The organism is Geodermatophilus sp. URMC 64 (genome assembly GCF_053502555.1).
In genome coordinates, this window is sequence record NZ_CP199955.1 from 4104912 (window position 1) to 4161278 (window position 56367).

Annotated in this window: 53 protein-coding genes, 1 tRNA gene and 3 pseudogenes (2 of these 57 running past the window's edge); 13 read left to right on the forward strand and 44 right to left on the reverse strand. The window is 75.2% G+C overall.

Going from position 1 to position 56367, the window contains the following annotated elements:
• A protein-coding gene (locus ACWIYF_RS19985; RefSeq protein WP_448624571.1) for a hypothetical protein crosses the window boundary here: on the forward strand, positions 1-90 show its 3' end. Its footprint begins 417 nt before the window's first position; 90 of the gene's 507 nt are visible here — the last part of the coding sequence; the start codon falls outside the window, past its left edge; the stop codon is at positions 88-90.
• Positions 91-173: 83 nt separating this feature from the next.
• On the opposite strand, the gene ACWIYF_RS19990 is transcribed toward ACWIYF_RS19985, so the two are convergent.
• From ACWIYF_RS19990 to hrcA, 4 genes are read right to left on the reverse strand one after another with little or no spacing between them, the layout of a single operon-like run.
• Positions 174-533, reverse strand: a complete 360-nt coding sequence (locus ACWIYF_RS19990; protein ID WP_448624572.1) for a histidine triad nucleotide-binding protein — start codon at positions 531-533, stop codon at positions 174-176.
• Between the two features lie 25 nt (positions 534-558).
• Entirely contained in the window at positions 559-1329 is a 771-nt protein-coding gene (locus ACWIYF_RS19995; protein WP_448624573.1) for a 16S rRNA (uracil(1498)-N(3))-methyltransferase, read from the reverse strand.
• On the reverse strand, positions 1314-2450 hold the full coding sequence (gene dnaJ / locus ACWIYF_RS20000; protein ID WP_448624574.1) for a molecular chaperone DnaJ: 1137 nt from the start codon (positions 2448-2450) through the stop codon (positions 1314-1316). The genes ACWIYF_RS19995 and dnaJ overlap by 16 nt, the downstream gene beginning before the upstream one ends.
• Positions 2451-2461: 11 nt before the next feature.
• The gene (gene hrcA, locus ACWIYF_RS20005; protein ID WP_448624575.1) at positions 2462-3484 is read right to left on the reverse strand and encodes a heat-inducible transcriptional repressor HrcA; all 1023 of its coding nucleotides are present in this window, start codon (positions 3482-3484) and stop codon (positions 2462-2464) included.
• A gap of 158 nt (positions 3485-3642) precedes the next feature.
• Here hrcA and ACWIYF_RS20010 point away from each other — a divergent pair, with 158 nt between their 5' ends.
• The gene (locus tag ACWIYF_RS20010; RefSeq protein ID WP_448624576.1) at positions 3643-4104 is read left to right on the forward strand and encodes a type II toxin-antitoxin system VapB family antitoxin; all 462 of its coding nucleotides are present in this window, start codon (positions 3643-3645) and stop codon (positions 4102-4104) included.
• A gap of 29 nt (positions 4105-4133) precedes the next feature.
• Here ACWIYF_RS20010 and ACWIYF_RS20015 read toward each other — a convergent pair whose 3' ends face one another.
• From ACWIYF_RS20015 to hemW, 7 genes are all read right to left on the reverse strand, one after another.
• Positions 4134-6005, reverse strand: a complete 1872-nt coding sequence (locus tag ACWIYF_RS20015; RefSeq protein WP_448624577.1) for a ferritin-like domain-containing protein — start codon at positions 6003-6005, stop codon at positions 4134-4136.
• 107 nt (positions 6006-6112) lie between these two features.
• A complete protein-coding gene (locus ACWIYF_RS20020; RefSeq protein ID WP_448624578.1) occupies positions 6113-6718 on the reverse strand; it encodes a response regulator in 606 nt (201 codons plus the stop codon).
• Positions 6715-7815 carry a sensor histidine kinase gene (locus ACWIYF_RS20025; RefSeq protein ID WP_448624579.1) on the reverse strand — a complete coding sequence of 367 codons (1101 nt, stop codon included), beginning with the start codon at positions 7813-7815 and terminating at the stop codon, positions 6715-6717. Before ACWIYF_RS20025 ends, ACWIYF_RS20020 begins: the two co-directional genes overlap by 4 nt.
• 20 nt (positions 7816-7835) lie before the next feature.
• Positions 7836-8582 (reverse strand): ABC transporter permease, encoded by a 747-nt coding sequence (locus ACWIYF_RS20030; RefSeq protein ID WP_448624580.1) that lies wholly within the window; start codon positions 8580-8582, stop codon positions 7836-7838.
• Positions 8579-9466 (reverse strand): ATP-binding cassette domain-containing protein, encoded by an 888-nt coding sequence (locus ACWIYF_RS20035; RefSeq protein WP_448624581.1) that lies wholly within the window; start codon positions 9464-9466, stop codon positions 8579-8581. The genes ACWIYF_RS20030 and ACWIYF_RS20035 overlap by 4 nt, the downstream gene beginning before the upstream one ends.
• Before the next feature lie 70 nt (positions 9467-9536).
• The gene (locus tag ACWIYF_RS20040; protein ID WP_448624582.1) at positions 9537-10397 is read right to left on the reverse strand and encodes an oxygenase MpaB family protein; all 861 of its coding nucleotides are present in this window, start codon (positions 10395-10397) and stop codon (positions 9537-9539) included.
• Positions 10398-10409: 12 nt separating this feature from the next.
• Complete coding sequence (gene hemW, locus ACWIYF_RS20045) at positions 10410-11597, reverse strand: radical SAM family heme chaperone HemW (RefSeq protein WP_448624583.1); 1188 nt, start codon at positions 11595-11597, stop codon at positions 10410-10412.
• A 37-nt stretch (positions 11598-11634) separates the two neighbouring features.
• Here hemW and ACWIYF_RS20050 point away from each other — a divergent pair, with 37 nt between their 5' ends.
• Both ACWIYF_RS20050 and ACWIYF_RS20055 read left to right on the forward strand, forming a co-directional pair.
• Positions 11635-12405 (forward strand): enoyl-CoA hydratase-related protein, encoded by a 771-nt coding sequence (locus ACWIYF_RS20050; protein WP_448624584.1) that lies wholly within the window; start codon positions 11635-11637, stop codon positions 12403-12405.
• A gap of 102 nt (positions 12406-12507) precedes the next feature.
• Positions 12508-12663: a hypothetical protein gene (locus tag ACWIYF_RS20055; RefSeq protein ID WP_448624585.1), complete on the forward strand. Its 156-nt coding sequence runs from the start codon at positions 12508-12510 to the stop codon at positions 12661-12663.
• Positions 12664-12670: 7 nt separating this feature from the next.
• On the opposite strand, the gene ACWIYF_RS20060 is transcribed toward ACWIYF_RS20055, so the two are convergent.
• Positions 12671-12970: a DUF1905 domain-containing protein gene (locus ACWIYF_RS20060; protein WP_448624586.1), complete on the reverse strand. Its 300-nt coding sequence runs from the start codon at positions 12968-12970 to the stop codon at positions 12671-12673.
• Between ACWIYF_RS20060 and ACWIYF_RS20065 the strand changes: the two are divergent.
• Both ACWIYF_RS20065 and ACWIYF_RS20070 read left to right on the forward strand, forming a co-directional pair.
• A pseudogene (locus ACWIYF_RS20065) lies at positions 12969-13196 on the forward strand (helix-turn-helix domain-containing protein); the annotation flags it as partial. The gene ACWIYF_RS20060 and the pseudogene ACWIYF_RS20065 overlap by 2 nt on opposite strands.
• 251 nt (positions 13197-13447) lie before the next feature.
• A pseudogene (locus ACWIYF_RS20070) lies at positions 13448-13624 on the forward strand (WYL domain-containing protein); the annotation flags it as partial.
• A 165-nt stretch (positions 13625-13789) separates the two neighbouring features.
• On the opposite strand, the gene ACWIYF_RS20075 reads toward ACWIYF_RS20070, so the two are convergent.
• From ACWIYF_RS20075 to ACWIYF_RS20100, 6 genes are all read right to left on the reverse strand, one after another.
• On the reverse strand, positions 13790-14350 hold the full coding sequence (locus ACWIYF_RS20075) for a mycothiol transferase (RefSeq protein ID WP_448624587.1): 561 nt from the start codon (positions 14348-14350) through the stop codon (positions 13790-13792).
• A 45-nt stretch (positions 14351-14395) separates the two neighbouring features.
• Positions 14396-16141, reverse strand: a complete 1746-nt coding sequence (gene selB, locus ACWIYF_RS20080) for a selenocysteine-specific translation elongation factor (protein WP_448624588.1) — start codon at positions 16139-16141, stop codon at positions 14396-14398.
• Positions 16132-17448: an L-seryl-tRNA(Sec) selenium transferase gene (gene selA, locus ACWIYF_RS20085; RefSeq protein ID WP_448624589.1), complete on the reverse strand. Its 1317-nt coding sequence runs from the start codon at positions 17446-17448 to the stop codon at positions 16132-16134. Before selA ends, selB begins: the two co-directional genes overlap by 10 nt.
• A 28-nt stretch (positions 17449-17476) precedes the next feature.
• Positions 17477-18664 carry an ABC transporter substrate-binding protein gene (locus ACWIYF_RS20090; RefSeq protein WP_448624590.1) on the reverse strand — a complete coding sequence of 396 codons (1188 nt, stop codon included), beginning with the start codon at positions 18662-18664 and terminating at the stop codon, positions 17477-17479.
• The gene (locus ACWIYF_RS20095; RefSeq protein WP_448624591.1) at positions 18665-19150 is read right to left on the reverse strand and encodes an ABC transporter substrate-binding protein; all 486 of its coding nucleotides are present in this window, start codon (positions 19148-19150) and stop codon (positions 18665-18667) included.
• 82 nt (positions 19151-19232) lie between these two features.
• Positions 19233-19328 (reverse strand) — tRNA-OTHER (locus ACWIYF_RS20100).
• A gap of 61 nt (positions 19329-19389) precedes the next feature.
• Here ACWIYF_RS20100 and ACWIYF_RS20105 point away from each other — a divergent pair.
• Genes ACWIYF_RS20105 through ACWIYF_RS20115 form a run of 3 tightly spaced genes read left to right on the forward strand, consistent with a single transcriptional unit; the run spans position 19390 to position 21975 of the window.
• On the forward strand, positions 19390-19971 hold the full coding sequence (locus ACWIYF_RS20105) for a helix-turn-helix transcriptional regulator (protein ID WP_448624592.1): 582 nt from the start codon (positions 19390-19392) through the stop codon (positions 19969-19971).
• A 21-nt stretch (positions 19972-19992) separates the two neighbouring features.
• On the forward strand, positions 19993-21000 hold the full coding sequence (selD, locus tag ACWIYF_RS20110; protein ID WP_448624593.1) for a selenide, water dikinase SelD: 1008 nt from the start codon (positions 19993-19995) through the stop codon (positions 20998-21000).
• A gap of 9 nt (positions 21001-21009) precedes the next feature.
• The gene (locus ACWIYF_RS20115; RefSeq protein ID WP_448624594.1) at positions 21010-21975 is read left to right on the forward strand and encodes a zinc-binding dehydrogenase; all 966 of its coding nucleotides are present in this window, start codon (positions 21010-21012) and stop codon (positions 21973-21975) included.
• Here ACWIYF_RS20115 and ACWIYF_RS20120 read toward each other — a convergent pair.
• On the reverse strand, positions 21965-23269 hold the full coding sequence (locus ACWIYF_RS20120; RefSeq protein ID WP_448624595.1) for an acyl-CoA dehydrogenase family protein: 1305 nt from the start codon (positions 23267-23269) through the stop codon (positions 21965-21967). The two genes, ACWIYF_RS20115 and ACWIYF_RS20120, sit on opposite strands and share 11 nt — an antisense overlap.
• Positions 23270-23431: 162 nt before the next feature.
• Between ACWIYF_RS20120 and ACWIYF_RS20125 the strand changes: the two genes are divergently transcribed.
• The gene (locus ACWIYF_RS20125; RefSeq protein ID WP_448624596.1) at positions 23432-23893 is read left to right on the forward strand and encodes a YbaK/EbsC family protein; all 462 of its coding nucleotides are present in this window, start codon (positions 23432-23434) and stop codon (positions 23891-23893) included.
• A 76-nt stretch (positions 23894-23969) separates the two neighbouring features.
• Here ACWIYF_RS20125 and ACWIYF_RS20130 read toward each other — a convergent pair whose 3' ends face one another.
• From ACWIYF_RS20130 to ACWIYF_RS20150, 5 genes are all read right to left on the reverse strand, one after another.
• Positions 23970-24278, reverse strand: a complete 309-nt coding sequence (locus ACWIYF_RS20130) for a hypothetical protein (RefSeq protein WP_448624597.1) — start codon at positions 24276-24278, stop codon at positions 23970-23972.
• Positions 24279-24382: 104 nt separating this feature from the next.
• A complete protein-coding gene (locus ACWIYF_RS20135; protein WP_448624598.1) occupies positions 24383-25786 on the reverse strand; it encodes an FAD-binding oxidoreductase in 1404 nt (467 codons plus the stop codon).
• Between the two features lie 111 nt (positions 25787-25897).
• Positions 25898-27277 (reverse strand): FAD-binding oxidoreductase, encoded by a 1380-nt coding sequence (locus ACWIYF_RS20140; RefSeq protein WP_448624599.1) that lies wholly within the window; start codon positions 27275-27277, stop codon positions 25898-25900.
• Positions 27278-27290: 13 nt separating this feature from the next.
• Positions 27291-30860, reverse strand: coding sequence for a BTAD domain-containing putative transcriptional regulator (locus ACWIYF_RS20145; RefSeq protein ID WP_448624600.1), 3570 nt, complete (start codon positions 30858-30860; stop codon positions 27291-27293).
• Positions 30861-30914: 54 nt separating this feature from the next.
• Positions 30915-31511 carry a dihydrofolate reductase family protein gene (locus tag ACWIYF_RS20150; protein ID WP_448624601.1) on the reverse strand — a complete coding sequence of 199 codons (597 nt, stop codon included), beginning with the start codon at positions 31509-31511 and terminating at the stop codon, positions 30915-30917.
• A 142-nt stretch (positions 31512-31653) separates the two neighbouring features.
• Here ACWIYF_RS20150 and ACWIYF_RS20155 point away from each other — a divergent pair, with 142 nt between their 5' ends.
• Positions 31654-32238 (forward strand): TetR/AcrR family transcriptional regulator, encoded by a 585-nt coding sequence (locus tag ACWIYF_RS20155; protein WP_448624602.1) that lies wholly within the window; start codon positions 31654-31656, stop codon positions 32236-32238.
• A 96-nt stretch (positions 32239-32334) separates the two neighbouring features.
• The gene (locus ACWIYF_RS20160; RefSeq protein ID WP_448624603.1) at positions 32335-33768 is read left to right on the forward strand and encodes an MFS transporter; all 1434 of its coding nucleotides are present in this window, start codon (positions 32335-32337) and stop codon (positions 33766-33768) included.
• A gap of 7 nt (positions 33769-33775) precedes the next feature.
• Here the strand turns inward: ACWIYF_RS20160 and ACWIYF_RS20165 are convergent, their stop codons facing one another.
• From ACWIYF_RS20165 to lepA, 4 genes are all read right to left on the reverse strand, one after another.
• Positions 33776-35530 carry an MFS transporter gene (locus ACWIYF_RS20165; protein ID WP_448624604.1) on the reverse strand — a complete coding sequence of 585 codons (1755 nt, stop codon included), beginning with the start codon at positions 35528-35530 and terminating at the stop codon, positions 33776-33778.
• Positions 35499-36185: an LppX_LprAFG lipoprotein gene (locus tag ACWIYF_RS20170; RefSeq protein ID WP_448624605.1), complete on the reverse strand. Its 687-nt coding sequence runs from the start codon at positions 36183-36185 to the stop codon at positions 35499-35501. The genes ACWIYF_RS20165 and ACWIYF_RS20170 overlap by 32 nt, the downstream gene beginning before the upstream one ends.
• 70 nt (positions 36186-36255) lie before the next feature.
• The gene (locus ACWIYF_RS20175; protein WP_448624606.1) at positions 36256-36912 is read right to left on the reverse strand and encodes an MOSC domain-containing protein; all 657 of its coding nucleotides are present in this window, start codon (positions 36910-36912) and stop codon (positions 36256-36258) included.
• A complete protein-coding gene (lepA, locus tag ACWIYF_RS20180) occupies positions 36909-38735 on the reverse strand; it encodes a translation elongation factor 4 (RefSeq protein WP_448628777.1) in 1827 nt (608 codons plus the stop codon). The genes ACWIYF_RS20175 and lepA overlap by 4 nt, the downstream gene beginning before the upstream one ends.
• 184 nt (positions 38736-38919) lie before the next feature.
• Here lepA and rpsT point away from each other — a divergent pair, with 184 nt between their 5' ends.
• The gene (gene rpsT / locus ACWIYF_RS20185; protein WP_448628778.1) at positions 38920-39186 is read left to right on the forward strand and encodes a 30S ribosomal protein S20; all 267 of its coding nucleotides are present in this window, start codon (positions 38920-38922) and stop codon (positions 39184-39186) included.
• Between the two features lie 94 nt (positions 39187-39280).
• Here rpsT and holA read toward each other — a convergent pair whose 3' ends face one another.
• The 16 genes and pseudogenes from holA to ACWIYF_RS20265 form a co-directional block, all read right to left on the reverse strand.
• A complete protein-coding gene (gene holA, locus ACWIYF_RS20190) occupies positions 39281-40282 on the reverse strand; it encodes a DNA polymerase III subunit delta (RefSeq protein ID WP_448628779.1) in 1002 nt (333 codons plus the stop codon).
• A 364-nt stretch (positions 40283-40646) separates the two neighbouring features.
• A pseudogene (locus ACWIYF_RS20195) lies at positions 40647-42692 on the reverse strand (ComEC/Rec2 family competence protein); the annotation flags it as partial.
• On the reverse strand, positions 42689-43522 hold the full coding sequence (locus ACWIYF_RS20200; RefSeq protein ID WP_448624607.1) for a helix-hairpin-helix domain-containing protein: 834 nt from the start codon (positions 43520-43522) through the stop codon (positions 42689-42691). The pseudogene ACWIYF_RS20195 and the gene ACWIYF_RS20200, both read right to left, overlap by 4 nt.
• 138 nt (positions 43523-43660) lie before the next feature.
• Complete coding sequence (locus ACWIYF_RS20205; protein WP_448624608.1) at positions 43661-44575, reverse strand: DegV family protein; 915 nt, start codon at positions 44573-44575, stop codon at positions 43661-43663.
• Between the two features lie 67 nt (positions 44576-44642).
• Positions 44643-45383, reverse strand: a complete 741-nt coding sequence (locus tag ACWIYF_RS20210) for a histidine phosphatase family protein (RefSeq protein WP_448624609.1) — start codon at positions 45381-45383, stop codon at positions 44643-44645.
• The gene (rsfS, locus tag ACWIYF_RS20215; protein WP_448624610.1) at positions 45380-45892 is read right to left on the reverse strand and encodes a ribosome silencing factor; all 513 of its coding nucleotides are present in this window, start codon (positions 45890-45892) and stop codon (positions 45380-45382) included. Before rsfS ends, ACWIYF_RS20210 begins: the two co-directional genes overlap by 4 nt.
• Entirely contained in the window at positions 45889-46656 is a 768-nt protein-coding gene (nadD, locus tag ACWIYF_RS20220) for a nicotinate-nucleotide adenylyltransferase (protein WP_448624611.1), read from the reverse strand. Before nadD ends, rsfS begins: the two co-directional genes overlap by 4 nt.
• Positions 46657-46938: 282 nt before the next feature.
• The gene (locus tag ACWIYF_RS20225) at positions 46939-48372 is read right to left on the reverse strand and encodes a vWA domain-containing protein (protein ID WP_448624612.1); all 1434 of its coding nucleotides are present in this window, start codon (positions 48370-48372) and stop codon (positions 46939-46941) included.
• Positions 48372-49259, reverse strand: a complete 888-nt coding sequence (locus ACWIYF_RS20230; protein ID WP_448624613.1) for an AAA family ATPase — start codon at positions 49257-49259, stop codon at positions 48372-48374. The genes ACWIYF_RS20225 and ACWIYF_RS20230 overlap by 1 nt, the downstream gene beginning before the upstream one ends.
• 10 nt (positions 49260-49269) lie before the next feature.
• Positions 49270-50523 carry a glutamate-5-semialdehyde dehydrogenase gene (locus tag ACWIYF_RS20235; RefSeq protein WP_448624614.1) on the reverse strand — a complete coding sequence of 418 codons (1254 nt, stop codon included), beginning with the start codon at positions 50521-50523 and terminating at the stop codon, positions 49270-49272.
• A 31-nt stretch (positions 50524-50554) separates the two neighbouring features.
• Positions 50555-51037: a peptide deformylase gene (gene def / locus ACWIYF_RS20240; RefSeq protein WP_448624615.1), complete on the reverse strand. Its 483-nt coding sequence runs from the start codon at positions 51035-51037 to the stop codon at positions 50555-50557.
• A gap of 12 nt (positions 51038-51049) precedes the next feature.
• Positions 51050-52171 (reverse strand): glutamate 5-kinase, encoded by a 1122-nt coding sequence (proB, locus tag ACWIYF_RS20245; RefSeq protein WP_448624616.1) that lies wholly within the window; start codon positions 52169-52171, stop codon positions 51050-51052.
• The gene (obgE, locus tag ACWIYF_RS20250; protein ID WP_448624617.1) at positions 52168-53652 is read right to left on the reverse strand and encodes a GTPase ObgE; all 1485 of its coding nucleotides are present in this window, start codon (positions 53650-53652) and stop codon (positions 52168-52170) included. Before obgE ends, proB begins: the two co-directional genes overlap by 4 nt.
• An 88-nt stretch (positions 53653-53740) precedes the next feature.
• Positions 53741-53995, reverse strand: coding sequence for a 50S ribosomal protein L27 (gene rpmA / locus ACWIYF_RS20255; protein ID WP_448624618.1), 255 nt, complete (start codon positions 53993-53995; stop codon positions 53741-53743).
• Positions 53996-54002: 7 nt separating this feature from the next.
• The gene (rplU, locus tag ACWIYF_RS20260; RefSeq protein WP_448624619.1) at positions 54003-54314 is read right to left on the reverse strand and encodes a 50S ribosomal protein L21; all 312 of its coding nucleotides are present in this window, start codon (positions 54312-54314) and stop codon (positions 54003-54005) included.
• A gap of 226 nt (positions 54315-54540) precedes the next feature.
• Positions 54541-56367, reverse strand: partial view of an Rne/Rng family ribonuclease gene (locus tag ACWIYF_RS20265; protein WP_448624620.1) — the 3' portion only. 1053 nt of this gene lie beyond the right edge of the window; 1827 of the gene's 2880 nt are visible here — the last part of the coding sequence; its start codon lies off the right edge, out of view — the gene reads right to left on this strand; its stop codon occupies positions 54541-54543.

Consider the following 56367-nt stretch of genomic DNA (forward strand, 5'->3'; position numbering starts at 1 on the left):
GTGGACGTGTCGGGCGTGGACCGCCACGACGACAAGCGTCGGGACGACAACCGTCACCACGACGACCACGACTACCGCAGCAGCTACTAGGCCGGGAACCGTGGGAGGAACCCGCCACCGGCACTGACGAGGACGCCGGGGACCTCACCGTCCCCGGCGCCCCGTCCGTGCAGTCAGCCGGGCGGCCACTTCATGGGGCGTCCCCCCAGCACGTGCAGATGCAGGTGGTCCACCGACTGGCCGGCCTGCGGGCCGGTGTTGGTGACCACCCGGTAGCCGGGCTCGATCCCGCCGTCGCTGACCAGGCCCTCCCGCAGCGCGACCGCCTGCGCGGCCCGGGCCACCTCCGCGAGCAGCTCGGCGTCCGCGGAAGCGAGCGCGCCGAGGTTGCGGTGGTGCTCCTTGGGGATCACCAGCACGTGCGTGGGCGCCTGCGGGTTGATGTCGCGGAAGGCGAGCACGCGGTCGGTCTCGTGGACGACGTCGGCGGGGATCTCACCGGCGACCATGCGGCAGAACAGGCAGTCCGTCACCCGGCCGACCCTAGTGGCACCCCCCTCAGGCCCAGCGGGTCTTGGTGGAGAGGACGGCGAGGGCGGCGGCGCCGGCGGTGGAGGTCCGCAGCACCTCCGGCCCCAGGCGGACCGCGTGCGCGCCCGCGGCCCGGAACGCGACCACCTCGCCGTCGGTCAGGCCGCCCTCGGGCCCGACGACGACGGCGACGGTGCCCGTCCGCGGTACGTCGAGCTGGGCCAGGGGGTGGCGGGCCTGCTCGTGCAGCACCAGCGCCAGGTCGGCGTCGGCCAGCAGGCCGCACACCTGGCGGGTGCTCATCGGCTCGGTGACCTCGGGCAGCCGCGGCCGACGGGACTGCTTGGTCGCCGCCCGCGCGGCCGCGCGCCATTTGGCCAGGCCCTTGTCGACGCGGTCCTCGCGCCAGCGGGTGACGCAGCGCGACGCCGTCCACGGGACGATCCGGTCGACGCCGAGCTCGGTGGCCAGGTCGACGGCGAGCGGGCCGCGGTCACCCTTGGGCAGCGCCTGGACGAGGACCAGCTCCGGCTGCGGCGGCGGCACGTCGTAGCGCGCCTTCGCCTGCACCCGCAGCCCCTCGGGCCCGGCGGAGACGACGACGCCGTCGATCACCGCGCCGCGGCCGTCGCCGACCCGGACCGCCTCCCCCGCGTCCAGCCGCAGGACGTCGACCGCGTGCCGGCCCTCGGCGCCGTCCACCAGCAGCTCGTCCCCGTCGGGCAGGTCGTCGAGCAGGAACAGCGGGGCGCCGTCGAGCTCCGGCATCCCGGCGGCCGTCATCAGCGGCCGTTCCACGCGTCGCGGACCCGGGAGAACAGGCTCTGCTGGGAGTCCCGGGTGGTGTGCGAGGAGTCCTCGCCGCGCAGCGCGGCCAGCTCGCGGAGCAGCTTCTCCTGCTCAGGGTCGAGCTTGGTGGGGGTCGCGACCTCGACGTGCACCATCAGGTTGCCGCGGCCGGTGGCCCGCAGCCGCGGGGCGCCCTGCCCGCGCAGCGTCAGCACGCTGCCGGACTGCGTGCCGGGCTTGATGTCCAGCTCCTGCTCGCCGTCCAGTGTCTGCAGGTTCAGCGTCGTGCCGAGAGCCGCCGAGGTCATCGGCAGGGTGACCCGACAGTGCAGGTCCTCGCCGTCGCGGGTGAAGACCGGGTGCGGCCGCTCGGAGATCTCGACGTACAGGTCGCCGGCCGGGCCGCCGCCGGGGCCGATCTCGCCGTGGCCGGTCAGCCGGATGCGCATGCCGTCCTCGACGCCGGCGGGCACCTTGACCGGGATGGTGCGGCGGGCGCGGACGCGGCCGTCGCCACCGCACTGCGGGCACGGCTCGGGGATGACCTGGCCGGTGCCGGCGCAGGTCGGGCAGGTGCGCGTGGAGACCACCTGGCCGAGGAAGGAGCGCTGCACGCTCTGCACCTCGCCGCGCCCGGCACAGGTGGCGCAGGTCGTCGCGTGGGTGCCGGGGGCGGTGCCGGCGCCGGTGCAGGTACCGCACAGGACCGCCGTGTCGACGGTGATCTCCTTGGTGGTGCCGAAGACGGTCTCGTCCAGGTCCAGCTCGATCCGGATGAGCGCGTCGCCGCCGGCGCGGACGCGGCTGCGCGGGCCGCGCGACGCCGTCCCCCCGCCGAAGAAGGCGTCCATGATGTCGCCGAGGCCACCGAACCCGGCGCCGAACGGGTTGCCGCCGGCGCCCACGCCGGAGGTGTCGAACGGGTCGCCGCCGAGGTCGACGATGCGGCGCTTCTCGGGGTCGGTCAGCGCCTGGTAGGCGCGGTTGACCTCCTGGAAGCGCTCCTTGGCCTCGGGGTCGGGGTTGACGTCGGGGTGCAGGTCACGAGCCAGCCGCCGGTAGGCGCGCTTGATCTCGTTGTCCGTCGCCCCGCGGGCCAGCCCGAGGACGGCGTAGTAGTCGGTCGCCAAGTTCTCTTTCCTCAGCTCTCGGCCAGAAGCTGGCCGACGTAGCGGGCCACGGCTCGCACCGCGGCGATGTTGCCTGGGTAGTCCATGCGGGTGGGGCCGACGACGCCCAGCCCACCCAGTGCGCGGTCGCCGGAGCCGTACCCGACCGAGACGAACGACGCACCCGTCAGCGCCTCGTGGGCGTTCTCCTCCCCGATCCGCACCAGCACGGTGCCCGCATCGACCTCGCTCATCAACCGCAGGACCACGACCTGTTCTTCCAGCGCCTCCAGCAGGGGTCGGACGCTGCCGGGGAAGTCCAGCGAGCCGCTGCGGGCGAGGTTGGCGGTGCCGCCGATGACCAGCCGGTCCTCGCCGGGCTCGACGAGGGTCTCCATAAGTGTGGCGCTGACCGTGCCGACCAGGCCGCGCAGGTGCGGCGGCGCCGTCTCCAGCAGGTCGGGCACCTTGGCGCCGGCGTCGGCGAGCTTGACGCCCACGAAGGCGGAGTTGAGCAGCGTGCGCAGCTCGGCGACCGCCTCGTGGTCGACCTCGAGCGGGGTCTCCACGACGCGCTGCTCCACCCGGCCGGTGTCGGTGATCAGCACCAGCAGCAGCCGGGCGGCCCCGACCGGGACCACCTCGAGATGGCGCACCGAGCTCCGCGCCAGGGTCGGGTACTGGACGACGGCGACCTGGCGGGTCAGCTGCGCCAGCAGCCGCACCGTGCGGCCGAGGACGTCGTGCAGGTCGACCGCGCCGTCGAGGAAGCGCTCGATCGCCCGGCGCTCGGCCACCGACAGCGGCTTGATCGCCGAGAGCCGGTCGACGAACAGGCGGTAGCCCTTGTCGGTCGGCACCCGCCCGGCGCTGGTGTGCGGCTGGGTGATGTAGCCCTGCTCCTCGAGCACGGCCATGTCGTTGCGGATGGTGGCCGGCGAGACGCCGAGATCGTGGCGCTCGACGAGGGCCTTGCTGCCCACCGGGTCGTTGGTTGAGACGAAGTCCTGGACGATCGCCCGCAAGACCTGCAGGCGGCGTTCCTCGTGCGCCACGGTGACACCTCCCCCTACCGGTCGACGCGCCCTTCGACGTCACTGCTGGGGCCTGGCACTCGCAGGGACCGAGTGCCAGGCCAGCATACGACCGGAGGCCCGTCCCGTCGCGCTCCTCGCCCCACCGGGCGCTCGGGCGAGGGAGCGGCGACCGCGAGGTGCGCCCGTTAGGGTGGGAACGGTCGGCGGCCCCAGGAAGGGGCGGGAGAGCGGAGGTCGTTCCCCTGATCTTCAAAGAGGTACGTGACGGCCGCCCGTATCCCGACCACGGCATGACGACCCGGGACTGGGCGATGATCCCGCCCCGCCAGGTCCGGCTCGACACGCTGACGACCACCAAGCGGGAGCTGGCGCTCGACGCACTGCTGGCCGACGACTCGACCTTCTACGGCGACCTCTTCCCGCACGCGGTGCTGTGGCACGGCGAGCTCTACCTCGAGGACGGCCTGCACCGGGCGCTGCGGGCGGCGCTGCAGCAGCGCAACGTCATCCACGTGCGGGTGCTCGACCTCGACGCGCTCATGCCCGTCGCCCACCCGGCCAGCGGGCCCACCACCGAGTCGCTGCCCGCCCAGCCGCCGGTGCCGGCGCCGCAGGAGCGCGGCCCCGAGCGCCGCTGACCTGGACGGCTCCCCGACCCCGAGGGGCGTCAGGGCACGGGCGGGGGGAAGGGGAACACCGAGAAGGCGTCGTCGAGCTGGTCGGGGCCGAGAGCGAGCCAGTGGGCCCGCAGGGCGGCCAGCCTCGCCTGCGGTAGCGGCGGGTTGTTCGTGTCCTGCACCGGCTGCGCCTCTGCATGGATGGCCCAGGCGAGACCCACGAACCGGTCGATGGCGTTCCACCGGTCCGCATCGATGCCCAGAAGGGTCATCGCCCTGAGGATGGCGTGCCACCGGTGGTAGCCGATGGGTGGGTTGGCCGGTCCCGAACTGTCCATCATGTGGACCTTCAGACCGTCCGGGCGCCGGTCGTCGAACAGGTCGCCGCAACCGAAGTGCTCGAAGGCGCTCTGCAGGCGGTCGAGATCGCCGGCGAAGTGCCGGTCCATGATCGCCAGCTGTTCCGCGGACAGGGTCCGCAGCCCCGGCTCGAGCGGCGTGACGTCCGCGAGGAAGGCACCGGGATAGGTGCCGGCATTCCGGGTGAACGTGAACCGACTGCGCACGTAGTCCACGCCGAGGAGGACGGTGTAGGCCTGGATGACCTGCGCCGGTGGCTGGAAGAGGAAGTGGTTGTCGTACTCGAACCAGAAGTCCGACGCCTGTTGCGCCTCGGGCGGCACGGCGACACCACCACCGCCGGTACCGGTGCCGCCGTCGGACGGGACGACACCACCGCCGTCGACGATCGCGTCCAGGGCGGCGACCGTCTGCCCGGACTGGTCGGTGGCGTAGCCGGTCGGCAGCACGCCGGCCAGTTCCCCGGCGACGGCCTGGGCCTCGAGCGCCATCCGGCGGAGGACGCGCACCGAGCCGGCGACGTCCCGGCCGGGTGCGTACCCCATGCTGAGCGGGTCGAAGGGCACGCCGACCCCTAGCGTGGCGAGGTGCTCGCCCAGCGGGTGCAGCGCGAGCAGCATGTGCTGCTTGGCCTGGGCGCTGATGGTCGGGTCCTGCGTGCGGTAGCCGAGGTCCAGCAGGCCCAGGACGAGCCAGTAGTGCAGGTCGCTCAGCCAGGCCAGCCGGCGGCGGGACCCGTCCTCCGGGATGGCGTTCGGGTGGGCCTCGAACGCGCTCGGGTTGGTCCCCAGGTCGACCGACGGATAAGCGGGGTCGCCCGGCGGGAGCGACCAGACGTCGGCGTGCCCGCCGAAGCCCGCGTGGGTGCCCAGGAAGACCGACTTGAAGAACCGGAAGTGGGCCTGCTCGCCCTCGCCCTTGATGGTGGCGAGCCGCTGCGGCCAGGCAGAGAGGTCGGCGACCCCGGGCACCGCGGCCGCGATGACCTCCTCGGTGACCTCGATGATCCTCGTGTAGAGGCTGCCGAGGTGGTTGGGCCGCACGTTCCCGAGCGCGGCCTGCAGCCGCGAGAGGAACTCCTGGGTCGCCGGGTCGGCGTTGCCCGGGTCGTCCGGGTCGAGGGCTGACGCCGGCGCCTCGGTGAAGACGTACTTGGCCAGGGTCTGCGGCGAGAGCGGCTCGAGGTTCAGCGCGAACGGGTAGATGTCCGGCTCGTACGGGAAGTCCTGACGGACGAGGTTCGGCGCGGCGCCGAGGTCCTGGAGCATCCGGTTCACCTGCTCCAGGTGCTGCATCTCCTGGATCGCCACACCCAGCAGGCTGTTCGGACTGGGGAATGCGGCGCCCCGGACCCCGGCATACGCGGGCTTGAGCGAGTAGGCCCCGTACAGGTACTGGACCAGCAGCGCGTGCTCGATCTCGGAGGCCTCGCGCAGCAGTCGGACCAGTTCCAGGTACGGGTCGGCGAAATCCCGGATGATCTCCTCGAGCGGGGCAGGCGCCTCCAGCGCCGTCCTCGCGCGCGGAGCGGACTCGGCGTCGATGCGACGAAGGCGCAGCATGAGGGCCTCCTGGGAAGGAGAAGCCCCGGCATCATCGGGGGACGCCGGTCATGGCGTCAATGGGTCCGAGACCGCGCCGGGCCGGATCTTTCGCGGCCCGGTTCGGGCTACAGCCAGCCCTTCTCCTCCGCGACCCGGGCCGCCTCGACGCGGGTCCGGGCGCCGGTCTTGCCGATCGCCGAGGACAGGTAGTTGCGCACCGTGCCCTCCGAGAGGAACAGCCGGCGGGCGATCTCGGCCACGGTGGCGCCGTCGGCGGCCTCCCGCAGGACGTCGGCCTCCCGCGCCGAGAGCGGCGTCGCCCCGATCGCCAGCGCCGCGGCGGCCAGCTCCCGGTCGATCACCCGCTCCCCCGCGACGACGGCGCGGATGGCGCGGGCCAGCTCCGCGACCGGGGCGTCCTTGACCAGGAAGCCGGCCGCGCCGACCTCCATGGCGCGGCGCAGGAACCCCGGCCGGCCGAACGTGGTAAGGACGACGGCGCGGCAGCCGGGCACCGCGGTGGCGAGCGCGCGGGCGGCCTCGATGCCGTCGCCGCCGGGCATCTCGATGTCGAGCAGTGCGACGTCGGGCCGGTGCTCCCGGGCGGCGGCCACCACGGCGTCCCCGCGGCCGACCTCGGCGACCACCTCCAGGTCGTCCTCCAGGTCCAGCAGCGCGCGCAGCGCCCCGCGCACCATCGACTGGTCCTCGGCGATGAGCACCCGGATCACGGCGCGGCCACCGTCGTCGGCACCGCCAGCGGGACCCGCGCGGACAGCCGGAAGCCGTGCCCGGGCGCGGCGCCGCACTCCAGCCGGCCGCCCAGGGCCTCGACCCGCTCGGTGAGCCCGGCCAGCCCGGCGCCCTCGCCGCCGGCGGGGCCGCGGCCGTCGTCGGTCACCGTCAGCGTGGCGCCGTCCTCGGTCTGCGTGAGCTCGACGGTGACCGAGCGCGCGCCGCTGTGCCGCAGCACGTTGGTGGTCGCCTCGCGCACCACCCACCCGAGGACCGCGTCGACGCTGCCCGGCAGCGGCGGCACGGCGGAGGGGGCGCGCAGGGCGATGCCGGCCGCCGACAGCGCCGACCGCGCCTCGGCCAGCGCCTGGGCGCAGCTGACCTGCCGGTAGCCGGAGACCGCGTCGCGGACCTCGGCCAGCGCGCGGCGGGCCGCCGCCTCGACGTCGGCCATCTCCTGCCGGGCGCGGGCGGGGTCGCGCTCGGCCAGCCGGCCGGCGAGCTCGCTCTTCAGCGCGATGAGCGACAGGCTGTGCCCCAGCAGGTCGTGCAGGTCGCGGGCGAAGCGCAGCCGCTCCTCGGCGACGGCGTTGCGGGCCAGCTCGTCGCGGGCCTCGACCAGCTCGGCGTTCATCGACACCAGCCGCCGGGTGCCCTGCAGCGCGAAGGCGGTGAGCAGGCAGATGACCGGCAGGATGAACAGCTCGCCGAGCAGACCGTCCGCCGCGACCACGCCCGCGCACACCCCGGCGGCGCCGAGCGCCGCGGGCACGACCCAGCGGGCCGGCAGCGCCGCCGCGGCGGCCGCCGACACGTAGATCATCAGGCCGGCCCACGACGGCCCCAGCCAGACGGCCAGCGCGACCCCGAGGACGGCGACCACCGCCAGCCGGCCGAGGACCGGCCCGCAGCCGCCGAACGCCCGGCGGAAGACGCCGAGGTAGACGACGGTGAACGCCAGCAGGCCGGCGGCGGCGACCACCCGGACGACGGCCGGCCGGGGCGTGCCGATCAGGTCGGCGACCGGGAAGGCCTGGAACAGCAGCCAGGGCACCGCCCAGCCGATCTGGTGCCAGCGCCCGAGTCGGTCCACGCCCCGGACGGTAGCCCCGCTCATCCGGAGACGGCGTGCAGCGGGCGGCGCCGTCCCACGATGGTGGCGAGCACCGCGAACAGGGCGGTGAACCCGAGCACGGCGAGCAGCGGGCTCACGCCCGGCGCGGACCCGGCGGCCACGTCGCGGCCCAGCTCGGCGTACCAGTACGAGGGCATGGCGTGCGCGACCGTCTGCAGCGCCTCCGGGAAGACCTGCACCGGCACCCACAGCCCGCCGAGCGTGGCCAGCACGACGCCGACGATGCCGATCGCGCCGCCGGCGGCCTTCTCGTCCAGCGCCAGGCCGATCAGCAGGCCGAGCGCGACGAAGGTGACCGATCCGGCCCAGAGCACCGCGACCAGCGCGACCCAGGTGCCCAGCGGCAGCTGCACGTCGTTGACGAACCGGCCGACCAGCGCGACGACGAGCAGGCTGGGCAGCGTCAGCAGCGCGCCGACCAGGACGTCGACGGTGAGCACCGACCACGGCGGCACCGGCATGATCCGCAGCTGGCGCAGCCAGCCCGACGCCCGGTCGAAGGAGAGCCGGATGGTCGCGCCCAGGGCGGCGCCGAGGGCGCCGTAGGCCATCATCGAGACCAGGAAGTTGCCGGCGTAGTCCTGGTACTGCGCCGCCGAGGCGGCCTGCCCGCCGAAGACCTTGGTGAAGAAGACCGTGAACAGCGCCGGCAGCAGCACGGTGAAGAGCAGGTACTGCCGGTTGCGGCCGACACGGCGCAGCTGGAAGAGCAGCAGGGCGGTCATCGGGCGGCTCCCGTCAGGGTGAGGACGGCCTCCTCGAGGCTGGCGCCGCGGACCTCCAGGTCGGGCAGCGGAACGCCGTCCGCGAGCAGCGCGCGCAGCGTGGCCTCGGGGTCGGTGGTGGTCAGGGCGACGGTGTCGCCGCGCCGCTCGGCGGCGGTGACGCCGGGCAGGTCGGCGAACCCGAAGCCGCCGGCGGCGGTGAAGGAGATGGTGCGGCCGGGGGCCCCGGCCTTGATCTGCGCCGCGGGGCCGTCGGCCACGATCCGCCCGCCGGCGAGGACGACCACGCGGTCGGCGACGGCGTCGGCCTCCTCCAGGTGGTGGGTGGCGAAGACGACGGTGTGCCCGCGCTCGGCCAGCCCGCGCATCGTCGTCCAGAAGGCGCGCCGTCCCTCGACGTCCATCGCCGACGTGGGCTCGTCGAGCAGCAGCAGCGGCGGGGCGCCGGCCAGCGCGAGGGCGAGCAGCACCCGCTGGCGCTGGCCGCCGGAGAGGGCGTCGGTCGCCCGGCCGAGCAGCCCGTCGATGCCCGCGGTGATCACGAGGTCGTCGAGCGGCCACGGGTTGGCGAAGGCGCGGCGGGCCAGGTCGAGCACCTCGCCCACGCGGGCCTCGCTGGGCAGCCCGCCGTGCTGAAGCATCGCGCCGACGCAGCCGGCGCGGATCGCGCCGGCCGGCGGGCGGCCGAGCACCCGGATCGTGCCGGTCGTCGGGCGCAGCAGGCCGAGGACGGCGTTGACGGTGGTGGACTTGCCGGCGCCGTTGGGGCCGAGCAGCGCGACCGTCTGCCCGCGCGGGATGGCGAGATCGACGCCGTCCACGGCGCGGGTCTCGCCGAAGCGGACGGACAGCCCCGAGACGTCGAGGGCGAGCGGGCTGGACACGCCCTCGAGCCTGGCCGAACCGGACCGTCCGGCGGCAGTGCGAGACGTCGCCGGTCCGGCGTGACAAGTGTCAAGCGGTGACGGGGAAGGTGCCCAGCTCGGCGATGTCGTAGCCGTCGGGGTAGCTGCGGACCTGCGGCAGGTCCCGGGCGAACCGCGGCGCGGTGCGCGGCGGGAGGAACCGGACCGCCCGGCCGCGGGCCTTCAGCCCGCCCCGGACCAGCGCCCGGAAGGCCGGGTTCGGGTGCGGGAAGTCGAACGCGTCGAGCAGCGGGTCGTCCATCAGCGCGTAGGACATCCGCCGCACCAGGGCCGGGGGCAGCTTGTCGTTCGGCGGGAAGGTGTTGAGCAGCTCCAGGGTGGCCTCGGCGACCCGGCGCCCGCCGTCGCTGTACGCGAAGTGCGCGCGTTCGTAGGCGTCGAGGTGCCGGGCGAACGCCTGCCAGGTCTCCGGGATGTCCCGGATGCCCATGTACCGGCCGAGCTCGCGGTAGTAGTTGGCCGAGGCGATCCGCTCGGTCTCGCTCATCCGGCGCCAGCCGTACTCGTCGAGCCACCGGATCGGCGTGACGACGAAGGTGCACAGCACGTAGCGCAGGTCGTCCTGGCCGACGTGGTGGAAGCCGTGCATCTGGTTCATCCGGCGCAGCGCCGTCCGCCCGTCGCCCTCGGTCGGCCCGTGCAGGAGGATCGCCTCGAGGAGCAGGACGGTGTCGTCGTAGCGCTTCTGCACCCGGTCGATCAGCTCGCGGGTGCTGGCCAGCAGGCTGCCGATGCTGGGCACTGCGTAGGTCCGGAACAGCGCGAACGACAGCGCCTGATTCATGTCCCAGGGGAACTCGTAGGCGCTGGTCAGCCAGTAGATCTCGCGGAAGTCCCGGACCGGGTCGAGCTGCTCGATCCGGTCGCGCACGGCGTAGCGGCGGCCCATGTCGGCAGTGCGTCAGTCGGTGAGGTCGCGGATCACCGCGTCGGCCAGCAGCCGCCCGCGATCGGTCAGGACGGCGCGGCCCGCGGCGTGCGGCCCGGGCTCCAGCAGGCCGTCGGCGAGGGCGGCCGCGGCGCGGGCGCGGCCGGTGGGCGACAGCGCGGTGAGCGGCAGTCCGTCGCGCAGCCGCAGCCGGAGCATGATCGCCTCCAGCGCGCGGTCGGCGTCGCCGAGCAGCTCGCTGTCCTGCGCCGGGCTCCCGCCCCGGGTCAGCCGCTCGGCGTAGGCGGCGGGGTGCTTGACGTTCCACCAGCGCAGCCCGCCGACGTGGCTGTGCGCGCCCGGCCCGACGCCCCACCAGTTCGCGTTGGCCCAGTACAGCTCGTTGTGCCGGCAGCGGGCCGCGTCCGACGTCGCCCAGTTGCTGACCTCGTACCACTCGAAGCCGGCCTTGCGCAGGGTCGCGTCGGCCTGCTCGTAGCGGTCGGCGAGGACGTCGTCGTCGGGCATCGGCAGCTCGCCGCGGCGGATCCGCCGGGCCAGCCGGGTGCCGTCCTCGACGATGAGCGCGTAGGCGGAGACGTGGTCCACCGGCGCGGCGAGGACGGCGTCGAGGCTCGCCGCCCAGTCCGCCTCGGTCTCGCCGGGCGTGCCGTAGATGAGGTCGAGGTTGACGTGCTCGAACCCGGCGGCGCGGGCCTCGGCGGCCGCCTCCACCGCGCGGCCGGGGGTGTGCCGCCGGTCCAGCACCGCGAGTACGTGCTCGGCCGCGGACTGCATGCCGAGGCTGACCCGGGTGAAGCCGCCCTCCCGCAGCCGCGCAAGGCTCTGCGGGGTCACCGTCTCCGGGTTGGCCTCGGTGGTCACCTCGACGCCGGCGGCGACCGGGAACAGCCGGCGGATCTCGGCGAGGACGGCGGCGAGGTCGTCGGCGGGCAGCAGTGTGGGCGTGCCGCCGCCGACGAAGACGGTCTCGACGGTCGGCAGGTCGGGGCCCAGGGCGGCCGCGGCCCGGCGCAGCTCGGCGATCGCCGTCCCCGCGTACTCGGCGCGGGTGGCGCCGGGGCCGAGCTCCTCGGAGGTGTAGGTGTTGAAGTCGCAGTAGCCGCAGCGGGTCGCGCAGAACGGGACGTGCACGTACAGCCCGAACGGCGTGGTGGCCAGGCCGTCGCGGGCGGCGTCCGGCAGCTCGAAGGTGTCCATCTGCTCCCAGTGTGCCTCTCCGGCAGGATCGGACGGCGTGAGTGACGACGAGGTCCTGAAGGTCACTGTCGAGCGCGGGGTGGCGACGCTGACGCTGGACTCCCCAGCCAACCGCAACGCGCTGTCCCGCGCGATGCGCGCGCGGCTGCGCTCGGCGCTGGCCGACGCGCTCGCCGACGACGCGGTGCGGGTGGTCGTCCTGGACCACACCGGCCGGGTGTTCTGCTCGGGCATGGACCTGTCCGAGGCCGCCGGCGGGGGCGCGCAGCAGCAGGGCGTGCGGGAGTTCCCGGAGATCCTGCAGGCCCTGTGGTCCTCGCCGAAGCCGGTGCTGGCCGCCGTCCGCGGCCCGGCGCGCGCCGGCGGGGTCGGCCTGCTGGCCGCGTGCGACGTCGTCGTGGCCGCCGCCTCGGCGACGTTCGCCTTCAGCGAGGTCCGGCTGGGCATCGTGCCGGCGGTGATCTCGGCGGTGGTGCTGCCGCGGATGCAGCCGCACGTCGCCCACCGGCTCATGCTCACCGGCGAGGTCTTCGACGCGGCGACCGCGGCGACCGGCGGGCTGGTCGACCTGGTCGCCCCCGACGACGACGTGTCCGGGGTGGTGGCCGGCCAGGTGACCGCGCTGGCCGCGGGCGCCCCGGCCGCGCTGGCCGAGACCAAGCGGCTGCTGCGCGCCGGCGCCCCGCCGCTGGCCTTCGACGACCTGCTGGAGCTCTCCGCCCGCTTCTTCGCCAGTGAGGAGGGGCAGGAGGGCATCGCCGCGTTCCGCGAGAAGCGCCCCGCCCGCTGGGTGCCCGCCGCCGACTGACCCTGTTCCCGGCACGCTTGTGCTCTGAGTGCCATCGCACTCAGAGCACAAGCATCGCAGCGGCACTGGTGCCGCACGGGAAAACCTGCGCACGCTGTCCACATGAGCCACCAGGCCGACAAGAACCGCTTCCGGCAGCTGCCCGAGCCGGTGCGGCCCGAGGACATGGTCGAGACGGTGGACGTGTCCGCCCGTCCCGAGCGGGACGAGGAGACCGAGGAGCGCGAGCGCCTCCTGCGCAGCGCCGGCGGCATCTGACCGGCGCTCAGCGCCAGCGGCGGTCCTCCACGTCCAGCTCGACCGTGACGGTGTCGCCCTCGTCGATCCCCTCGGCCCGGCGCACCGCGACCTTCAGCGGGACGACGTACGCGCCGTCCTTGGGGAACAGGGACGTCCCCCACTCGGTGCCGCCGATCCGGGCCCGGACCGGGATCATGCCCCAGCCGTAGGTCACCGCCGACGCGACCTCGTGCAGCCGGCCGCAGTCGTCCTCGGGCACGGTGACGAAGTAGAACGGGGCAGGCCCGCGCCAGTGCGAGACGTCGCCGCTGAACTGCAGGTCCATGGCGCGCACAGTACGGTCGGTTCCGAACGCACGGCGTCCGGAATGGCGGGGTGCGGTGCGCGCCGAGACGAGCCCGACGGCCCGGGCGCTGAGGGTCCTCGAGCTGATCCAGGGCCGGCCGGGGATCACCGCCGACGCGCTCGGCGTCTCGGCGCGCGCCGCCCGGCGGTACGTGGCCGTCCTGCGGGAGGCCGGCATCCCGATCGAGTCGGTGCGGGGGCCGTACGGCGGCTACCGCGCCGGCCGTGGGCTGCGGCTGCCGCCGCTGGTCTTCACGGCCGACGAGGCGCTCGGCCTGGTGATGGCCGTGCTCGACGGCCACCACGACGCCGCCGATCCGGTCGGCAGCGCGCTGGCGAAGATCCTGCAGGCGCTCCCGGCTCCGGTCGCCGCGCAGGCCGAGGCGGTCCGGCGGAGCACGGCACCCGCTCCGGACCGGGCCGCGGCCCGCCCCGACCCGGCACCACGAGCGCACTCGTGCAGGCCTGCTCGGAGCAGCGCCGGATTCGGCTGCGCTACCGCTCCGAGGCCGGGACGGAGTGGGACGCCGAGGTGGACCCGTGGGCGGTCGTCGTCCGCCACGGCCGCTGGTACCTGCTCTGCCACTCGCACGCGGCCGGGGCCGGGGCCGCCTACCGCGTCGACCGAGTGCGGAGCGTCGCGGTGCTCGACTCGCCCGCCGCCCCGCCGGCGGACCTCGACCCGGTCGCGCTGCTCCGGCGTGGTACGCCGAGCAGCTCGCGGCGCTGCCCGCGACGTACCGGATCGTGCGGTGCCCCGAGCTGCAGCAGGCCGCCCGCGTGGTCGGGCAGCGGCTGGTCAGGGCCGCCGAGGGCTGACCGGCCGCCACCCGGGCGGCGGGTCCTCGCCGACGCGGCCGTCCACCACCTCGCGCAGCAGGTCGGCGTGCCCCGTGTGCCGGCCGTACTCCTCGATCAGGTCGCAGAGCAGCCGGCGCAGGCTCGCGTGCCGGCCGTCGGGCGCGGCCAGGCGGACGGGTTGGTCGAGCCCGCCGCGATCGAGCGCGGCGGCCAGCCGCTTCCGGGACCGCTCGACCGCGTCGTCCCAGAGCGCGTACAGCTCGGCCGGCGGGACGTCGGCGACGAGAGTGGTCTCCCAGTCCGCCAGGTCCTCCCACGGCGGGCCCATCGGCTCGCCGGTCAGCCGCCGGGTGAAGATGTCGTCCTCCACCGCGGCGAGGTGCTTGAGCAGCCCGCCGAGGGTCAGGCTCGACGCGCCGACGCGGGCCTGCAGCCCGGCGGCCTCGAGGTCGTCGGCCTTCCAGCGGAAGGTGGTGCGCAGCCGGTCCAGCGCGCCGAGCAGGTGCTCGACCTCCGTGCCGGCGAGCGGCGGTTCCCAGGGCGTGTCGCTGTCGGTCATGGGCGGCACGCTAGGGCGCATTGCGGACGATCGGCGTCCGGTAGGTCAGCGCAGCCGCCGGCCGGCGTCCGGCAGCCGTTCGGTCACGCCACGGGCGTCGAGCCACTCCGCCAGGGGGACGGCGACGCGGCGGCTGGTGCCCCACGCCTGGCGGGCCTGGCTGAGCGTGAACGGCTGCGGCAGCGCGGCGAGGCGGGTCCGCGCCTCGGCGTCCACCCCCGGCGCGAGGTAGATCCCGTCGGCGATGCGCACCAGTTGCCCGCTGCGCACCGCGGCCGCCAGCTCCCGCGGGCCGAGCCCGGCGGCAGCGAGCTCGCCGGCCTCCGGGGCGGCGAACGGCTCCCGGGCCAGGCGGCCCCGGATCGCGTCGACCGCGCGCTGCACGTGCGCCGGAAGCCCGGCGTCGGCGGCGACCACACGCCCGTCGCGGAACGCCAGCGGCCGGCGGACGACGGCGGCCACCAGCTCGGCGTCGGGCAGCTCCAGCTGCCGGCGGACCACCTCGACCGGCGGGCCCGGCTCCAGCGGGTGCTGCCGCCGCCAGTCGGCCACCAGGGCGGGCAGCCGCGCGGCCAGCGCGTCCGGCAGGTGCCCGGCCAGCAGCCACGGGCCGATCCGGACCGCGTCCGCCGGCTCCGGCCAGCCCATCGCGGCGAAGTCGGCGGCCCGGACCACGCGCCGGCGGGCGAGGTCCTCCGCGGCGCCCGCCGTGCCCGGCGCCCGCGCGGCCAGCTCGTCGCCGCGCCGGCGGGCCGCACCGCGGCGGCGCAGCTCCGGCGGGTCGACGTCGCGCACGTCGGCGCCGAGCACGCGGCGCGTGCCGGGGTCGCGCAGCAGCACCCGGTCGCCGATCCGCAGCGGCAGCGGTGCGGCCAGCCGCAGCCGCAGCGCCGTGCCGCCGAGCGGGCGCAGCCGGGCGGCCACGGTCGCCGAGCCGACGTGCAGCACCGGTTCGGCGGGCAGCCGCTCCTCCGGCACCGCGTCGAGGGTCACGTCGACCAGCGCGGTGCGGCGGAACGCGCCGGGGGTCAGCAGCGCGTCCCCCCGGGAGAGCTCCTCGACCGCCACGCCGCGCAGGTTCAGCGCCACCCTGGCGGTCGCGGTGGCCCGCTGCACCGGCTCGCCCAGCGAGTGCACCCCGCGGACGGTGACCTCGCGGCCGGCCAGCTCCAGCCGGTCCCCCGGCGCCACGCCGCCCGCCGCCAGGGTGCCGGTGACGACGGTGCCCGCCCCGCGGATGGTGAACGCCCGGTCGATCCACAGCCGCACGGGCGCGGCGGGGTCCGGCGCCGGCAGCCCGGCGAGCAGGCCCTCCAGCGCGGCGGCCACCTCTGGGACTCCGGCTCCGGTGACCGCGCTGACCGCGACCCCGGGCACCTCCCCCATCGAGGTCTTCGCCAGCCGCTCGCGGGCGTCGGCCAGCACCGGCGCCGGGTCGGCGAGGTCGGCCTTGGTGACGGCGAGCAGCGCGTGCCGGACGCCGAGCGCGTCGAGGACGGCGACGTGCTCCGTGGTCTGCGCCGACCAGCCGTCGTCGGCGGCGACCACGACCAGCGCCGCGGGGACCGACCCGACGCCGGCGAGCATGTTGCCCAGGAAGCGTTCGTGGCCGGGGACGTCGACGATCGCGAGCCGGCGGCCCGACGGCAGCGTCGTCCAGGCGAAGCCGAGGTCGATGGTCAGCCCGCGGCGGCGCTCCTCCTCCCACCGGTCGGGATCCACACCGGTGAGCGCCCGCACCAGCGCGGACTTGCCGTGGTCGACGTGCCCCGCGGTGGCGATCACGTCCACCGGCGGGCCACCTCCAGCACCCCCGCGGCGAGCGCCTCGTCGTCCTCCGGGAGCAGGCTGCGCAGGTCGAGCAGGGTGCGCCCGGCCTCGACGTAGCCGACCACCGGCGGCCGGCCCCGCCGCAGCGGCTCGGCGAACTCCGGCGGCAGCGAGACGCCGGCGCTCGGCAGCGGCTGCTCGGGCGCCCCTCCCCCGCCGACCCGCGCCTCGGTGTCCACCACCCGGGCGTCGAGCCCGGCCGCGGCGAACCGCCCGGCCAGCGCGCGGGCGCGGGCGCGCAGGGTCCCGACGTCGGCGGCGAGCATCTCGCGCACCGGCGGCACCGGCCCGCGCAGCGTCGCCTCCAGCGCGGCGAGGGTGGTCTTGTCCACCCGCAGCGCCCGGTACAGCGGGTGCCGGCGCAGCCGCCGGACCAGATCTTCCTGGCCGAGGACCAGCCCGGCCTGCGGCCCGCCGAGCAGCTTGTCGCCGCTGGCCAGCACCAGGTCCGCGCCGGCGGCGAGGGTCGACTGCAGGTCCGGCTCGTCCGGCAGCACCGGATCGGGCGCGAGCAGCCCGGAGCCGACGTCGGCGACCAGCGGGACGCCGGTGCCGGCCAGCGCCGGGGCCAGCTCGGCGACCTCGACCGACCGGGTGAACCCGCGGACGACGAAGTTCGACGGGTGCACCTTGAGGACGGCGCCGGTGTCCGGACCGAGCGCGCCGGTGTAGTCGGCGAGCGTGACCCGGTTCGTCGTCCCGACCTCGCGCAGGCGGGCGCCGGTGCTGGCGAGCAGCTCGGGGATCCGGAAGCCGTCGCCGATCTCGACCAGCTCGCCGCGGGCCAGCACGAGCTCGCGGCCCTGGCCGAGGGCGGTCGCGACGAGGGCCAGCGCGGCCGCGCAGTTGTTGATCACGAGCGCCGCCTCGGCGGCGGGGACGGCGGCCAGCAGCGCCGCGAGCGCCCCCTCCCCGCGGGGCCCGCGGCGGCCGGTGGCAAGGTCGAGCTCGACGTCGGTGGTGCCGGCGGCCGCGGTCATCGCCGCGACCGCGGCCGGCGACAGCGGCGCCCGCCCCAGGTTGGTGTGCACGAGGACGCCGGTGGCGTTCAGGACCGGCCGCAGGCTGCCCGCGGTCGCCGGCAACGCGGCGAGGACGGCGGGCACGGCGTCGCCGGCCGGCAGCTCGCCGTCCCGGATGCGCTGCTGCACCCCCTGGACGGCGCTCTTGACCAGCGCACGGCCGAGCCGGTCGGCCGCGGCGGCCAGGGCCGGGTCGGCGAGCAGGGCGTCGGTGCGGGGCACCTGCCGGCGGGGGTCCGTGATCATCAGACCCGCAGCGTAGGCGCCCCGGCGCTCAGCAGGCGTTCCCCGACGCCCCCGCGAACGTCGGCCCGCCGGCCGCCGTCCGCCGCGCCGTCCCGGCGTCCGGACCGGCCACCGACCAGTGCTGCCCGTCGACGGTGACCTCCGCGAGCTCGAAGGTGGTCTTGTACGGCGCGAAGGTCACGTGCTCGTTGACCGCGTACAGGGCCTGCGGCGCGCAGAGGAACAGCGCCAGCGCCTGGTCGTGCACGTAGGCGTCGATCCGCTCGGCCACCTCCACCAGCCGGGCCGGGTCCAGCTGCACCTTCATCTCGTCGAACAGCGCGTCGAACTCCGGCAGCGGCGGGCCGGCGCGGAAGGCGCCGTCGAGGCCGAAGAACTCGCGGTGCACCGCCGCCGGGGGCGCCTCGGAGGAGAGGTCGAACCAGGGGTGCAGGAGCACGTCCCAGGGCAGCTCCAGCTTCTTCTCCACCAGCGCCCGTGCCCCGACCGGCAGCGCCTCGGTCGGCACCACCACGACCTCGACCATCAGGTCCAGGGCGGAGCGGATGCTCGCCGCGAGCAGGTGCGCGATCCCGGCGAACGGCTCGGGCGTGGCCAGCCGCAGCGGGCGGCGCGCCGGCCAGCCGGCGCGCGCGAAGGACTCCCGCGCCCGGACGGCGTCGAACGGGTAGGGCTCCGCCCCCGCCGGGAAGCCGCTGCACCAGGGCGGGGTCAGGGCCGGGATCACCGACGCGTAGCCGCCGAAGGCCTGGCCGACGACGGCCTCGCGGTCGACGGCCAGGTTCAGCGCCCGCCGCACCTCGACGTCGTGCAGCGGGGCGTCGCTGCCGCGGTTGAGGATCCCGACCAGCACCCGGTTGGCGTCGCAGACCACCAGCCGGGCGTGCGCGGAGTCGAGCACCCGCTGCGCGTCGGCCGGTGAGACCTCGGTGAGGATGTCGACCTCGCCCTCGGCGTCGCAGACCAGGCGCAGCGCCTCGTCCGGCGCGAGGTCGTTGCGGAACACCACGCGCTCGACGCGGGGGCCGCGGGCCGCGCGGTTCCAGTGGTCGAGGTTGGCCTCCAGCACGACCTGCGGGTCGCGCTGCTCGCTCTCGATGAGCCAGGCCGCCCGGAACGGGTCGGCGCTCATGATCGCGGCGCGGGTGGTGATCGACGACGCACCCTGGACCAGGGTGAACGGACCGGTGCCCCACGGGCCCGGCTCGTCGATCACCTACCAGTGCCCCTCGCCCGAGCCGAACTTCTTGTAGCCGAAGCCGGGGGCGTCCTTGCCGTGCCAGAACGCCGAGCTCGCGACGTGGAAGCCGCGGAGCTTGCCGACGGCGAGCCCGTCCGGGCCGGGGAGGTGGAAGCGGATCGTCGCGTCGTCGACCACCTCGGCGGTGGACGCCGGCGCGGGGAAGTTCAGCCAGGTGCCCGGCGGGTGCGGCGCCGCCCAGCGCTGCATCTCGTCGAAGTTCTGCTTGACGCTGTGCGCCGTGAGGTGCTCGCCGTCCTGGAACCGCACGCCGCGGCGCAGCCGGAGCTCGAGGGTGCGCTCGTCGAGCCACTCGGCCGACTCGGCCAGGGAGAAGACGGTCCGGCCGGCCTCGTCGATCCGGATCGGCTCCTCCATGGTGTTCCAGGTGATGAACAGCCAGTTGAGGGGTGAGGGGTCGACCACGTGGAGGGTGCCGACCGGGTCCGTGGGTGCGCTCATGTCTCGGCCTCCCGAGTGATGTGAGCCAGGTCACATCACAGGGGAACGGTAGCGCACAACCGGCTTCGCGCCGGGAGTCTGTTGGCGGAGGCGGACGGGAATCGAACCCGCCTGACCGAGCTGCTCGGTCACGTCGGCTTTAGAGGCCGCGGGGGCCACCAGACACCCTGACGCCTCCGCCGGGCAGCCTACGTGCGGACGACGCGAAAACTGTCGGTGGTCCCCGCGACCATCCCGGCATGGCCCGCACCGAGCACCGCCCCAGCGCGACGCTGCCCCCGGTCACGCTCACGCCCGAGGAGGCGGCGGCCATCGCGGTCGCCCTCGCCGCCCAGCCCGACGGCCCGTACGCCGAGGCCGGCCGGGGCGCGCTGGAGAAGGTGCTCGGCGTCCTCGAGCCCGACGCGGGCAAGCGCGCGCAGTTGCTGGCCACCAGCCTCTGGGTGAGCGCGGAGGCGGGCCGCTCGGCGGAGCTGCGGACGGTCGTCGAGCAGGCGGTCGAGCGGCGGCGGGTGGTGGTTCTCCGCTACCGCGACGGCAAGGGGCAGCTGAGCCGGCGCGAGGTCGAGCCGCACCTGCTGGCCCTCAGCCACGACCACTGGTTCCTGGTCGGCTGGTGCCGGGAGCGCCAGGCGCCGCGGTGGTTCCGGGCGGACCGCATCGACAGCGTCGAGCTCACCACCGAGACGGCGCCGCGCCGCGACCCGGCGCTCTTCGGCGCCCCCTCCGATACCCACCCCGCCGGGCGGGCGCTGGGCCGCCGTCCGGCCCCGGCCGACCCGCGCCGGGGGCTGGTGGTGCTGCCGGGCGGAAAGGCGTGAGCCGCGCCTAGATTCGCGGGCATGACCAGCGCTCCCGCCACCGTGCGGCTCACCCAGTACGCGCACGGTGGCGGCTGCGCCTGCAAGATCCCGCCCGGGGAGCTGGAGTCGGTGGTGGCCGGGCTGACCGCCACCGGCCCGGCCGACCCCGCCGCCGAGCTCGTGGTCGGTCTGGACGACGGCGACGACGCGGCGGTGGTGCGGATCGCCGGTGGCCAGGGCCTGGTCCTGACCACGGACTTCTTCACGCCGGTCGTCGACGACGCGTACACCTTCGGCCGGATCGCCGCGGCCAATGCGATGTCGGACGTCTACGCGATGGGCGGCACGCCGGTCGTCGCGGTGAACCTGCTCGGCTGGCCGCGCGACGTGCTGCCGGCCGAGCTGGCCGCCGAAGTGCTGCGCGGCGGGCTGGAGATCGCCCAGGAGGCCGGCTGCCACGTCGGCGGCGGGCACTCGATCGACGACCCCGAGCCCAAGTACGGGATGGCCGTCACCGGGGTCGTGGACGTCGACCGGATCATCCGCAACGACGCCGCGGTCGCCGGGACGCCGCTGACGCTGACCAAGCCGCTCGGGGTCGGCGTCCTGAACAGCCGGCTGAAGCAGACCGGCGAGGTGTCCGAGGAGGCGATCGCCTCGATGACCGCCCTCAACCGCGACGCCGGCCGGGCCGCCGTCGCCGCGGGCATCCTCGCGGGCACCGACGTGACCGGCTTCGGCCTGCTCGGCCACCTCTACAAGATGGCGCGGGCCAGCGGGGTCACCGTGGTGGTGGACGCCGCCGCCGTGCCCTACCTGCCGGGCGCGCGCCGGGCGCTGGCCGACGGGTTCGTCTCCGGCGGCACCCGGCGCAACCTCGACTGGGTCCGGCCGCACACCGACCTGTCGGCGGTCGACGAGGGCGAGGCGCTGCTGCTGGCCGACGCGCAGACCTCGGGCGGGCTGCTGCTCGCCGGCGAGCTCCCCGGCGCCCCGGTGATCGGCGAGTTCGTCCCCCGCCAGGACGCGCTGGTGATCATCCGTTAGCTTCCGAGCATGCTCGCTGCCTTCGTCTCGAAGCCCGCCCCGAAGGACCCGCTCTCCGTCCTCGAGGTCGGTGAGCGCCCCGAGCCCGAGGTGCCCGAGGGCTGGACGACGGTGCGGGTCAAGGCCGTGTCGCTGAACCACCACGACCTGTTCAGCCTGCGCGGCGTCGGCCTGCCCGAGGAGCGGATGCCGATGATCCTCGGCACCGACGCGGCCGGCCTGGACGAGGACGGCAACGAGGTCGTCGTCCACGGTGTGGTGGCCAGCCCCGGCTGGACCGGTGACGAGACCCTGGACCCGAAGCGCTCGCTGTTCAGCGAACTGCACCAGGGCACGATGGCCGAGCAGGTCGCCGTCCCCAGGCGGAACCTGCTGCCCAAGCCCGCCGAGCTGTCCTTCGCCGAGGCCGCCTGCCTGCCGACCGCGTGGCTGACCGCCTACCGGATGCTGTTCGTGAAGTCCGGCCTGCGGCCCGGGCAGACGGTGCTGGTGCAGGGCGCCAGCGGCGGCGTCGCGACCGCGCTGATCGTGCTCGGCCGGGCCGCCGGCTACCGGATCTGGGTGACCGGCCGCAGCGAGGAGAAGCGGCAGGCCGCGCTCGGGCTGGGCGCCGACCAGGCCTTCGAGTCCGGCGCCCGGCTGCCCGAGCGGGTGGACGGCGTCATGGAGACCGTCGGCGAGGCGACCTGGTCGCACAGCGTCAAGTCGCTCAAGCCCGGCGGCGTCCTGGTGACCTCCGGCGCGACCACCGGCTTCAACCCGGGCGCGGAGCTGAACCGGGTGTTCTTCACCCAGCTGTCGGTGATCGGCTCGACGATGGGCACCCGCGAGGAGCTCGAGGATCTCATCGAGATGTGCCGGACCACCGAGATCCGGCCGCAGATCGACGTCGAGCTGCCGCTGACCGAGGCCCGCGACGGATTCGAGCGGATGCTCGAGGGACGGACGGCCGGCAAGATCGTCTTCACCCTGTGACCGCGTCGAGCACTCCCGCCTCCTGTCGCCAGGGCGGGACCTCACCGCGCGCCGCGAGCATGGAGTCGTAGCCGGGCTGGCGGAGGATGTCGTGCAGCTGCCGCCGGCGCACGCCCCGGTTCCCGCCGTCGTAGAGCGGGAAGACCATCGCGTCCCGCATGAGGCGCTCCAGGGGAGTCATGTCCCGCGTGTAGCTGGCGACCCCGGTCACCTGCATGCAGTCGTAGATGGCGCTGACCGCCGTCTCCGAGCAGAACACCTTGGTCATGATCGGCAGCTCCTCCGCACGCCCCCGGGTGCGGTCGAAGTCGTGACAGGCCTTCCAGGTCAGGTACCGGCACGCCTCGATGCGCATCTTGACGTCGGCGAGCATGAAGCCGACGTTCTGGTGCTCGATGACCGGAACGGTGCCCAGCCGCTGCTCCGTGCGCGCGAACTCCAGCGCGTACTCGAACGCGGCCCGCATGGTTCCCACGCAGGCGGCGCCGATCAGTGCGGCGGTCCAGCTGAACGCCCCGGAGACGATCTCCTTCCCGCGCCGCCCCGGCTGCCCGATGAGGTTGTCCAGCGGCACCCGCACCTCGGTGAAGTCGACCCGCGGGGTCACCACGCCCCGGTGGCCGACCTTGTCGTAGACGTCGACCACGGTGATCCCGGGCACGTCCCCGGGGACCGCGATGACGGCCAGAGACTCGTCGGCGCCCTGTGCCGGGTCCGTCCGGCACACCACCGTGTAAAGGCGGCACCCGGTGCGGTCCCAGCCGGTGCCGTTGGTCGTGTAGTGCTTCTGGCCGGTGATGACCCACTCGTCGCCCTCGCGGCGGGCCAGGGTCTGCATGCCGCCGTCCGGGTCCGGTGAGTCGAAGTTGGCACCGCCGCCGACATCGGTGAAGGCGTAGGCGGCCAGCAGGTCGCCCTGGTCGTCGAGCGCGAACGGCCGGAGGAGCCGCTCCTTCTGCTCGTCGGTGCCGTACTGGATGATCGGCTGCAGGCCCAGCCCGGTGGCCAGCAGCGTCGTCGGCACGTTCACGTCGACCCGCGTGAGCTCTTCGGCCGCGATCGCGAAATCGAGCATCGAGAACCCGGCGCCGCCGTACTCAGTGGGGATGAACGACTTGGTGAACCCCGCCTTGGCCATCTCCCGATAGGCCTCCCGGCCGGCGAGGAACGCCTCCCACCCGTCGGCGGCGTGGTCGATGCGCTCGCCGACGGGGCGCAGGACCGCCTCGGCGAAGTCGTGCGCATTCTGCCGGAGCTCGCGCTGGCTGTCGGTCGGCGTGAAATCGATGGCCATCTGCCCATTCCTCCCGTTCCTGGGTGGACGGGCCGGTACGAGCACGACCCGCAGGCGAACGATGTCACCGCGGGGGCGATGCCGACAGGAGCACGGCGCCGGACTCGGCGGTACCCGATCCCGGCGTGGCCGGACGGGGCCGGTCGGGGAGACTGGCTCGCCATGGGTCCGGTGAGTCGAGTGGTCGCGGCGCTGCGGGCGGCGGCGATCGAGTCCGAGGTCCGTCGCTTCGAGACGCCGGTGCCCACCGCGGCCGCCGCGGCCGCGGTGCTCGGCGTCGAGATCGGCGCGATCGCCAACAGCCTGGTCTTCGACGCCGACGGCGCGCCGCTGCTGGTGCTCGCCAGCGGCGCGCACCGGGTGGACACCGCCAAGGTGGCCGCGCTGATCGGCGTCGCGCGGGTGCGGCGGGCCACGCCGCAGTTCGTCCTCGCCGCCACCGGCCAGGAGGTCGGCGGGGTCGCGCCCGTCGGCCACCCGGCACGGCTGCGCACCGTGGTGGACGTCGACCTCGCCGCGTACTCCGTGCTGTGGGCCGGTGGCGGCGACCACCACACGATGATCTCGCTGACCTACGCCGACCTGCTGCGGCTGACCGGCGGCGAGGAGGCGGCGATCGCCTGACGACAGCGCCGGGAGCCTCGCAGCGAGGAACGAGCGAGGAGCGGACCGGCGCGCGGAGTCAGGCCGAGGTCATGGCCTAGGAGACGAGGGCGGCGCTCGGGATGATCAGCCCGCGCGGCTCGAACTCCTCGACGACCGGCTCGCCGGGCGGGGCCTGACCGGCGGACATCTCGGCCATGACCGGCTGGACGAGCTCGGCGTCGTAGCGGACGTACTGCTCCTTGGATTCCCAGAGCTCGATGATCTGGAAGCCGCGGGGCGTGGCCCGGCCGAGGTGCAGCAGCAGCCCCTCCACCGGCCCGGTCGTCCGCCGTCCGATCTCGGCGTGGATCGCCTCGTACGCCTCGATCGGCGCCGGCACGTCCATGACGAATCCGTAGGTCATGACGACCTCCGCTCAGGAGTCGGCCCCGGCCCGGCGGTGCCGCCGGGCCGGGGCCGAAGGTAGTCCGCACTCCCCCCGGTCGGGACAGGGCGGAAGGACCTCGATCAGATCGTGCGCGTCCAGCGGCCGTAGTGGAGCACGCCCTCCGGGTCGTAGGTTCGGACGACGTCGGCCAGCCGCCGCAGCGTCGCCTCGTCGTAGGCCCGCCGGGCGGAGTGCTCGTCGTGCACCGGGCCGAAGTTCGGCCACACCCGGCCGTTGTCCCACGGGGCGAGCGCGGCGAACACCCGCTCGGCGTCGACCATCGCCCGGGCCGCCATGTCCGGCTCCGCCGCCAGCCCGACGGCGAGGACGCTGAAGCGCGCGTCCCGGTGGCAGAAGGCGTCCGGGTGCTGCGGCGCACGGGCGTAGGCGCCGCCCAGGGCCCGCACCTCGAGCAGGATCAGCGTCGATCCCGAGCCCTGGCCGGCCACCTCGAGCAGCCGCTCGGCGGCCTCGGCGGGGAACTCCGACAGCAGGATCGCCGGGTCGATCGCCGGCGTCGGGTCCACCGGGTCGGTGTGCACCGAGTCGACCGCGGTGTAGGGCTTGACCGAGGCGTCGTCGAGGATCACCGGCGCGACGGCGCGCATCCGGTCGAGCTGACGCGCCCCCTCCTCCGGGTCACCCGTCCACAGGAACCGCAGGCTCAGGGTCATCCGGCCGGCCAGCATCGGGGGGACCCCGGGCATCGGCGGCAGCTGGAACAGCCCGAACGACGTCGTCCCCGCCTCGGGCAGCTCGTCCGCCCAGGTCCGCCAGGCCTCGATCACCCGCGGCGCGTCCGCGGCGTCGAACCACACCGAGCCGCCGTAGAACGTCGGCACGTGCACGAGGTCGAACTCGACGGCGGTGACGATGCCGGCGCTCCCCTTCCCGCCGCGCAGGGCCCAGAACAGGTCGGGGTGCTCGGTGGGGGTCGCCCGGCGGACGACGCCGTCGCCGGTGACGACGTCGAACGCGCGCACCTTGTTCGCCGCGATGCCGTGGGTGCGGGCCATCGGGCCGACGCCGCCGCCGGTGGTGTAGCCGACGACACCGACGTCGGTGACCGAGCCGGAGAGCGGGGCCAGCCCGTACGGGGCCGCCTCCTGGACCACCCGCAGCCACTTCACGCCGGCGCCCACGCGCGCCCAGCCCTCGGGGTGCACGGTGACCTCGTCGAGGCCCTTGGTGCTGATCAGCAGCTGTCCGGCGATGCCGGGGATCGCGCCGTGGCCGGTCGCCTGCACGCCGGCGGTGAGGCCGAACGCGCCGGCGAAGCGCACCGCGGCGGCGACGTCCTCGGCGCTGCGGGCGTCCACGACCGCGGACGGGTGCAGCGGCACCGCGAGGTTCCAGGGCGTGACGTGGGCGGCGTACTCGGGGGACTCGGGGGTGTGCACCGAGCCGGTGATGACGGCGTCCAGGACGTCGAAGGGGGCGTCGATCGTGACGTCGTCGACAACGGTGTCGAGGGTGAAGCTCACGGTTTCCTCCTGATTCGGTTGACGTCCGATCGACGTCTGCCGGAACCGTGGACCTGAGCTCTTGCCACCGTCTTGCGCGGCTCTTGAACGCCGCTCTCGAGCGCCCTGCCGTCAGAGGGTGGGGTGCGGCGCGAGGAACAGCCCGCGCGGATCGACGCTGCGCCGGATGGCCGAGAGCCGGGCGTGCACCCCCGGCGGGAACGCCTTCCGGGTGTCGGTGGCGTCGTCGAGCATCGGCAGGTACCGGCGTCCGGTCGCCCACGGCTCCAGGGCGGTCAGGAAGCGGGCGGCGTCCGCGCGCTGCCCGGCGGGGTCCCCGGCGAAGCCGACGGACAGCGCGAGGAACGCGCCGTCCAGGGCGTTCAGGGCGCCGCCGTCCGGGTCCGGCCGGCCCAGCGCGCCGCCGAGCTGGCGCAGCTCGGCGACGGCGAGCGAGCTCCCCGAGCCCGGCCCGGCCGTCTCGACCACCGCGGCGATCGCCGCGTCCGGGAGCTCCCCGATCAGCGTGCTGCTCGCGTAGGCCGGGGTCGGCCCCTCCGGTTCCAGGTGCAGCCGCACGAGCGTCGAGGCGGGCACGCGCGACACGGTGTCGAACTCCGGCCGCAGGGCGCGCAGCGGGGCGAGGACCTCGGCGGCCCTCGCGTCGTCGCCCAGCACCGCCCCGTCGATGATCGCCAACCTGCGGCCGTGCAACTCGCGCGGGATGTGGTCCAGCGGCGGCACGTCGACCAACCGGAAGGACGTGGTGGCCTCCTCCGGCGCGTCCGCGCACCAGGCCACCCAGGCGGGCAGCACCCGCTCCACCGCGGTCCAGTCCCAGGCGAGGAAGCCGGCGACGACGCTCTCCAGCGGGAACAGCCGGAACTCCATCGCCGTGACCACGCCCAGCGGTGCCGCTCCGCCGCGCAGGGCCCAGAACAGGTCGGCGTCGCAGTCGTCGCTGGCCCGCACGCACGTGCCGTCGGCGAGCACGAGCTCGACCGCCGTCACGGTGTTGCACTGCAGGCCGAACCGGCGGGCGTACCAGCCGATCCCCCCGCCGAGCGTGTAGCCGGCGACCCCGACGTCCGGGGACGACGGGTGCAGCCCGACCAGCCCGGACCGGCCGGCGGCCTCGGCCAGGTCGCCCCACAGGACGCCCGCGCCGGCGCGCACGGTCCGCCTCTCGGGATCGATCGACAGCTCGGTCATCGCCGAGGTGCGCAGGAGCACCGCCTCGGTCAGCCGGCCGTGCAGCGGCGGCGCGCCGTGCCCGGTGCCCTGGACGGCGACGGCGAGATCTGCGGACGAGGCCGCCCGCAGGACGTCGGCGACCTCGTCGGGGAAGGCCGGGTAGGCGACGGCGGCGGGGAAGTCCGACATCTGCAGGTTCCACGGCGAGCGCGCCATGTCGTAGGAGGCGTCGCCGGGCAGGTGCACCGAGCCCCCGCACAGGCCGCGGAGGACCTCCGCCCGCACCGGGGCGGCGATCTGGACCTGCTGCTCGGTCACGGGACTCCTCTGCTCACCGGCCCACAGCGTCCGTCGGGACACTTGAGAGGAACTTGAGACGCCCGCCGTCGGCCGCCTCGAGCACCGCGTTCACGGTGCCCGGCGTCATGAACAGCCGCTCGGCGACCTCCCGGACGCCCAGCCCGGCCGCGGTGAGGTCGAGCACCCGCCGCTCGCTGATCGACAGCCGAGGGCCGTCCCGGTGCGGCTCGTCGGACTGACCGCGCGCCTCGAGCGCCGCGCAGACGGCGGCCAGGATCGCGTCGGCGCCCTGCGCGTGCGCGGTCTCGCTGGCGGCGCGCAGCAGCGGCACGGCCTCGGCGTCGCCCACCTCGCGCCGCCGGCCGAGCGCGAGCCGGGCGCGGGCGAGCTCGATCGCGCAGGACGTCGGGGTGAGCACGTCGACCGCCTCGCGCAGCGCGTCGACGTCGCGGGTGAGCTCGCCGAGGTGGCGCAGCGCGCTGCCCAGGTAGGAGGGCGCCCCCCACCGGCGCAGCAGCCGGACCTCCTCCTCCAGCAGCTGCTGCGCCTCCCGGGTACGGCCAAGCCCGCGCAGGGCCAGCGCCCCCGTCGTCCGCCAGGGATGCCAGACGGGGTTGCGGATCGGCACCGGGGCCGGGATGCGGACGACCGCGGCGAGCGCCTCCTCGTAGCGGCCCTCGACGACGAGCAGCCGCGCGAGGGCGTGCTGCAGCAGCCGGTCGCCCTCCCCCGCGTGCGGTCCGGCGAGGGCGGCGTCGGCGGCCCGCCGCGCCGCGGCGACGTCCCCGCGGTCGAGGTGGCAGCCGATCTCGAAGGTGCGGACGTAGGGCTCGCCGATCCCGGTGCCGCGCCACATGCGGTCCTGGTCCAGCGCGAGCCGCACGCAGCCCAGCGCCTCGGTGAGCTCGCCTCGCCGCCACCGCCAGAAGGCCTCCCACGCGTTGACCGACAGCGCGGTGAACAGCGAGCCTCGGGCGTGCGCCATGGCCCGCGCGCGGTCCCAGAAGTCGCCGAGGTCGTCGTCGGCGAGCATGAGCGCGTTGGCGGCGATCACCCAGAACAGCCCGGTGTCGACGGCGAACAGCCGGTCGCCGTCCAGCGCGAACCGGCCCAGCCGGACGGCGCGCTCCCGGTCGGCGCCCTCCAGCACGGTCTCGAAGGCGAGGGCGGCGGCCAGCATCTGCGCCCCGGTCCCGGTCCCCTCCGGCTCCGGCTGCTCCGCGGTGCGCCAGACGTCGGGGTGCAGCCCGTGCATGTAGCCGCCCATCCGCTCGATGGCGAGCAGGGCCTGCCGGGCGTCGGGCAGGTCCTCGGGCACCACCTCGGCCGCCTCCCGGGCGAACGCGGTCGCCACCCCGGGCGGGCTGGCGAAGACGTGCGTCCGGGCGATCGCGATCGCCAGCTCCGTGCGGGCCTCGGGATCCTCCTGCAGCGCGTAGGCCTGCAGCAGGTGGCCGGTGCTGGTGCCGCCGTCGACGAGCGCCTCGGCCAGGCCCAGCTCGAGCAGCACGACGGCCCGCGCGGAGGAGCCCGGCGGCTCGGCCAGCGCCCGGCGCAGGTAGGTGACCGCGCTGTCGGCGGCCCCGCGGTCGGCGGCGGTGCGGGCCGCGCGGCGCAGCACGGTGGCGGTCTCGTCGTCCCCACGGGCCGGGGCGAGCAGCAGGTGGGCGGCGACCTGCTCGTCGCTGGCGCCGGCGGCCCGCAGCACCGCGGCCGCCCGCTCGTGCCGGAGGCCGCGCTCGGCGGCGGGCAGGTCGCGGTACACGGCCTCGCGGACGAGCGGGTGGACGAACGCCAGCGGCTGCTCGTCCTTGACGACCTCAGCCCGGGCCAGCGCCGCCAGCGCGGCGGCGGTGTCGGACTCCGGCAGGCCGGCCAGCTCCGCCACGGCCGGCAGCGGGGCGCCGTCGCCGAGCACGGCGGCGGCGCGGGCGACGGCGGTCACGTCCGGCGGCATCCGGCGCAGCCGGACCAGCACCATGCTGGAGACGGCCCGCGAGCCGACGGCGACGACCGTGTCCGCGTGCGCCGCGTCGGGTTTCACCCCGTCGGCCTCCAGCGCGCGCAGCAGCTGGCGCAGCAGGAGCGGGTTGCCCGAGGTCGTGCGGGAGCAGGCGTGGGCGAACAGCGGGGACACCGGCTCGCCGAGCCGGCGGGCGACGATGCCGGTGGTCGCCTCCGGCGACAGCGGTGCCGGTCGGACGACGGTGGTCGCCGGCTCCAGCTCCAGCTCGGCGAGCAGCTCCTCGTCCTCGTGCGGCTCCCCGGTGCGGATCGTGCCGACGACGAGCACCGGGACGGCGTCCAGCCGGCGGACGAGGTAGGCCAGCCAGCGCAGCGACGCGCTGTCGCACCACTGCAGGTCGTCGACGGCGAGCAGCAGCGGCCCGGCCGCGCTCAGGTTCAGCGTGAGCCAGTACAGCCCGTGCAGGGCGGCGAACGACCCGTCGGGGGCGTCGCCCGGCGACAGGTCGAAGACGCCGCGGGCGGCCGCCGCCGCGCCGCCGAGCAGCCGCTCCCGGCTCTCGGGATCGGTGAGCTGCGGCTCGAAGAGCTGGCGGACCGCGCCGAAACCGAACGACTTCTCCAGCTGGCTGCCGCGCGCCGACAGCACCCGCACCGAGCGGCCGGCGGCCAGCCGCCGCGCCTCGGTGAGCAGCCGGGTCTTGCCGATGCCGGCCGGCCCCTCGACCAGCAGGAGCCCGGGCCGGCCGTCGTCGAGGTCGTCGAGGGCCGCGCGCACCGCCGCCAGCTCCCGGTCGCGGTCGACCAGGTCGTCGGGCGCGGCCGGGACGGCCGACCTCGGCGCGGGCACCGCGACCGGCCGCGGCGGGGCGCGGAGCGCCGGCGACTGCGCCAGGACGGCGTCCTCCAGCTCGCGCAGCGCGGGCCCCGGGTCGACGCCCAGCTCGTCGGCGAGGGTGCTCCGCGCCCGGCGCAGCGCGGCGAGCGCGTCGGCCTGCCGGTCGCACCGGTACAGCGCCAGGGCCAGCAGCCGCCACCGTTCCTCGCGCAGCGGCTCGTCGGCGACCATCGCCTCCAGGTCCGGCACGAGCAGCCCCGACTCCCCCAGCTCGAGTCGGGCGGCCAGCAGCCGCTCGCGGGCGGTGTTGCGCAGCTCGGTCAGCCGGCTGATCTCCGCCGCGGCCCACGGTTCGTCGGCGTAGTCGGCCAGCGCAGGACCGCGCCACAGCCGCAGCGCCTCCGCCAGCAGTTCGGCCGCCCGCGCCGGGTCGGCGCCGGCCGCCTGCGCGAGCAGGTCCTCGAACCGCCAGGCGTCCACGGCCGCACGCGGGAGCCGCACGGCGTAGCCGGGGCCCTCGCGGACGATCACCGCCGAGCGTGTGCGTGCCGCGCTGCCCGGCTCCAGCCGCCGGCGCAGGTGCGAGACGTAGGACTGCAGGGCGGCGGTGGTGTCGGCCGGGGGGCGCTCGCCCCACACCGACTCGACGATCCGGTCGGCCGGCACGATCTCGCCGCGCGCCAGCAGCAGGACGGCGAGGACGGCGCGCTGCCGTGGACCGCCCAGGTCGAGGGGCTCGCCGGCGCAGGTGGCCGTGAGCTCGCCCAGGAGGTTCACCCGCAGCCGGTCGCCGTCCACGCACCCTCCCCGTCGCGGGAAAGGTAGACGACGACGGCCGGTTCGAGACAGGGGTCAGCGGAGGACGTCGTAGACCAGGTGCGTGACCCGCTTGCCCTGCACGACCGTCTGCGGATCGGTGAAGAGGATCGGCTCGTCCAGACGGCCCGTGCCGAAGAACGGCCGGCCCGCGCCGAGGACGGCGGGCACCAGGTTGAGCACGACGCGGTCGATCAGCCCCTGCCGCAGCGCCTGGCCGCCGATGTCGCCGGCGGTCACCGAGATGTCGCTGCCCGAGTCGTACGCGCGGGCCTGCTCGATCGCGCTGCGGACGTCCGGGGCGAAGGTGAACGGCGCGGTGCCCAGGTGCGGCCAGTCGGTCACCGGCCGGTGGGTGACGACGAAGACGTGCTCGCCGTTGGGCGGCCGGCCCTCCCAGCCGTTCGTGATGTCGAACAGCCGCCGCCCGCACACCATGGTCGCCATGTGCGGCGCCGTGGATTGCAGGAAGTCCGCTGTCTCGCGGGTGGTGCGGAAGACCCGCTCCTCGTCGCTGAAGGCGCCCTCGACGTCGCCGTTGTAGTACCAGTCGAACAGCGGGCCCACCTGGTCGTGCTCGTCGGCGACGAAGCCGTCGAGGGACACCGCCGCGAACAGGATCGCCTTGCCCATGACTCGCTCCCTTCTGCGTCCGATGCAGGGAAGACGCCGAGCGCAAGCTCAACTCATCGGTTGAACATGCGTCGCCCGAACCGGGCAGCGCCGCTGCCGCGACCGTTCCGGTGTCGCCTCGGCCGGCCGCTACGGTCACGGCGTGCCTCGCCCCCGGACCGTCGACGACGACGCGATCCTCGCCGCGGCCGCGCACGCGGTCGGGGAGGTCGGACCGTCCCGGCTGACCCTGGCCGACGTCGGGGCGCGCGTCGGTCTCTCGCCCGCGACCCTGCTGCAGCGCTTCGGCTCCCGCCGGGGGCTGCTCCTCGCCCTGGCCGCGCACGACGTGGACGCCGTCCCCCTGCGGATCCGCAGCGCCGCCGAGGGTGGGGCGAAACTGCGACGCCTGGTCGACGTCCTCACCGACCTGGCGGCGGGCATACGCACGCCGACCGAATTCGCCAACAACCTGTCCTTCCTCCTCATGGACCTGTCGGACCCGGCCTTCCAGGCGCTGAGCCGGCGGCACGCGCAGGGTGTCCTCGCGGCCATCGTCGAGGTGCTGGAGTCGGCGCGCGCCGCCGGCGAGCTCCCCGAGGCCGCCGATCCGGAGGGACTGGGAGCGCTGGTCCACGCCGTGTACAACGGCGCGCTCGTCACCTGGGGGCTGGATCCGGACGGCCGCCCTGCGGACGCCGTGGCTCGTCGCCTGACGGCGCTGCTGCTGCTCGCCGGCCGCCGCTGACGGCCCTTCCTCGGCGTATCCGGCACGGCCTTGTTAGTAAATGCTCGTTCGTTTATTATCAGCCTCGCCCGCCTCCCGCCCTCCCGAGGAGTCCTGATGGCCGAGAGCAGACAACGCATGCGCCGCCCGGACGTGATCGCCGTCGCGGTGCTCTGCGCCGCGCAGTTCATGCTGATCGTCGACGTCGTCGTGTTGAACGTGGCGCTGCCGACCCTGCGCGCCTCGCTCGCCCTCCCCGACTCCCAGCTCGCGCTCACGACGGTGACCTACACGGTCACGTTCGGGAGCCTGCTGATCGCGGCGGGCCGCGCCGGCGACCTGCTGGGACGGCGGGGCCTGTTCCTCGCGGGCCTCGGCGTGTTCACCGTGGCCTCCCTCCTGACCGGGCTGGCTCAGGAGCCCTGGCAGCTGTTCGCCGGCCGAGCCGGGCAGGGCCTCGGCGCGGCGCTGGTGAGCCCGAACGCGCTGGCGCTCCTGCTGGCCCGCTTCGAGAGCACCGCCGCCCGCAACCAGGCGCTCGGCGTCTGGGGAGCCGTGGGCGCCGGCGGGGCGATCGTCGGTCAGGTCCTCGGCGGCGTCGTCCTCGAGACGCTCGGGTGGCGGTGGATCTTCTTTCTCCACCTCCCGGTCGGCGTCGTCGCGATCGCCCTGGCGCTCAGGGTTCTGCACGAGTCCCGGTCGCCGGCCGACCGGCTGCCGATCGGCGGAGCGGTGCTCCTGGTCGCCGGTCTCGCGCCGCTGGTCCTGTCGCTGGCGTGGTTGCCGGAGAACGGGCTGAGCGGTCGCGTCGTCGTCCTGCTCACGGCCGCGGTCGCGCTCCTGGCCGGCTTCGTGCTGCACGAACGCAGGGCCGCGGCACCCATCGTCGCCGGGCGGCTGCTGCGCACCGCGGGCGTGCTCCCCGCGAACCTGATCCTCGCGCTCTCCGCGGCGACGGTGGGCGCGAGCCTGTTCTTCACGACGCTCTACCTGCAGGTCGTGCTCGATTCCTCCGCCCTGGCGGTCGGGGTCGGCTTCGCGCCGATCACCGCGCTGATCATGGTGCTCGCACCTGTCGCCGCGAGACTCGTGACCAGCCGCGGCGTCCGGCTGCCGCTGGCCGGCGGTCTCCTGGCGGCCGCCGCCGGCATGTGGCTGCTGAGCACGATGAGCGCCACCGGCTCCTACTGGACCGACGTCCTCCCGGCTCTGCTGCTGATCGGAGCCGGCAGCGCGCTGAGCTACGCACCGACCTTCATCGCGGCGACGACGGGGGTGGAGGCGGCCGACCAGGGGGCCGCCTCGGGTCTGGTCAACACGGCTCAGGAACTCGGCCCCGCGCTCGGCCTGGCGGCCATCGCCGGCGTCGCCAGCGCCGTCACGGGCGCGGACGAGTCGATCCCCGGCCTGCTCGACGGGTACCGCGCGGGGCTCTGGACGGCGGCCGCGCTGGCCGTGGTCGCCGCGGTCGTCGCGGCCCGGCTTCCCGCCGGGCTGGGGAAGCAGTCCCCGCGCCAAGTCCCCGAGGCGCTCGACGTCGAACCGGCCTGACGCCGTATCAGCCGTCGGCCGGCGCGTTCCCCGCCGGCCGACGGTGCCTGCGGAGCAGGACGGCGGCGGCCAGCGCGGCCAGGGCCGCGGCGATCGCCGCCCCCGCGAAGACGGTGTGCAGCTGGCCGAGGATCGCCGCGTCGGTGGCCGCGTCGTAGGCGGGGCAGTCGGCCGGTGTGGCCGGGCAGAGCTCCACGGGCGAGCCGATCGCGGCGACCTCGGCGGTGAACCGGCGCAGCGCGACCGCCGTCAGCAGGGACAGGCCGACGAGCATGCCCACGGTGCGGGCGACGACAGCCAGCGCGCTGGCGCTGCCGTGCACCGCGGACCCGGTGACCGCCAGCAGCACGGCGTTGACCGGGGCGATCGCCAGCCCGAAGCCGAGCCCCGCGGCGAGCAGCACGGCGTAGGAGGCCGTGCCGTCCAGCGACCGCTCGCCCCACTGGGTCATCGCGGCGAGCGCGCCCGCGGTCAGGGCCATGCCGGCGGCGGCGACCAGGCGCGGCGGCACCCGCCGGCACAGCCAGCCGCCGGCCACGGCACCCACCGGCACCGCGACCAGCAGCCGCAGCAGCACCAGCGCGGCGCCGAACTGGTCGCCGGGGGTCGTGGTGTTGCGCGCGAACAACGGGACGTCGACCAGCGCCGCCACCAGGGCGACGCCGACCAGCAGGTTGACCAGCAGCGCCCCCCACGCTCCGGCCGGCCGCAGGGCCCGCAGGGGCAGGACCGGGTCGTGCGTGCGCCGCTCGTGCAGCACGAACCCGAGCGCGGCGAGCCCGGCGACCGGCAGGAGCACCGGACCGTACGCGACCACCTGGGTGGCGGGGTCGGCCGCGGCGAAGGCCCACACCAGCGCACCGAGGCCGACGACGACCAGCGCCGAGCCGAGCACGTCGACCTCCGCGACCAGCCGGGGCAGCCCCCGCAGCGGCAGGACGGCGCGCGCGGGCGCGGTCAGGCTGCGGACGACGGTCGCCGCGCCGGCGACGACGGCGACCAGCACCAGCGGGGTCGACGCCGGGACGGCGTCGACGAGCGGCACCCACAGCAGGCCGAGCGTCACGTCCTCCGCCAGCGCGGCCGGCGCGGCCAGCTGCAGCGCCAGCGCGAGCAGGGCGACGGCGGCGAGGACGAGCCCGACCGGCTCCGGTCGGCGGGCGCGGCCGGTGACCACTGCCCCGGCGGCCAGGCCCAGGCCGAGCAGCAGGTTGAGCCAGAAGATCGCCCGCCAGTCGGCGACGGCGAGGACGGCGGCCCCGGCGAGCGGCCCCAGCACCGCGCCGGCCTCCTGCACGGCGCCGACGACGCCCAGCGGCAGCGCGCGGCGCGCGGGCGGCCACCGGTCGGCGACCAGCGCGAGGGTGGCCGGCACCAGTCCCCCGGCGCCGATGCCCTGCAGGCCGCGGCCGGCGACGGCCGGGCCGAGCGTCTGCGCGGTCGCGGTGAGCAGCGAGCCGAGGGCGAACACCAGCAGGCAGCCGACCAGCACCGGCACCCGGCCGCGCAGGTCGGCCAGCCGGCCGAGCAGCGGCAGCGTGGCGGTGTAGCCGAGCAGGAAGCCGCCGATGATCGGCGTGGCCCGCTGCAGCTCGTCGATGCCCACCCCGACCCCGGTGAGGATGTCGGGCAGCGCCAGGACGACGACGTAGGTGTCGGCCGCGGTGACGAGGACGGCGAGGGTCCCGAGGACGACGACGGCGAGGCCGGGCGCCGGGGGCGCGGCGGGCTCAGCCGGTGGGCGGCGCGGTGATCTCGACATCGGCGCCGAAGTCGCTCAGGTCGAGGGTGTAGGTGGCGTCCTCGTCGGCGGTGAAGAACGGCCCGGTCAGCTCGGCCCGCCGCAGCTCGCCGCTGTCGGTGGCGATCGAGAAGCGGGCCTGCACGGGCTGGTCGGGGTCCTGGCTGGTGAGCAGCCGTTCCACCAGGTCGCCGGGCAGCTCGGCGGTCACCTCGCGCACGACCTCGCCGTCCACCCGCCTCTCGTCGCCGAGCTCGGCGTTCTCGGCCTCAGCCAGAAGCTGCGAGATGCCGGTGTCGGGGTCGAGCAGGGCGCCGGGGTCGCCGAAGCCGAACTGCGCCGGGTCGATCTCGCTGTAGTTCGGCAGCAGGGGCAGCTGGGCGTAGACGGTGCCGTTCACGGAGATCACGTCGATGTCGGTGGTGCTGCCCGCGGCCTGCACCTGCAGGGTGCCCTGGAACGACGACGGCCGGAGGATGTCGCCCTCCCCGCCGACCAGCAGGGTGCCGGTGTCGGGCGCGCCGTCGCTGGCGAGGACGAAGTGCGCGCTCTTGGCGTCGTCGAGGGTGGTCTTGGCGCGGTCGAGCAGGTCGGGAGCGGACTCGTCGGACCCGCCGCCGCAGGCGGTCAGGACCACCAGCGCGAGCAGCGGGGCGCCGGCGCGGCGCAGCAGCATGGCGACCTCCCCGTCGCGTCGGGCGAGACCTCCCCGGCCTACCGCGGCGGACAGTAGCGCGCCGTCGTCCTCAGACGGTGGCGCCGGTCCGTGCGGCGATCCGTGCCGCGATCTTCGGCTGGTCCTTGTGCGGCAGGAACTGCAGCGCCGGCGCCAGCTCGGGCAGCCGGGACTTCTGGGTGGTGAACGCGCGGAAGGCGTCGCCGGCGGTGACGCCGTGGTCCGGCCGGTGCTCGACGGTGATCGCGTCCCCGGCGCCGACGTCGCCGGTCTCGAGGACCCGGAGGTAGGCCCCGCTGGCGCCGTGTGCGGTGAACCGCTTGACCAGCCGCGGCACGCCCCAGAAGCGCTCGAAGTTGGCGCACGGGATGCGGGGGGCGGTCACCTCGAGCAGCGCCGTCCCGACCCGCCACCGCTCACCCAGGACGGCGGCGGTCAGGTCGAGGCCGGTCGTGCGCAGGTTCTCGCCGAACCGCCCGGGCGGCAGGTCGCGGCCCAGCTCGGCGGCCCACCAGTCGGCGTCCTCCTGGGCGTAGGCGTAGACCGCCTGCCCCTCGCCGCCGTGGTACTTGCGGTTGACCTGCACGTCGCCGTCCAGGCCGAGCGGGTGGACGGCGACCCGGCCGGCCACCGGCCGCTTGTCGATGCCGCTGCGGTTGGGCCGCCGGTCGGGCAGGGGCAGCAGGTCGCTGCCGGAGACGCAGACGGCCTCGAGCCGGCCGATCACTTCTTGGGAGGCTCGGAGGAGTTGGACAGCGCGGCGACGAAGGCCTCCTGTGGCACCTCGACCCGGCCGACCATCTTCATCCGCTTCTTGCCCTCCTTCTGCTTCTCCAGCAGCTTGCGCTTGCGGGTGATGTCACCGCCGTAGCACTTCGCGAGCACGTCCTTGCGGATCGCGCGGATGGTCTCGCGGGCGATGACCCGCGAGCCGACGGCTGCCTGGATGGGCACCTCGAACTGCTGCCGCGGGATCAGCTCGCGCAGCTTGCCGGCCATCATGACGCCGTAGCTGTAGGCCTTGTCCTTGTGCACGATCGCGCTGAACGCGTCGACCGGCTCGCCCTGCAGCAGGATATCGACCTTGACCAGCTGGGCGTGCTGCTCGCCGGCCTCGGCGTAGTCCAGGGAGGCGTAGCCGCGGGTCCGGGACTTCAGCGCGTCGAAGAAGTCGAAGATGATCTCGCCGAGCGGCAGCGTGTAGCGCAGCTCGACCCGGGACTCGGACAGGTAGTCCATGCCCGACAGCGAGCCGCGACGGCTCTGGCAGAGCTCCATGATCGTGCCGGTGTAGTCGCTGGGCGCGATGATCGTGGCGTTCACGATCGGCTCGTGGACCTCGGCGATCTTCCCGCTCGGCCAGTCGCTGGGGTTGGTCACGGTGATCTCCGTGCCGTCCTCCATGACCACGCGGTAGACGACGTTGGGCGCCGTGGAGATCAGCGACAGGCCGCCCTCGCGCTCCAGCCGCTCGCGGACGATCTCCAGGTGCAGCAGACCGAGGAAGCCGACGCGGAAACCGAAGCCGAGGGCCGCCGACGTCTCCGGCTCGTAGACCAGCGCGGCGTCGTTGAGCAGCAGCTTGTCCAGGGCCTCGCGCAGCAGCGGGTACTCGCTGCCGTCGATCGGGTAGAGGCCGGAGTAGACCATCGGCTTGGGGTCGCTGTAGCCGCCGATCGGCTCGGCGGCGGGCTTGTGCTGCAGGGTCACCGTGTCGCCGACGCGGGACTGGCGGACGTCCTTCACGCCGGTGATGAAGTAGCCGACCTCGCCGACGCCGAGGCTCTCGACCGGCTTGGGCTCGGGCGAGATGACGCCGATCTCGAGCAGCTCGTGGGTGGCGCCGGTGGACATCATCTTGATCCGGTCGCGGGCGGAGATCCGGCCGTCGACGACGCGGACGTAGGTGATGACGCCGCGGTAGATGTCGTAGACCGAGTCGAAGATCATCGCGCGGGCGGGGCCGGCGGCGTCGCCGGTCGGCGCGGGGATGTCGGCGACGATCTGGTCGAGCAGCTGGGGCACGCCCTCGCCGGTCTTGCCGCTGACCCGCAGGACGTCGCCGGGGTCGCAGCCGATGATGTGCGCGATCTCCTCGGCGTAGCGCTCCGGCTGCGCGGCGGGCAGGTCGATCTTGTTGAGGACCGGGATGATGTGCAGGTCGTTCTCGAGGGCCAGGTAGAGGTTGGCCAGGGTCTGCGCCTCGATGCCCTGGGCGGCGTCGACGAGCAGGACGGCGCCCTCGCACGCGGCCAGCGACCGGGACACCTCGTAGGTGAAGTCGACGTGCCCCGGGGTGTCGATCATGTCGAGGACGTACTCGGTGTCCCCGACCTTCCACGGCAGCCGCACGTTCTGCGCCTTGATCGTGATGCCGCGCTCGCGCTCGATGTCCATGCGGTCGAGGTACTGCGCGCGCATCTGCCGCGCCTCGATGATCCCGGTGACCTCGAGCATCCGGTCGGCCAGCGTCGACTTGCCGTGGTCGATGTGGGCGATGATGCAGAAGTTCCGGATGCGGGCCGGATCGGTGGCAGCGGGAGTCGTCACAGTGCCGCCATCGTCCCACGGCGACGGCTCGGCTTCAGCGACCGCCGTCCGGTGTGGGCCGTCGCATGATCGGCCGGGTTGGGGTCGCCCGCGCGACGCTGGTATCTTGGCAGGCCGGTCCGTGTGCGCACGTGCGCCCGGACGATGGTCAGAGGCATTCCCTTCCAGACACCGAGGCTCACGCGTGGCGAACATCAAGTCCCAGATCAAGCGGAACAAGACCAACGAGAAGGCGCGGCAGCGCAACGTCGCGGTCAAGTCCGCCCTCAAGACGGCGGTCCGGCGGTTCCGCACCGCGGCCGACGCCGGGGACGCGGCTGCGGCGGCCACCGCCCTCCAGACCGCCAGCAAGGCGCTCGACAAGGCCGCCAGCAAGGGCGTCATCCACAAGAACCAGGCCGCCAACCGCAAGTCGGGCATGGCGCAGCGGTTCGCGAGCCTGCAGGGCTGACCCCGCTCCAGACCGCAGGAAGCCCTCGTCCCGCCCGGGACGGGGGCTTCTTCGCGTTCCGGGCGGCGGTTCCTGGGCCGCGGGCGAGCGGCGGCTACCGGCCGCGGACGGCGCGGTCCCGCCGGGTCTCGGAGCGGATCTCGACGATCCGGCGGACCGCCCGCTCCAGCGCGTAGTCGGCGCTGGCCGCGGCGCCCTTGACGTCGGCGTTGAGCTCGGCCGCGACGCCGATCGCCCGCTGCAGGCCCTCGATGCTCCAGCCCCGCGACTGCGCCTGCGCCCTCTTCACCTTCCAGGGCGGCATCTTCAGCGCCCGCGCGAGCTCGCCGGGGTTGGAGCTGCTCAGCGAGGCGACCCGGGCGGCCGTGCGGACGCCGTCGGCGATCGCATCGGCGATGAGGACGTGCGCCACCCCTCGCTCCAGCGCCCAGCGCAGCATCTCGAGAGAGCCCTGCCGGTCCCCGACGAGCACCTTCTCGGCCACGGTGAATCCGGTGACCTCGGCCTGGCCACGGTGAAAGCGGGCCACGGCATCGGCGTCGATGGTGCCGCCGAAGTCCGAGACCAGCTGGCCGGCCGCCGCCGACAGCTGCCGCAGGTCGTTGCCGACCGCCTCGACGAGGGCGGTCAGGGCATCGGGGGTGATCCGCCCGCCGACCCGGCGCACCTCGTTGCGGACGAACGCCGCCCGGTCGCCGGGCGAGGTGATCTTCGCGCACTCGTCGACCGCGGCGCCGGCCGCGGTGAACGCCTTGAGCAGCGCCTCGTTGCGCTTGCCGCCCGCGTGGACGATCACCAGCGTCAGGTCCGGGTCGGGATCCTTGGCGTAGGCGGTGAGGGCGTCGGCCAGCGCGCCGGCCGCCTCGTGCACGCCGGTGACGAGGACCAGCCGGTGACCGCCGAACAGGGAGGGCGCGAGCACGTCGGCCAGCTGGCCGACCGGCAGTCCTGCCGCCACCAGGTCGTGCACCTCGGTGTCGGGGTGGCGCTCGAGCACCGCGGCGCGGACGGCGGAGACCGCGCGGGCGCGCAGCAGCTCCTCCTCCCCCACCACGACCCGCAGCCGGGAGGTCGGTGCCGGGGGTGCCGCTGCCACGCCTGCATGGTGTCACGCGGGTGCGACGGTCCCGGGTCGGCGCGGGGGTCGTGGCGGGCACACCGGTCGCCGGCGGGTGCGGGGCCGCGGCCGCCCCGCCGCCGCCCCTTCCCGCGACGCCCCACTCCCGCGCCGTCCCGGCGACCGCGAGGTCGCCCTCCCGGTCGGTGCGGTGGATGCGCATGCCGTCGCGGGCGAGCAGCCGCAGCGCCCGGGCGGTCGGGTGGCCGTAGTCGTTGTCCGCGCCGACCGAGACGAGGGCGACCCGGGCGCCGGTGGCGGCGAGGAAGCCCGGGTCGACGTCGGCGCTGCCGTGGTGCGGCACCTTCAGCACGTCGGCGCGCAGATCGACGCCGCGGGCGAGGATGCGCGCCTGCGCCTCGGCGCCGAGGTCACCGGTGAACAGCACCCGGACGCCGTGCACGGTCACGCGGGCGACGACGGAGAGGTCGTTGGCCTCCGCGTTCGCCGAGGCGATGGCGGGCGGGGGCGCCAGCACGTCCAGGGCCGCGCCGCCGATCGTCCGCCGGTCCCCGGGCACCAGGGTGGTCCGCCGCGCACCGGCGCGGGCGGCGAGCCGGTCCACCGTGGCGCCCCGGTCGTCGGCGGGTGAGAGGCTCCCGGTGGCGACCACGTCCACGGTCCGCCCGGCGAGCGCGCCGGCCAGACCTCCGGCGTGGTCGGCGTCGAGGTGGGACAGGAGCACCATCCGCAGGCGGTCGACCCCAAGCCGGTCGAGGCAGCGGTCCACCGCAGCGACGTCGGGCCCGGTGTCGACCAGCAGGCCCTCCCCCGGGCCGGTCGGCACGAGCAGCGCGTCGCCCTGCCCGACGTCGCAGGCGACGACGACGGTGTCCTCCGGCGGCCAGCCCCGGACCGCCTGGCGCAGCGGCCAGCCGAGCGCGACGAGCCCGACCACGCCCGCCAGCGCCAGCGGCCGGAGCCGAGGGAAGCGCCAGAGCAGGCAGCCGAGGACCAGGAGCAGCGCGGTGAGCTGAATCGCCCCGGCGGTGCCGACCGTCCACCCCGCCACGGCGTCGGGCAGCGCGGCGCCGCGTTCGGCCACGAGCACCAGCCAGCGGACCGGCCAGCCGGCGAACCAGACGAGCACGTCGCCGGCGGGGGCACTCAGCGGGGACACCACGGCGGCGAACAGCCCCAGCACCGTCGCGGGCGCGACCGCCGGAGCGGCGAGCAGGTTCGCCGGCAGCGAGACGAGGCTGATCTGGCCGCTGAGACCGGCGACGAGCGGGGCGGTGGCCAGGCCGGCGGCCGCGCTGACCGCGAGTGCGTCGGCGACCGGGGTCGGGCACCCCCGCCGGCGCAGCGACCGCGACCACCGCGGGGCCAGCAGCACGATGGCGGCCGTCGCGGCCACGGAGAGGGCGAACCCGCCGTCAGCGGCGAGGGCGGGCTCGACGAGCAGCAGCACCAGCACGCTGGCGCACAGCGCCGGGACGGCGACCCGCTCCCGCCCCGAAGCGAGCGCGACCAGCGTGACGGCGCCCATGACAGCCGCGCGCAGGACGCTCGCGCTCGGCCCCGCGAGCACCACGAAGCCGGCCAGCGCTCCCCCGGCCACCAGCGCCTGGACCCGGCGGTCGACCGCCCGCCGGCGCAGCGGCCACAGCACCCCGGCCACGACGATCGCGACGTTCGCCCCCGAGACGGCGGTGAGATGGGCCAGGCCCGTGCGCCGGAAGTCCTCGGTCAGCACCGGCTCCATCGCGCCGGTGTCGCCCACGACGAGCCCCGGCAGCAGCCCGCCGGCACCCGGCCCGAGGACGCGCGATGCGGACCCGGCCAGGCCCTCACGCAGGTCGTGCGCGACCCGCTGCGGCCACCCCGCCGTGCCCACCGGGGTCGGCGGGCCCCGGGCGGACAGGACCGCCACGAGGTGGCCGTCGCGCGGCAGGGACACCGCCGCCCGGACGCGCACCGATTGGCCCGGGGAGAGGTCGGCCCACGATTCCGCGGGCGCGAAGAGCAGCACGTCGTCCCGGACCCGGACCGCCCCGTCGCCGAGGCGCACTCCCGTCGCCGTCGCGTCGGCGACGACCCGCGGCGGCCCGGCGCCGGTCAGCCGGCGGGGCAGGTCGCGCAGCTGCAGCTCCACCTCCAGGGTGCGGCTCTGCTCCGCCGCCGCCCGGAGCGGGGAGGCGTCGATGGCCAGCGCCCGCAACGCCGCAGCCGCCGCGCCCACGGCCAGGGCGGCGAGAACGCCGAACACGACGAGCACGGCCGGCGTCCGTCGCCGGACCAGGAGCAGCGCGAGACCGGCCGACGCCGCCGCCACGACGACCAGCACCCCGGGAGGCAGGACCGGGGCGGCGAGGGCGGTCAGCCACGACGTGGCCGCGGCCGGCGCCAGGCGCAGGTCGATCCAGGTCCAGCGGCCGGCCCGGGTCACACGCTCACCAGGTCCTTCAGCTGCGCGTAGATCGACGGCCCGATGCCGGGCACGTCGTCCAGCTGCTCGACCGTGGTGAAGCGGCCCTGCTGCTCGCGGTAGGTGAGGATCCGCTGGGCGAGGACCGGTCCGATGCCGGGGAGCGCGTCGAGGTCCGCCTCGGTGGCGGTGTTGAGGTTCAGCGACCCACCGGCCGGGGCGGCGCCCGCCGGCTCCGTGGCGGCCCCGGGGACGCCGACGGCGACCTGCTGACCGTCGGTGACCACGGCGGCCAGGTTCACCGACGCGGGATCCGCCTCCGGGAGGAATCCGCCGGCCGCCTCCACCGCGTCGGCGACCCGCGCTCCGGTGGGCAGGGTCACCAGGCCAGGGCGGGCGACCAGGCCGACGACGGAGACCACGACGGTCGTGGCGGTCTCGGCCGCCTCCCCGACCGACGGCGACCCGGGCGACTCGGACGAGGAGGCGGCGGCGTCCGCCCCGGCGGGCTCCACCGGCTCCACGCGCGGCCGGTCGAGCCACGTCCAGCCGGCCAGGAGCAGCGCGGCGAGCACGCCGGCGATCCAGAGGGAGCGGGCGCCCCGGCGGCCCGGGTCCAGCCGCACCGCGGCCTCGGGGGTGCGGTGCCGGCCGATGCCGGACGGGAGCGCGGCGTCGTCCGGGTCCTCGGGGTCCGGGTCGCGGAGGGACGGCTCCTCGCCCGGCTCGTCGTCGGGGTCGTCGGGGTCGTCGGGGACCCAGCCCCCCGCGCGCGGACGCTCATCCAGGAGGACGCGCAGCCGCGCACGGATCACATCGGCGTCGTCGGAGCGGCGGGAGGAGAGGCGCACCGGCGCGACGCTAGGGAACCCGGCGGGCCGCGCAGCCTGTGTCGGGGCAGCTGTGGACGAGGCGGACGGCTGTGGACGACCGACCGCGCGGCGGGGGCGCCGGGGTGCAGGGTGCCCCGCATGCCGACTTCCCCGCGCTCACTCCGCCGGCGGCTCCGCGCCGGACTCGCCGCCCTGATCGGCCGGTTCGGCCGACCCGCGGTCGGCGGGGGCCGGAACCACCACGACGCCCACGGCGCCCGGGCCCACGTGGGCGCCGATCGCGGCGCCGAGCTCGCTGACGTAGAGCTCGCGGAGCTTGGGCAGCCGCTCCCGCAGCTCAGCGGCCAGCCGCTCGGCCCGCTCGGGAGCCGCCAGGTGGTGGACGGCGACGGAGGCCGGGCCGTCACCGGCCGCCTCCACGGCCCGCTGCACGAGCCGGTTGAAGGCGCGCGCCGAGGTGCGCACCTTCTCCAGGGGCACCACCTTGCCGTCGACGACGTGCAGGACCGGCTTGACGGCGAGGGCCGAGCCGAGCACGGCCGCCGCGGCGCCGATCCGCCCGCCCCGGCGGAGGTGCTCGAGCGTGTCGACGACGAAGAGCGTGCGCGTCGCGGCGGCGGTCTCCCGGGCGGTGTCCGCGATCGCGCCGGCATCGGCGCCCTCGGCCGCGGCGCGCGCCGCGGCCAGCACGGCGAAGCCGCAGGCCATGGCGGTGGCCCGGGAGTCGATCACGGTCACGATGTGCTCGCCGATCTGCGCGGCGGCCAGCCGGGCGGCGTCCGAGGTGCCGGAGAGCTCCGCGGACAGGTGGATCGACACGATCCGCTCGGCGCCCTCGCTCAGGCAGTGCCGGTAGGCCGCGACGAAGTCGCCCGGCGTGGGACGCGACGTCGAGACCTGCTGGCCGCGCGCGGCCATCGCCTGGGCGACGTCCTGTGGGCCGATGTCGCGGCCCTCCCGGCCCGATCGGCCCGGCAGCACGACGTAGAGCGGGACGACCGCGATGCCGTACTCGTCGACCAGCTCGGCCGGCAGGTATGCCGTCGAGTCGGTGACGACGGCGACGGACACCGGCCGAGGCTAGCCCGCCCCGGCCCGTTCCCCCCACGCCCCGGCCCGGGGAAGCCGCCCGTCCGGGTTACAGGACGGCGTCGGCATCCGACCCGCCGGCCGGCGCCGCTTCCTCGGGGGTCGCCCCCGCGCGCGGCTGCCCAGCCCCGTCCGGGAAGGGCGACCCGCTCCCCTCCACCGGCTGCGGCACCCAGCTGTTGTGCCGGACCACCCGCCACCCGGTGCCCTGGAACCGCAGCTCGCTCCAGGCGCAGTTGGCGAGCGGGCCGAACACGCGGCGGTGCTCGGAGCCCAGCCCGAGCAGGGCCTCGATCGTCCGCCCGGCGGTGCCCCCGTGGGTCACGACGACGGCGACCGCTGCCTCGGGCAGGTCGGCGAGGGCGGCCAGTGCGCGCTCGGCCACCTGGGCGGCCTCCTCCCCGTTGCGCCCCCGGACCGGCCGGCCGGCCTGCCAGTCGGCGAACTGGTCGGGATAGCGCTCGGCGACCTCGTCGCGGGTCAGGCCCTCCCAGCAGCCCAGCCCGTGCTCCCGCAGCCGGGGGTCCAGCCGCAGGCGGACGCCGAGCAGATCGACGAGCGGTCCGGCGGTCTCCACGGCGCGGCTGAGGTCGCTGGAGACGACGACCGTCTCGCCGGCCGGCAGTCCGGCGGCCAGGTAGGGGGCGACACGGGCGGCCTGCCGGCGACCTTCGTCGTCGAGGGGCGGGTCGAGCTGGCCCTGGAACCGCCCGGTCGCGTTCCACTCGGTCCGTCCGTGCCGCCAGAGCACCAGCCGGGGCACCGGCAGGGCGGTGGCGTCGGCGGTCACCGCTCGGTCGGGTCCGGGGACGGCGGTGGGGTCAGCGGCGTCGGGTCGGCGCTGGCCGGGTCGACGTCGTCGGCGGAGAGGGTCTCGTGGGCGCCGTCGCCGCGGGAACCGGGGCCGCCGGTCTCCTCGCCGGCGGCGTGCCGGGCGGCGTCGCGGTCGACGAAGGGGATGGTCGGGCAGTCCTTCCACAGCCGCTCGAGGGCGTAGTAGGCGCGCTCCTCGGCGTGCTGGACGTGCACGACCACGTCCACGAAGTCGAGCAGCACCCAGCGGGCCTCGGCGACGCCCTCGCGGCGGACCGGCTTGATGCCCTGCCGGCGGAGGCGGTCCTCCACCTCGTCGACGATGGCCTGCACCTGCCGCTCGTTGGGCGCCGAGGCGAGGACGAATGCGTCGGTGATGGCCAGCCGGTCGCTCACGTCGACGATGGAGACGTCGGTGGCGAGCTTGTCGGCAGCTGCCTGGGCGGCGACCAACGCGGTCTCACGCGCCTCGGTGGAGGCGGTCATCGGGGCACCTCGAGTACGTGGGGGGACGGTGGTTCGGCGGACGGTGGTCGGGACGAGCCCCCGTTGGCGGGTGCCCGGTCCGCGGCGTCGGTGCCCGGCGGCGGACGGTCGTAGATCGGCCGGTCGCCGGCGGGCCGGCCGTCCGACGCGGGGTCGCCCGACCGGCGGGCCCGCCGGTCCTCCCCGTAGAGGCCGCGCTTCTCGATGTACTGGACGACGCCGTCGGGGACGAGGTACCAGACCGGCATCCCGCGGGCGACGCGGTCCCGGCAGTCGGTCGAGCTGATCGCCAGGGCCGGCACCTCCACCAGGCTGACCACGCCCTCGGGGAGGTGCGCGTCGGCGAGGGTGAAGCCGGGGCGGGTCACGCCGATGAAGTGCGCCAGCGCGAAGCACTTCCCGCTGTCGCGCCAGCTGAGGATCTGGGAGAGCGCGTCGGCGCCGGTGATGAAGAACAGCTCGGAGTCCGGCCGCTGGACCTTGAGGTCGGTGAGCGTGTCGATCGTGTACGTCGGGCCGCCGCGGTCGATGTCGACCCGGCTGACGGAGAACCGCGGATTGGAGGCCGTCGCGATCACCGTCATCAGGTACCGGTCCTCGGCCGGGGCGACCTCGCGCTCGCTCTTCTGCCACGGCTGGCCGGTCGGAACGAACACGACCTCGTCCAGTCCGAACAGGCCCGCGACCTCACTGGCGGCGACCAGGTGACCGTGATGGATGGGATCGAACGTCCCGCCCATCACCCCGATCCGCCGGCTGACCACCGATCGAGCGTATCCGGTGCCCGGCGGCGGCGGCCTGCTCGGGACCGGCCGGGGCCGAGGCGGCCCCGGCGCCCCTGCGGCCAGGGGAGGCCGGGTCGCCTGCAACCGGCTCCCCCGTGCCGCCGGTCGCCGCCGGCCGGCGGGTGCCGGACCGGACCCGGTGCCGCGGCTGGAGCAACGGCGCCGACCTGCCCAACGGCGACGGAGCCGTTCGGTCACGGCCTGCGCGGCAGGTCGGTCGTCCCGGCGCCGGGTCGGCACGGCGGCCAGTCGTCGCCCGGCTCAGAGGGTCGTGACGAACTCGGCCAGCTGGGCCGCGTTGCGGCACTCCACCATGTCGATGACCTCGCGGTACTGGTCGGCGGCGGAGTCACCGCTGCCCCACAGCCGCTCCGGCTCGGGGTTCAGCCAGTGCGCCGACCGGCACCGCTTGACCATCTCCCCCAGCACCGGCAGCCCCGGCCGGCGGTAGTTCGTCCGGCCGTCCCCGAGCACCAGCAGCGACGACTTCGGTCCCAGCGCCGAGGGCCACCGGTCGGTGAACACCTCGAACGCGTTGCCGTAGTCGCTGTGCCCGTCGAAGGCGACGACGTCGGCCTCCCGGCCGATGCGCGCCACCGCGTCCGCCACGTCGGCCCCCGGCCGGAAGAAGCGGGTCACCTCGTCGGTCGAGTCCACGAACGCGAACGCCCGGACGCCGGTGAAGTGCTCGCGCAGCGCCTGGGTGAGCATCAGCGTGAAGTGGCTGAACCCGGCCACCGACCCCGAGACGTCGCAGAGGACGACGAGCTCGGGTTTGTGCACCTTGCGCGGCCGGTGATGGGTCACCACCGGCACGCCGCCGGTGCCCAGCGAGGCCCGCACCGTCTTGCGGAAGTCCAGCCGGCCCTCGCGGCCGTGCCGGCGGCGCGCGGAGAGCCGCACCGCGAGCCGCCGGGCCAGCGGCGCCACCGTGCGGCGCAGCTCGGCCAGGCCGGCGGCCTGGGCCCGCAGGAAGTCGACCTGGTCGGCCAGCGGCTTCACCGCGCTCTTGGCCACCCGGTCGCGGCCGCGCTGCTCCGCCGAGCGCCGCCGCACCTCGGCCTCCACCGCCGCCCGGAACGCCGCGAGCCGCTCGCGGATCGTCTGCCGGGCCACCTGCTCGGCCAGCCCGCCCTTCTCCCCGCCGCCCAGCAGGCCGGCCAGCAATTGCGAGATCAGCGTGTCCGGCGACAACGCCCGCATCACCCGGTAGCTGAAGAACGACTGCCCCGACGGCGAGGGCTGGCCCTGCCCAAGAAGCTCTACCGCCTGGCGGGCGAACCGGCGCAGCGCCTCGTCGTCCCCGTCGAGCAGCAGCTGCAGCAGCTGCGCGCGCATCAGCTCGGTGAGCTCGCCCGGGTCCATGTCGGGCAAGTCCAGCGTCGAGCCGGGCACGCCCTCGCCGTCGTCGTCCCCCTCACTGTCGGAGGACGGAGCCGGCCGGTCCCCCAGCGGCCACCACAGGTCGAACAGCACGTCGTAGGCCGGCCGCTGCGCGGCCCGCTGCAGCAGCACGGCCGCCAGGCCGTGCCGCAGCTGCTCCCGGTCGAGCAGGTCCACCACGGTCAGGATCTCCGCCGCGTCGACCGCCTGGCTGATCCCGACCGGGATCCCCGCCTCGCGCACCGCGCGCACGAAGCCGTCGAGGTGCCCGGCCAGCCCGCCGGGCTCCACGGCAGTGGACGGCGCGCCCATCAGTTCAGCCGCAGCTCGGCCGCGGCCCGTTCCTGGTCGCTGGCGTGCTTGAGCACCACGCCCAGCGTCGACTTCACCGCGCCCTCGTCGAGGGTGTCCAGGCCCAGCTCGAGCAGCGTCTGCGCCCAGTCGAGGGTCTCGGAGATCGACGGCGACTTCTTCAGCTCCAGCGCCCGCAGCGCCCGGATGGTCCGCACCAGCTGCTCGGCCAGCCCCGGCGCGAGGTCGGGCACCCGGGAGAGCACGATCTCCCGCTCCCGCTCGGCGGAGGGGTAGTCCAGCGCCAGGTACAGGCAGCGCCGCTTGAGCGCCTCGGACAGCTCGCGGGTCGCGTTCGAGGTGAGGACGACGGTCGGCCGGCGGGCGGCGGTCACGGTGCCGAGCTCCGGAATCGTCACCTGGAAGTCGCTGAGCACCTCGAGCAGCAGGCCCTCCACCTCGACGTCGGCCTTGTCGGTCTCGTCGATGAGCAGCACCGTCGGCTCGCTCCGGCGGATCGCGGTGAGCAAGGGCCGGGAGAGCAGGAACTCCTCGCCGAAGATGTCGTCGTGGACGGTGTTCCAGTCCGCGCCGTCCGTGCCCTGCGCCGCCTGGATGCGCAGCAGCTGCTTCTTGTAGTTCCACTCGTACAGCGCCCGGGCCTCGTCGAGGCCCTCGTAGCACTGCAGCCGGATCAGCTCCGAGCCGGTCGCCGTCGCCAGCGCCTTGGCCAGCTCCGTCTTGCCGGTCCCCGCGGGTCCCTCGACGAGCAGCGGCTTGCCGAGCCGGTCGGCGAGGAAGACCGTCGTGGCGATCTGCGCGTCGGGCAGGTAGCCGGCCGTAGCCAGCCGCTTGCTGACATCCGCGACCGAGGAGAACTGGGGCGACTGGGTGGGCGGGAGGGGCAAGACAGATCTCCTAGCGCACGTGGCCGTTGCCGGTCACGACGTACGTGGTCGAGGTCAGTTCCGGCAGCCCCAGCGGCCCCCGGGCGTGCAGCTTCTGCGTGGAGATGCCGATCTCGGCGCCGAACCCGAACTCGCCGCCGTCGGTGAACCGGGTCGAGGCGTTCACCATCACCGCGGCGGCGTCCACGCCGGCGGTGAAGTCGGCGATGGCGCGCGCGGAGTCCGCCACGATCGCCTCGGTGTGCCCGCTCCCCCATCGCGCGATGTGGTCGAGCGCGGCGGGCAGGTCGTCGACGACCCGCACCGCCATGTCCATCGACAGGTACTCGGTCGCCCAGTCCTCGTCGGTCGCGGGCAGCACGCCGTCGTGCGCCGCCTGGGCCGAGGAGTCGCCGTGCAGGGTCACCCCGGCGTCGGCCAGCGCGGCGAGCAGCCGCGGCAGGAACGGCACGTCGCGGTGCACGAGCAGCGTCTCGGCGGAGTTGCAGACGCTCACCCGGTGGGTCTTGGCGTTGAGCACGATCGCCTCGGCGGTCGCCGGGTCGGCCGAGGCGTCGACGTAGACGTGGCAGTTGCCCTCGCCGGTCTCGATCACCGGCACCTTGGCCTCGTTCACCACCCGCTGGATCAGCGACCCGCCGCCGCGCGGGATGACCACGTCGACGAACCCGCGGGCGCCGAGCAACTCGCCCACCGAGGCGCGGTCGGCCGGCAGCAGCTCGATCGAGCCCTCCGGCAGCCCCGCCTTCGCCGCCGCCTCGGTCATCACGGCCACCAGCACCGTGTTGGTGCGGTGCGCCGACGCCGAGCCGCGCAGCAGCGCCGCGTTGCCGCTCTTGAGGCACAGCCCCGCGGCGTCGACGGTCACGTTGGGCCGGGCCTCGTAGACGATCCCGACCACGCCGAGCGGCACGCGCACCTGCCGCAGCTGCAGCCCGTTGGGCAGCGTCGACCCGCGGACGACGTCGCCCACCGGGTCGGGCAGCGCGATCAGGGTGCGCAACGCGTCGGCGACCCCGGCGATCCGGCCGGCGTCCAGGCGCAGCCGGTCGATGATCGACTCGGGCGTCCCGTCGGCGCGGGCGGCGTCGACGTCCAGCGCGTTCGCGGCCAGGATCTCGTCGGCCCGCTCGACGAGCGCGTCGGCCATCCCGGCCAGGGCGCCGTCCTTGACGTCGGTGGGCAGCGTGCGCAGCACACGGGCGGCCGCCCGCGCGCGCAGCGCGGCGGCACCGATCAGCGGCAGGTCGGTGGCGTCGGACACGCCCGCGAGGGTACGCGGCGGGCGATCGGACTCAGCGGGACCGCAGCGCCCGCAGCGCGGCCTTGCGCGCGTCCCCCGTCAGCCGGTCGAGGAAGACCGTGCCGTCGAGGTGGTCGACCTCGTGCTGCAGGCAGCGGGCCATGAGCCCCTCCCCCTCCAGCCGCAGCGGCTTGCCGTCGACGTCGAAACCCTCGGCCGCGCACCACATCGCCCGCACCGTCGGCGCCCAGATGCCCGGCACCGACAGGCAGCCCTCGTCGCCGCCCTGCGTCTCCTCGGAGCGCTCCACGATCCGCGGGTTGACCATGTGCCCGATCTCGCCGTCGATGTTGTACGAGAACACCCGCAGGCCGACGCCGATCTGCGGCGCGGCCAACCCGGCCCGGCCGGGGTGATCGACGGTCTCCTCGAGGTCGCGGACGAGGGCGGCGAGGTCCTTGTCGAACGCCCGCACCTCGTCGGCGGGCGTGCGCAGGACCGGGTCGCCGAGCTCGCGGATGGGGCGGATGGTCACGGCCGCAGTGTGTCAGCCCAGCGACGGGCGCCGGACCAGCACCATCTCGTCGCGGTGCACCACCTCACGCCGGTACTCGGGCTCCAGCTCGCTGGTCTTGCGGCCGAGCAGCGCCGGCAGCTCGCGGGCGTCGTAGGCGACCAGCCCGCGGGCGACGACGACGCCGTCCGGCCCCACGAGCTCCACCGGGTCGTCGGCGAGGAACTCCCCCACCAGCCCGGTGACGCCCGCGGCCAGCAGCGAGGCGTGCCGCTCCCGCACGGCGGTGACCGCGCCCGCGTCGAGCAGCAGCCGGCCGCGCGGCCGGGTGGCGAAGCGCAGCCAGAACTGCCGGGCCCGGGGCCGCGGCGCCATGACCGTGAAGAGCGTGCCGACCGGCTCACCGGCCAGCGCCGCGGCCGCGTTCGGGGTCGAGGTGACGACGACGGGCACGCCGGCGTGCGCGGCGATCAGCGCCGCCTCCACCTTCGTGGCCATGCCGCCGGTGCCCACGCCGTTGCGCCTGGCGGTGCCGAGGGTGACCGCGTCGAGCTCGGCGGGGTCGCGGACGGTGTCGATCAGCTGCGCCGGGCCCTTGCGCGGGTCGCCGTCGTAGACGCCCTCGACGTCGGAGAGCAGCACCAGCGCGTCGGCCTGCGCGACGTGCGCCACCAGCGCGGCGAGCCGGTCGTTGTCGCCGAAGCGGATCTCCTCCGTGGCGACCGTGTCGTTCTCGTTGACGATCGGCAGCGCGCCCAGCGCCAGCAGCCGGTCCAGGGTGCGCTCGGCGTTGCGGTAGTGGCTGCGCCGGGTCAGGTCGTCGGCGGTGAGCAGCACCTGCCCGACGGTCACGCCGTGGCGGGCGAAGGCGTCGGCGTAGGTCTGCACCAGCCGGAGCTGGCCCACGCCGGCCGCGGCCTGCGCCGTCGCCAGGTCCCGCGGCCGGCCGGTGATCCCGAGCGGCGCGAGTCCGGCGGCGATCGCGCCCGAGGAGACCAGCACGACCTCGCGCCCGGCCGCCCGCAGCGCACCGAGGACGTCGACCAGCGCGGTCAGCCGCTCGGCGTCCAGGCCACCCGGCAGGGTCGTGAGCGAGGACGAGCCGACCTTGACGACGACCCGCTGCGCCTTGGCGATCTCGGGGCGCGCCGTCATTCGAGCCCCTCCAGGTCCTCGTCGGTCCAGCCGGCCTCGGTGACCTCGTAGGGCACCCGCCGCGCCCGCTTGGCCGCCAGCCGCTCGGAGGCGCCGACCCGGTCCGTCGTCTCCAGCCGGTTGTCGGTGCCGCGGCCGCCGAGGCCGGCGGTCTCCTCCGCGGTGAGCGTGCCCGCTGGGAGGGTGGGCACCCAGTCGAAGGTGACGTCGCCGATCGTGACCGCGTCGCCCTCGTGCGCCCCGGCCCGCGCCAGCTCCTCCTCGACGCCGAGCCGGTTGAGCCGGTCGGCGAGGTAGCCCACGGCCTCGTCGTTGGTGAAGTCGGTCTGCCGGACCCAGCGCTCGGGCCGGGTGCCGCGCACCACGAACCCCTCCGGGTCGTCCGGGTCGCGCTCGACGGTGAACCCGGAGTCGTCGACCGCCCGCGGGGTGAGCGTGACCCGCACCGGCTCGGGCGGCGGCAGCGTCGCCCGGTGCTGCTCGACCGCGGCGGCCAGCGCGTAGCCGAGCTCGGTCAGCCCCTCGCCGGTCGCCGCGCTGACCGGGAAGACCCGCAGACCCAGCTTCTCCAGCGAGTCGCGCACCAGGTCGACCAGGTCGCGGGCGTCGGGCACGTCGATCTTGTTGAGGACGGCGAAGCGCAGCCGGCCGACCAGGTCGAGCTCGTCGCCGCCGTACTCGCGCAGCTCGGCGGTGAGGACCTCGATGTCGGTCTCGGGGTCGCGGCCGGGCTCCATCGTCGCCATGTCGACGACGTGCACCAGGACGGCGCAGCGCTCGACGTGCCGCAGGAACTGCAGGCCGAGCCCCTTGCCGGTCGAGGCGCCCGGGATGAGCCCGGGGACGTCGGCCATGGTGAACGTGACGTCCCCGGCGCGGACCACGCCGAGGTTGGGCACCAGCGTGGTGAACGGGTAGTCGGCGATCTTCGGCCGCGCCGCGGACATGGCCGCGACCAGCGAGGACTTGCCCGCCGACGGGTAGCCGACCAGGCCGACGTCGGCGATGCTCTTCAGCTCCAGCACCGCGTCGAAGGCCTCGCCGGGCTCGCCGAGCAGGGCGAAGCCGGGGGCCTTGCGGCGGGGGTTGGCCAGTGCGGCGTTGCCGAGGCCGCCCTTGCCACCGTGCGCGAGGACGACGCGGGTGCCCGCACCGACCAGGTCGGCGATCACGCGGCCGTCCGCGGTGCTGACGACCGTGCCCTCGGGGACGCGCAGGACGCGGTCCTCGCCGCGGGCGCCGTGCCGGTTGCTGCCGGCTCCGGGGCGGCCGTTTCCGGCCTTCTGGTGCGGCCGGTGGTGGAAGTCCAGCAGGGTGTGCGCGTTGGGATCGACCTCGAGGACGACGTCCCCGCCGTCGCCTCCGTTGCCGCCGTCGGGGCCCCCGAGCGGCTTGAACTTCTCGCGGTGGACCGAGGCCACGCCGTGGCCGCCGTTGCCGGCGGCGACGTGCACGGTCACCCGGTCGACGAACGCGGCCACTGCTTCCTGTGCCTACTAGATGATGGAACGGCCACCCTTCAGGGGCCCTCCGCCTGCGCTTGCGAGGCGTGGGGGAAGGGTGGTCCTTCTACTCGACGGCGGTGATGGAGACGGTCTTGCGTCCCCGCCGCGTGCCGAAGGTCACCGCGCCCGGCTCGAGCGCGAACAGCGTGTCGTCGCCGCCACGCCCGACCCCGAGACCGGGGTGGAAGTGGGTGCCGCGCTGGCGCACGATGATCTCGCCGGCCTTGACGACCTGACCGCCGAAGCGCTTGACGCCGAGCCGCTGGGCGTTGGAGTCGCGGCCGTTGCGGGAGGACGAGGCGCCCTTCTTGTGTGCCATGTCGGCGTCAGCCCTTCGTGATGTCGCGGACCACGACGTCGGTCAGGAGCTGACGGTGCCCCTGCCGCTTGTGGTAGCCGGTCTTGTTCTTGAACTTGTGGATGCGGATCTTCGGGCCCTTGCCGTGGCCGACGATCTCGCCGGTCACGGTCACCTTGGCCAGGTCCGCCGCGGCGCTGGTGACCGACTCGCCGTCGACCAGCAGGATCGCCGGGAGGGTGACGGTGTCGCCCGCCTCACCGGCGAGGCGGTTCACCGTGAACCGGTCACCGACAGCCACCTTGTGCTGGCTGCCGCCGGCCTTCACGACTGCGTACACCACTGACTCCTCATAACTCGCAACGCTTCATGTCCCGCGTGCACTGTCCGGTTCGGACGCCGGGTGCTGGACGGGTCGCGCACGCCTGCGCGGCGCGCACCGTGAGGTGCGCAGCCCGTGGCGATGCAACCCGACCAGCGTACCTGAGCTCCGATGGCCCCGCTGCAGGGTCCCGCCGCGAACGTGCGAGCGGTGGGGGGCAGCGGGGTCCTTTCGGTGACCCCGGTCAGGCCGGCGGACCGGCCGGCCGGCTCGCCGCCCGACGGCGGCGCGGCCGGGGAACCGCGCCTACCTCCGGGGAGATCTCGTCGTCCGCGGACGCCTCGGCGGCGGGCGCCAGGACCTCCGCGGACCCGGTCCCGGGGTCGAACTCCGCGTCGGCGGTCACCGCGGCGGTCTCGCCGGGGATCTCCACCTCGGCCTCGGGCTCGGGGACGGCGACAGCCTCCTCGACCTGCGGCTCCTCGACCGGCGCCTCCTCGGCCGGCGGCTCCTCGGCCGGCGGCTCCTCGGCCGGCGCCTCCTCGACGATCGTCGCCTCGGCGGGCGCCTCCTCGGCAACCGGCTCGTCGCGGATGGCGGTGAGCACGGCGGCGTCCTCGGCCGCGCGCTCCTCCCCCGACTGGCCGCGGTTGCGCCGGCCGCGGTTGCGCCGTCCGCCGCCGGTGCGGGCGACCTCGCCGTCCTCCTCGGCCTGCGGGCCGCCGTTCGGAGACGCGGCCTCGACCTCGACGGTCTCCTTGGCCGGGGGGCGCTCGGCGCGACCGGAGTCGCGCCGGCCGTTGCCGCCGCCGTTCCCGCCGCGGCGCCGCTCGTCGACCGGGTCGGTGTGCACGATCACGCCTCGGCCGCGGCAGTGCTCGCACGGCTCGGAGAAGACCTCGAGCAGGCCCTGGCCGACCCGCTTGCGGGTCATCTGGACCAGGCCGAGCGAGGTCACCTCGGCGACCTGGTGCTTGGTGCGGTCGCGGCCCAGGCACTCGGTGAGCCGCCGCAGCACGAGGTCGCGGTTGCTCTCCAGGACCATGTCGATGAAGTCGATGACGATGATCCCGCCGATGTCGCGCAGGCGGAGCTGGCGGACGATCTCCTCCGCCGCCTCCATGTTGTTGCGCGTGACGGTCTGCTCGAGGTTGCCGCCGGAGCCGACGAACTTGCCGGTGTTGACGTCGACGACGGTCATCGCCTCGGTGCGGTCGATCACCAGGGAGCCGCCCGAGGGCAGCCACACCTTGCGGTCGAGCGCCTTGGCCAGCTGCTCGTCGATGCGCAGGTCGGAGAAGACGTCGCCGGTGCCGGTGTAGCGGGTCAGCCGGCCGACCAGCTCCGGGGAGACGTGGGCGACGTAGGCCTCGACGGTGTCCCAGGCGTCGTCGCCGGAGACCACGAGCTCCTTGAAGTCCTCGTTGAAGACGTCGCGGATGACGCGGATCGCGAGGTCGGGCTCACCGTAGAGCAGCGTCGGCGCGTTGCTGTTCGACTCGGCCTTCTTGGAGATGACCTCCCACTGCGCCTTGAGCCGGTTGACGTCGCGGGTGAGCTCCTCCTCCGAGGCACCCTCCGCGGCGGTCCGGATGATCACGCCGGCGTCCTCGGGGACGATCTTCTTGAGGATGTCCTTGAGCCGCTGCCGCTCGGTGTCGGGCAGCTTGCGGCTGATGCCGGTCATCGAGCCGCCGGGCACGTAGACCAGGAACCGGCCCGGCAGGTTGATCTGCTGGGTGAGCCGGGCACCCTTGTGACCGATCGGGTCCTTGGTGACCTGCACCAGCACCTTGTCACCGGACTTCAGGGCCTGCTCGATGGAGCGCTGCTTGCCGGACAGGCCCGCGGCGTCCCAGTTGACCTCGCCGGCGTACAGGACGGCGTTGCGCCCCTTGCCGATGTCGACGAACGCCGCCTCCATGCTGGGCAGCACGTTCTGCACCCGGCCGAGGTAGACGTTGCCGGCGAAGGACGTCGCCTGCGCCTGCGTCACGTAGTGCTCGACGAGGATGTCGTCCTCGAGGACGGCGATCTGGGTCCGCTCGCCGCGCTGGCGGATGACCATCTT

Excerpts from the sequence above, each read along its gene's own strand:
- ACWIYF_RS20075 (WP_448624587.1), bottom strand. The coding sequence starts at position 14,350 with ATGACCGACAGCGACACGCCCTGGGAACCGCCGCTCGCCGGCACGGAG.
- ACWIYF_RS20040 (WP_448624582.1), bottom strand. The coding sequence starts at position 10,397 with ATGGGCCGCCGCTACGCCGTGCGCGACCGGATCGAGCAGCTCGACCCG.
- ACWIYF_RS20060 (WP_448624586.1), bottom strand. The coding sequence starts at position 12,970 with ATGGACCTGCAGTTCAGCGGCGACGTCTCGCACTGGCGCGGGCCTGCC.
- ACWIYF_RS20055 (WP_448624585.1), top strand. The coding sequence starts at position 12,508 with ATGAGCCACCAGGCCGACAAGAACCGCTTCCGGCAGCTGCCCGAGCCG.
- ACWIYF_RS20125 (WP_448624596.1), top strand. The coding sequence starts at position 23,432 with ATGGGTCCGGTGAGTCGAGTGGTCGCGGCGCTGCGGGCGGCGGCGATC.
- ACWIYF_RS20115 (WP_448624594.1), top strand. The coding sequence starts at position 21,010 with ATGCTCGCTGCCTTCGTCTCGAAGCCCGCCCCGAAGGACCCGCTCTCC.
- selA (WP_448624589.1), bottom strand. The coding sequence starts at position 17,448 with ATGATCACGGACCCCCGCCGGCAGGTGCCCCGCACCGACGCCCTGCTC.
- ACWIYF_RS20130 (WP_448624597.1), bottom strand. The coding sequence starts at position 24,278 with ATGACCTACGGATTCGTCATGGACGTGCCGGCGCCGATCGAGGCGTAC.
- ACWIYF_RS20165 (WP_448624604.1), bottom strand. The coding sequence starts at position 35,530 with ATGTCGAGATCACCGCGCCGCCCACCGGCTGAGCCCGCCGCGCCCCCG.
- rsfS (WP_448624610.1), bottom strand. The coding sequence starts at position 45,892 with ATGACCGCCTCCACCGAGGCGCGTGAGACCGCGTTGGTCGCCGCCCAG.
- hemW (WP_448624583.1), bottom strand. The coding sequence starts at position 11,597 with ATGGACACCTTCGAGCTGCCGGACGCCGCCCGCGACGGCCTGGCCACC.
- selD (WP_448624593.1), top strand. The coding sequence starts at position 19,993 with ATGACCAGCGCTCCCGCCACCGTGCGGCTCACCCAGTACGCGCACGGT.
- ACWIYF_RS20225 (WP_448624612.1), bottom strand. The coding sequence starts at position 48,372 with ATGGGCGCGCCGTCCACTGCCGTGGAGCCCGGCGGGCTGGCCGGGCAC.
- ACWIYF_RS20150 (WP_448624601.1), bottom strand. The coding sequence starts at position 31,511 with ATGGGCAAGGCGATCCTGTTCGCGGCGGTGTCCCTCGACGGCTTCGTC.
- ACWIYF_RS20095 (WP_448624591.1), bottom strand. The coding sequence starts at position 19,150 with ATGAGCGCACCCACGGACCCGGTCGGCACCCTCCACGTGGTCGACCCC.
- proB (WP_448624616.1), bottom strand. The coding sequence starts at position 52,171 with ATGACGGCGCGCCCCGAGATCGCCAAGGCGCAGCGGGTCGTCGTCAAG.
- ACWIYF_RS20120 (WP_448624595.1), bottom strand. The coding sequence starts at position 23,269 with ATGGCCATCGATTTCACGCCGACCGACAGCCAGCGCGAGCTCCGGCAG.
- ACWIYF_RS20160 (WP_448624603.1), top strand. The coding sequence starts at position 32,335 with ATGGCCGAGAGCAGACAACGCATGCGCCGCCCGGACGTGATCGCCGTC.
- rpmA (WP_448624618.1), bottom strand. The coding sequence starts at position 53,995 with ATGGCACACAAGAAGGGCGCCTCGTCCTCCCGCAACGGCCGCGACTCC.
- ACWIYF_RS20170 (WP_448624605.1), bottom strand. The coding sequence starts at position 36,185 with ATGCTGCTGCGCCGCGCCGGCGCCCCGCTGCTCGCGCTGGTGGTCCTG.
- ACWIYF_RS20105 (WP_448624592.1), top strand. The coding sequence starts at position 19,390 with ATGGCCCGCACCGAGCACCGCCCCAGCGCGACGCTGCCCCCGGTCACG.
- ACWIYF_RS20030 (WP_448624580.1), bottom strand. The coding sequence starts at position 8,582 with ATGACCGCCCTGCTGCTCTTCCAGCTGCGCCGTGTCGGCCGCAACCGG.
- ACWIYF_RS20015 (WP_448624577.1), bottom strand. The coding sequence starts at position 6,005 with ATGCTGCGCCTTCGTCGCATCGACGCCGAGTCCGCTCCGCGCGCGAGG.